The 57,671-nt window shown below is 73.5% G+C and carries 41 protein-coding genes and 1 pseudogene (2 of these 42 cut by a window edge); 21 read left to right on the top strand and 21 right to left on the bottom strand.

What is annotated here, in order from left to right; translation table 11 throughout:
- Positions 1 to 7,545 carry the start of an ADP-ribosyltransferase gene (locus tag ACIRPH_RS01855; protein ID WP_402908127.1) on the bottom strand. It extends 8,802 nt beyond the left edge of the window, so 7,545 of the gene's 16,347 nt are visible here — the first part of the coding sequence; it begins with the start codon at positions 7,543 to 7,545; its stop codon lies off the left edge, out of view.
- Here ACIRPH_RS01855 and ACIRPH_RS01850 point away from each other — a divergent pair.
- Positions 7,526 to 8,269 (top strand): hypothetical protein, encoded by a 744-nt coding sequence (locus ACIRPH_RS01850; protein WP_402908125.1) that lies wholly within the window; start codon positions 7,526 to 7,528, stop codon positions 8,267 to 8,269. The two genes, ACIRPH_RS01855 and ACIRPH_RS01850, sit on opposite strands and share 20 nt — an antisense overlap.
- Positions 8,270 to 9,011: 742 nt before the next feature.
- Here ACIRPH_RS01850 and ACIRPH_RS01845 read toward each other — a convergent pair.
- A complete protein-coding gene (locus ACIRPH_RS01845) occupies positions 9,012 to 10,313 on the bottom strand; it encodes a DUF2786 domain-containing protein (protein ID WP_402908123.1) in 1,302 nt (433 codons plus the stop codon).
- Between the two features lie 439 nt (positions 10,314 to 10,752).
- On the opposite strand from ACIRPH_RS01845, the gene ACIRPH_RS01840 reads away from it, so the two are divergent.
- The gene (locus ACIRPH_RS01840) at positions 10,753 to 12,270 is read left to right on the top strand and encodes a cytochrome P450 (RefSeq protein WP_402908121.1); all 1,518 of its coding nucleotides are present in this window, start codon (positions 10,753 to 10,755) and stop codon (positions 12,268 to 12,270) included.
- A 16-nt stretch (positions 12,271 to 12,286) separates the two neighbouring features.
- Here the strand turns inward: ACIRPH_RS01840 and ACIRPH_RS01835 are convergent, their stop codons facing one another.
- The 5 genes from ACIRPH_RS01835 to ACIRPH_RS01815 form a co-directional block, all read right to left on the bottom strand.
- A complete protein-coding gene (locus ACIRPH_RS01835; RefSeq protein WP_402908119.1) occupies positions 12,287 to 13,510 on the bottom strand; it encodes an alpha/beta hydrolase family protein in 1,224 nt (407 codons plus the stop codon).
- 147 nt (positions 13,511 to 13,657) lie between these two features.
- Positions 13,658 to 14,281, bottom strand: coding sequence for a lactate utilization protein C (locus tag ACIRPH_RS01830; protein WP_402909458.1), 624 nt, complete (start codon positions 14,279 to 14,281; stop codon positions 13,658 to 13,660).
- An 86-nt stretch (positions 14,282 to 14,367) separates the two neighbouring features.
- Positions 14,368 to 15,795: a lactate utilization protein B gene (locus tag ACIRPH_RS01825; RefSeq protein WP_402908117.1), complete on the bottom strand. Its 1,428-nt coding sequence runs from the start codon at positions 15,793 to 15,795 to the stop codon at positions 14,368 to 14,370.
- The gene (locus ACIRPH_RS01820) at positions 15,792 to 16,577 is read right to left on the bottom strand and encodes a (Fe-S)-binding protein (RefSeq protein WP_402908115.1); all 786 of its coding nucleotides are present in this window, start codon (positions 16,575 to 16,577) and stop codon (positions 15,792 to 15,794) included. Before ACIRPH_RS01820 ends, ACIRPH_RS01825 begins: the two co-directional genes overlap by 4 nt.
- A 410-nt stretch (positions 16,578 to 16,987) precedes the next feature.
- Entirely contained in the window at positions 16,988 to 17,680 is a 693-nt protein-coding gene (locus ACIRPH_RS01815) for a 7-cyano-7-deazaguanine synthase (RefSeq protein ID WP_402908113.1), read from the bottom strand.
- Between the two features lie 963 nt (positions 17,681 to 18,643).
- On the opposite strand from ACIRPH_RS01815, the gene ACIRPH_RS01810 reads away from it, so the two are divergent.
- On the top strand, positions 18,644 to 19,378 hold the full coding sequence (locus tag ACIRPH_RS01810) for a FadR/GntR family transcriptional regulator (protein WP_402909457.1): 735 nt from the start codon (positions 18,644 to 18,646) through the stop codon (positions 19,376 to 19,378).
- A 44-nt stretch (positions 19,379 to 19,422) separates the two neighbouring features.
- Here ACIRPH_RS01810 and ACIRPH_RS01805 read toward each other — a convergent pair whose 3' ends face one another.
- Positions 19,423 to 19,758 carry a hypothetical protein gene (locus ACIRPH_RS01805; protein ID WP_402908111.1) on the bottom strand — a complete coding sequence of 112 codons (336 nt, stop codon included), beginning with the start codon at positions 19,756 to 19,758 and terminating at the stop codon, positions 19,423 to 19,425.
- A gap of 187 nt (positions 19,759 to 19,945) precedes the next feature.
- Between ACIRPH_RS01805 and ACIRPH_RS01800 the strand changes: the two genes are divergently transcribed.
- The 3 genes from ACIRPH_RS01800 to ACIRPH_RS01790 all read left to right on the top strand — a co-directional run bounded on the left by ACIRPH_RS01800 (position 19,946) and on the right by ACIRPH_RS01790 (position 24,810).
- The gene (locus ACIRPH_RS01800; protein ID WP_402909454.1) at positions 19,946 to 20,785 is read left to right on the top strand and encodes an ion transporter; all 840 of its coding nucleotides are present in this window, start codon (positions 19,946 to 19,948) and stop codon (positions 20,783 to 20,785) included.
- 211 nt (positions 20,786 to 20,996) lie between these two features.
- The gene (gene pgi, locus ACIRPH_RS01795; protein WP_402908109.1) at positions 20,997 to 22,697 is read left to right on the top strand and encodes a glucose-6-phosphate isomerase; all 1,701 of its coding nucleotides are present in this window, start codon (positions 20,997 to 20,999) and stop codon (positions 22,695 to 22,697) included.
- Between the two features lie 490 nt (positions 22,698 to 23,187).
- Positions 23,188 to 24,810 carry an ABC-F family ATP-binding cassette domain-containing protein gene (locus ACIRPH_RS01790; protein WP_402909452.1) on the top strand — a complete coding sequence of 541 codons (1,623 nt, stop codon included), beginning with the start codon at positions 23,188 to 23,190 and terminating at the stop codon, positions 24,808 to 24,810.
- A gap of 254 nt (positions 24,811 to 25,064) precedes the next feature.
- On the opposite strand, the gene ACIRPH_RS01785 is transcribed toward ACIRPH_RS01790, so the two are convergent.
- On the bottom strand, positions 25,065 to 25,781 hold the full coding sequence (locus ACIRPH_RS01785) for a nucleotidyltransferase domain-containing protein (RefSeq protein ID WP_402908107.1): 717 nt from the start codon (positions 25,779 to 25,781) through the stop codon (positions 25,065 to 25,067).
- Between the two features lie 312 nt (positions 25,782 to 26,093).
- Here ACIRPH_RS01785 and ACIRPH_RS01780 point away from each other — a divergent pair, with 312 nt between their 5' ends.
- The 3 genes from ACIRPH_RS01780 (at position 26,094) to ACIRPH_RS01770 (ending at position 29,623) form a co-directional block, all read left to right on the top strand.
- On the top strand, positions 26,094 to 27,119 hold the full coding sequence (locus ACIRPH_RS01780) for an ABC transporter permease (RefSeq protein ID WP_402908105.1): 1,026 nt from the start codon (positions 26,094 to 26,096) through the stop codon (positions 27,117 to 27,119).
- Positions 27,120 to 27,201: 82 nt separating this feature from the next.
- Positions 27,202 to 29,013 (top strand): ABC transporter substrate-binding protein, encoded by a 1,812-nt coding sequence (locus ACIRPH_RS01775; RefSeq protein ID WP_402908103.1) that lies wholly within the window; start codon positions 27,202 to 27,204, stop codon positions 29,011 to 29,013.
- Positions 29,014 to 29,368: 355 nt separating this feature from the next.
- Positions 29,369 to 29,623, top strand: a complete 255-nt coding sequence (locus ACIRPH_RS01770) for a hypothetical protein (RefSeq protein WP_402908101.1) — start codon at positions 29,369 to 29,371, stop codon at positions 29,621 to 29,623.
- Positions 29,624 to 29,632: 9 nt separating this feature from the next.
- On the opposite strand, the gene ACIRPH_RS01765 is transcribed toward ACIRPH_RS01770, so the two are convergent.
- Positions 29,633 to 30,097, bottom strand: coding sequence for a hypothetical protein (locus ACIRPH_RS01765; protein WP_402908099.1), 465 nt, complete (start codon positions 30,095 to 30,097; stop codon positions 29,633 to 29,635).
- Between the two features lie 187 nt (positions 30,098 to 30,284).
- Positions 30,285 to 30,521, bottom strand: a complete 237-nt coding sequence (locus ACIRPH_RS01760; protein ID WP_402908097.1) for a GntR family transcriptional regulator — start codon at positions 30,519 to 30,521, stop codon at positions 30,285 to 30,287.
- Between the two features lie 1,917 nt (positions 30,522 to 32,438).
- Here ACIRPH_RS01760 and ACIRPH_RS01755 point away from each other — a divergent pair.
- Positions 32,439 to 32,828 (top strand): hypothetical protein, encoded by a 390-nt coding sequence (locus ACIRPH_RS01755; RefSeq protein WP_402908095.1) that lies wholly within the window; start codon positions 32,439 to 32,441, stop codon positions 32,826 to 32,828.
- 33 nt (positions 32,829 to 32,861) lie between these two features.
- On the opposite strand, the gene ACIRPH_RS01750 is transcribed toward ACIRPH_RS01755, so the two are convergent.
- Positions 32,862 to 33,206, bottom strand: a complete 345-nt coding sequence (locus ACIRPH_RS01750) for a hypothetical protein (protein ID WP_402908093.1) — start codon at positions 33,204 to 33,206, stop codon at positions 32,862 to 32,864.
- A gap of 376 nt (positions 33,207 to 33,582) precedes the next feature.
- On the opposite strand from ACIRPH_RS01750, the gene ACIRPH_RS01745 reads away from it, so the two are divergent.
- Together ACIRPH_RS01745 and ACIRPH_RS01740 are read left to right on the top strand one after the other, a co-directional pair.
- Positions 33,583 to 34,596, top strand: coding sequence for an ABC transporter permease (locus ACIRPH_RS01745; protein ID WP_402908091.1), 1,014 nt, complete (start codon positions 33,583 to 33,585; stop codon positions 34,594 to 34,596).
- Positions 34,597 to 34,710: 114 nt separating this feature from the next.
- Positions 34,711 to 36,516 (top strand): ABC transporter ATP-binding protein, encoded by a 1,806-nt coding sequence (locus ACIRPH_RS01740; protein WP_402908089.1) that lies wholly within the window; start codon positions 34,711 to 34,713, stop codon positions 36,514 to 36,516.
- Between the two features lie 122 nt (positions 36,517 to 36,638).
- Here the strand turns inward: ACIRPH_RS01740 and ACIRPH_RS01735 are convergent, their stop codons facing one another.
- Both ACIRPH_RS01735 and ACIRPH_RS01730 read right to left on the bottom strand, forming a co-directional pair.
- The gene (locus tag ACIRPH_RS01735) at positions 36,639 to 37,418 is read right to left on the bottom strand and encodes a sporulation protein (protein ID WP_402908087.1); all 780 of its coding nucleotides are present in this window, start codon (positions 37,416 to 37,418) and stop codon (positions 36,639 to 36,641) included.
- 128 nt (positions 37,419 to 37,546) lie between these two features.
- Positions 37,547 to 38,152: a TetR family transcriptional regulator gene (locus ACIRPH_RS01730; RefSeq protein ID WP_402908085.1), complete on the bottom strand. Its 606-nt coding sequence runs from the start codon at positions 38,150 to 38,152 to the stop codon at positions 37,547 to 37,549.
- Between the two features lie 144 nt (positions 38,153 to 38,296).
- Between ACIRPH_RS01730 and ACIRPH_RS01725 the strand changes: the two genes are divergently transcribed.
- Positions 38,297 to 38,683: a hypothetical protein gene (locus ACIRPH_RS01725; RefSeq protein WP_402908083.1), complete on the top strand. Its 387-nt coding sequence runs from the start codon at positions 38,297 to 38,299 to the stop codon at positions 38,681 to 38,683.
- 112 nt (positions 38,684 to 38,795) lie between these two features.
- A complete protein-coding gene (locus ACIRPH_RS01720; RefSeq protein ID WP_402908081.1) occupies positions 38,796 to 39,158 on the top strand; it encodes a GntR family transcriptional regulator in 363 nt (120 codons plus the stop codon).
- A gap of 22 nt (positions 39,159 to 39,180) precedes the next feature.
- Here the strand turns inward: ACIRPH_RS01720 and ACIRPH_RS01715 are convergent, their stop codons facing one another.
- The 3 genes from ACIRPH_RS01715 to ACIRPH_RS01705 form a co-directional block, all read right to left on the bottom strand.
- Positions 39,181 to 39,537, bottom strand: a complete 357-nt coding sequence (locus ACIRPH_RS01715) for a hypothetical protein (RefSeq protein WP_402908079.1) — start codon at positions 39,535 to 39,537, stop codon at positions 39,181 to 39,183.
- Between the two features lie 135 nt (positions 39,538 to 39,672).
- Positions 39,673 to 41,082, bottom strand: a complete 1,410-nt coding sequence (locus ACIRPH_RS01710; protein ID WP_402908077.1) for an RNA polymerase sigma factor — start codon at positions 41,080 to 41,082, stop codon at positions 39,673 to 39,675.
- A 534-nt stretch (positions 41,083 to 41,616) separates the two neighbouring features.
- Positions 41,617 to 42,873 (bottom strand): AMP-binding protein, encoded by a 1,257-nt coding sequence (locus ACIRPH_RS01705; protein WP_402908075.1) that lies wholly within the window; start codon positions 42,871 to 42,873, stop codon positions 41,617 to 41,619.
- Positions 42,874 to 43,112: 239 nt separating this feature from the next.
- Here ACIRPH_RS01705 and menB point away from each other — a divergent pair, with 239 nt between their 5' ends.
- From menB to menD, 3 genes are all read left to right on the top strand, one after another.
- The gene (gene menB, locus ACIRPH_RS01700) at positions 43,113 to 43,952 is read left to right on the top strand and encodes a 1,4-dihydroxy-2-naphthoyl-CoA synthase (RefSeq protein WP_402908073.1); all 840 of its coding nucleotides are present in this window, start codon (positions 43,113 to 43,115) and stop codon (positions 43,950 to 43,952) included.
- The gene (locus tag ACIRPH_RS01695) at positions 43,949 to 44,935 is read left to right on the top strand and encodes an o-succinylbenzoate synthase (protein ID WP_402908071.1); all 987 of its coding nucleotides are present in this window, start codon (positions 43,949 to 43,951) and stop codon (positions 44,933 to 44,935) included. Before menB ends, ACIRPH_RS01695 begins: the two co-directional genes overlap by 4 nt.
- 176 nt (positions 44,936 to 45,111) lie before the next feature.
- Positions 45,112 to 46,824: a 2-succinyl-5-enolpyruvyl-6-hydroxy-3-cyclohexene-1-carboxylic-acid synthase gene (gene menD, locus ACIRPH_RS01690; protein WP_402908069.1), complete on the top strand. Its 1,713-nt coding sequence runs from the start codon at positions 45,112 to 45,114 to the stop codon at positions 46,822 to 46,824.
- A 483-nt stretch (positions 46,825 to 47,307) separates the two neighbouring features.
- Here menD and ACIRPH_RS01685 read toward each other — a convergent pair whose 3' ends face one another.
- Positions 47,308 to 47,952: a VOC family protein gene (locus ACIRPH_RS01685; RefSeq protein ID WP_402908067.1), complete on the bottom strand. Its 645-nt coding sequence runs from the start codon at positions 47,950 to 47,952 to the stop codon at positions 47,308 to 47,310.
- A gap of 187 nt (positions 47,953 to 48,139) precedes the next feature.
- Between ACIRPH_RS01685 and ACIRPH_RS01680 the strand changes: the two genes are divergently transcribed.
- The 4 genes from ACIRPH_RS01680 (at position 48,140) to ACIRPH_RS01665 (ending at position 54,399) form a co-directional block, all read left to right on the top strand.
- On the top strand, positions 48,140 to 49,240 hold the full coding sequence (locus ACIRPH_RS01680) for a CdaR family transcriptional regulator (RefSeq protein WP_402908065.1): 1,101 nt from the start codon (positions 48,140 to 48,142) through the stop codon (positions 49,238 to 49,240).
- Between the two features lie 64 nt (positions 49,241 to 49,304).
- The gene (locus ACIRPH_RS01675) at positions 49,305 to 50,504 is read left to right on the top strand and encodes a glycerate kinase (RefSeq protein WP_402908063.1); all 1,200 of its coding nucleotides are present in this window, start codon (positions 49,305 to 49,307) and stop codon (positions 50,502 to 50,504) included.
- A gap of 12 nt (positions 50,505 to 50,516) precedes the next feature.
- A complete protein-coding gene (locus ACIRPH_RS01670; protein ID WP_402908061.1) occupies positions 50,517 to 51,878 on the top strand; it encodes a GntP family permease in 1,362 nt (453 codons plus the stop codon).
- A gap of 502 nt (positions 51,879 to 52,380) precedes the next feature.
- Positions 52,381 to 54,399, top strand: a complete 2,019-nt coding sequence (locus ACIRPH_RS01665) for a PhoX family protein (protein ID WP_402908059.1) — start codon at positions 52,381 to 52,383, stop codon at positions 54,397 to 54,399.
- Positions 54,400 to 54,621: 222 nt separating this feature from the next.
- Here the strand turns inward: ACIRPH_RS01665 and aztD are convergent.
- From aztD to ACIRPH_RS01650, 3 genes and pseudogenes are all read right to left on the bottom strand, one after another.
- Positions 54,622 to 55,797: pseudogene (aztD, locus tag ACIRPH_RS01660) on the bottom strand (zinc metallochaperone AztD); the annotation flags it as partial.
- A gap of 165 nt (positions 55,798 to 55,962) precedes the next feature.
- Positions 55,963 to 56,904 (bottom strand): zinc ABC transporter substrate-binding protein AztC, encoded by a 942-nt coding sequence (aztC, locus tag ACIRPH_RS01655; protein ID WP_402908057.1) that lies wholly within the window; start codon positions 56,902 to 56,904, stop codon positions 55,963 to 55,965.
- A 4-nt stretch (positions 56,905 to 56,908) separates the two neighbouring features.
- Positions 56,909 to 57,671: the 3' portion of an ABC transporter gene (locus ACIRPH_RS01650; RefSeq protein WP_402908055.1), read on the bottom strand. 446 nt of this gene lie beyond the right edge of the window; 763 of the gene's 1,209 nt are visible here — the last part of the coding sequence; its start codon lies off the right edge, out of view; the stop codon is at positions 56,909 to 56,911.

The following is a 57,671-nucleotide window of genomic DNA, read 5'->3' as shown; positions in this document are numbered from 1 at the left end:
CGTGTCCACGGTCTGCCGTTGGCGCGTGCCCCCCGCGAAGCTGACGGTGAAGCGGGGGCCGATGTCGACGCCGCCCACCGTGCCGAGTAGCAGGGGGGAGACCTGGAACCCCGCCCCGACGAACTTGGTGCCACCGTGGTTGCCGCTGCCCTCGGCCGGGTTGGCCTCACCGGCCTCGTCCACCAGCTTCAGTTCGGTGGAGTCCGAGCCCCGCTCCGGCTGCGTGGGCGCGTGGTGGAAGCCCTCACGGGAGGAGCGCAGCCGCAGATCGGCCCGCCAGGTGGAGCCGTCCGCTCCGGTGACCGTCGTGGAGAACCCCTCCGGTCCGAAGAACACGCCCGTCTGCTTGCGCGCCTGGGCGTCGACCCGCTCCCTGACCGCGTCGCGCACGGTGGCGTCGACGTGCCCGGCGTCGTTGGCGAGGGTGTCGTCCACGAACGAACGCAGGTGCTCGGCGTGGACCATGCTGGAGTTGACCAGGTTGGACGTCAGCAGGTAGCCGAGGTCGTAGGGGGCGCCCGTCCGGTCCGGCCGCACGGAACCCGGGTAGTTCCGGGGCGGGGGCTCCTCCCGTGGCCGGGTGTCTCCGGTGTCGGTCTGCGGGCGCTCCGTGTCCGTGCCGACGGTGGTGTCGGTGTTCTCCTGCTGGGGCTGGGGCGGAGGAGGCTGTTCCGTGTCCGCGGGGGTCGTGGTGTTTCCGGTGTCCGTGGTGGTGTCGGTGTTCTGCTGCTGGGGCGGGAGCTGCTGTTCCGTGGCCGTGGTGTCCACGGGGGTCACGGGGTCCACGGGGGTCACCGTGCCCATGGTGTCCGTGGTGGTACCGGTGTTCTGCTGCTGGGGCTGGGGCGGTTGTTCGATGGTCGTGGTGTCCGCGTGGTCCACCGTGTCCGCGGGGTCCGTGGTGGTGCCGGTGCCGGTGCCGTGCTCGTGCCGTAGGGGCAGCGGGGGTACGTGCTCCGTGTCCGTGACGTCGGTGTCGACGGGCAGCACCGACGGCTCGGGCCGGGTGCCGTCGCTCTCGGTCGGAGCGGGTGCGGGGGGCTGGGGAGGCGTGCCCTCCTCGTGTTCCCCGTCCTCGGTTCGTGTCCGTGCCTCCTCCGTGGTCGCGGGCGTCTCGGACCCGGTCGGCACGGGTGTGCGCACCACGTCTTCCCGCGACTCCCCGGTCTCGGCGGGCAGTGGATCCGGCGGCGTCGCCTGCCCCCGCGAAACGCCGGTCTCGGCAGGGGCGGCCCCGGTGGTCTCGGTGTCCGTGTTCGGCTCGGCCGCCGACCGGGCCGGAACCGGCTGCAGGGGCGGTCCGGCCCCGGGGTCGGAGGGTTCCTCCCCGGTCACCGGTTCGCTCCGGGCGGGCGGGGTCTGCGTGTTGAGGGCTCTGTGGAACGCGTCCAGGGGCGAGTCCGCCGCGGAGTGCGCCCCCGGCCCTCGCTCCGTCCGGTCGCCCGGGGGTGTGCCCGTCGCGGGGCCGGGCGCCTCCGCCGGATCCGGCTCCGCGTCGTCGGTCAGTCCCAGCCCGCGGGCGAGGGGGTCGGGTTCGGCGCCGCTCGTCCCGGCGCCGTCCCCGCCCGGGTCCCGTACCTCTCCGGAGATGTCGGTCACGGCGAGGACGACGGGGTCGCCGGAGCCGACCGGGGCGGAGAGCCCCATCGCGTTCAGGCGCATGTCCAGTCTCATGCGCGCCGCGGAGTCCGGTGAGGTCAGGTCGGCGATGGACCGCGCCCGGGCGAGGGCGGCCGCCGTCGCGGCGGCGTCGCCTCGGGAGGCGGCCACGTCGCCGAGGGCGATACCGACGGCGATGCTCGCTGCCACGTTGACGGTGCGGGTGAGGCCCTCGTGCCGGTCGGCCGCGTCCTCCGCGGCCGTGATCGCGGCGCGGCGCCGGGCGTCCGCCGTCTCGGCGGCCGCGCGCGCCTCCCCGACCCGGTCCCCGGCACCGTGTCCGGTGGTCCGTGCGGTACGGGCGGCGGTGTCGGCGGCCTCGTAGGCGATGCGGGAGGCGCGTTCGGCGTCGCCGCGCGCGGTGTCGGCGTCCGAGACCCGGGTGAGGGCCGTGTCGCGCTCCCGTGCGGCGTCGGTGATCCGGCCCGGGTCCTCGGGGTCCACCTCGGACGGCTCGGGGACCGCGTCCCGGGCCGCGGCCGCGTCGGCGGCACCGCGCGCGGCGACGCTCTCCGCGGCGGCGGCGAGGTCCGCGGCCAGGGCGACCGCGGCCGCGACCGCCTCCGGGGCGGTGCCGGCGATCTCCGAGGCCCGGTCCGACAGCCGCTCGGCCGCGTCCAGCAACTGCTCGAGGCGGCCGATCGCCGCGGTCCGGCCGGGGCCGTCGGCATCCCGCAGAGCGGAGACCAGGTCCGCGGAGAAGCGCTCCGCCGCCCCGTGTATTCCGGCCAGGGCCGCTGCCGTGTCATCCGCCTCCAGGGCCCGGTCGATGCGGTCCAGCGCCTCACCCGTCCAGGCCGGGGCCGCGGTGGCCCCGTCGTCGTGCGCGGGGGGCAGGATCTCGGCGTGGAAGAGGTAACCGCGCCCCCAGGGCTCGACCGCGGTGATCCGGTAGCGGGTCCCCCGGGGGAGGATCACTTCGCGCTCGCCGGGGTGTTCGCTCCGGTCGCCGACCCACAGCCCCCGGGAGCCTTCCGGCACGGTCAGCCGCATCAGGTCGATGGGGGAGCCGCCCGCCGCGGACGGAACGGTACCGAGGGAGACCGAGAGGTACCCCTGTTCCACGTGGGTGGTCCCGGCGAGGGTGTGGGGGTCGGTGCTGCCCTCGCCCAGCAGGTGCTGGTGGTGGTACATGCCGTGCACGGCCTCGAAACCCTCGGGGAAGGGCCGGCCGGTGGCGCGGTCCAGGCGCCGGAGCAACGCCATGACTTCCGAGGAGTCGGGGAAGTGCGCCGGTTCACCGTGCAGGGCGAGGGATTCGGCGATCCGGCCCGCGCTTCCGGAGCTTACCTGGAGGTTCTCCAGTGCCGCGTCCGGATACGGGTTGTCGAGGACGCCTCGCACGATCCGCTCCTGCTCGGGGCTCAGTCCGCCCCGCTCCGCGGCTTCCTTCAGCCGCGCCGGGTCGGGCCACCGGCCGCCGCCGATCTCGTAGACCTGCCACCCGGGGTGGGACCGGCTCTCGTCCCGGATCCGGTCCAGTTCGGCCTGCACCGTCGCCTCGTTCAACGGACGCAGACGCGCGAAGCGGTTCAGCCAGGAGGACCGGGTGTAGGCGGAGACCGCGTCCTGGGTCGCGGTGGGGAGGGCGTCGAAGGCGTTGGGGTTGTAGCCGGGGTCGTGCAGGAGGGCGCCGTAGCGGTCGGTTTCGGCGCCGGTCGGCAGTCGGCGGATCGTCCCGGACCCGGACGCGGCGGGGTCGTCGTTGTGTGTTGTTGTCCGGTGCGGTGTCGGTGGTTCGCCGGGTGGTGTTTGCGGGGTCGGTGCGTCTTGGTCGCTGTCGACCAGGGCGGTGTTGACGGTTTTCACCGTGTCGGGTGCGTCGTAGGGGGAGGGGTCCCGGTCGGCGGGGTCCTGCATCGCGTAGCGGACGTAGTCCGTCGTGAGGCGCCCGCCCGCCTGCCAGAGCCGGGCGCGGACCGGGTCGTGGCGGTCCCGCAGGTGGCGGCCGATGCCGCGGGCCAGGACCCCGGCGTCGCGGACGCGTTCGGCGGGCAGGGCATCGCCGCTCAGCGGGACGCGTCTGTTGGAGGGGTCGGAGACGGTGTAGACCAGCGCCTGCGCCAGCTCACGCGCCTCGCGCACCGAGCGGTTCTGGGGGTCCGGCCCCTGGCCCGGTCCCAGCAGCCTCCAGAACTCGGCTCCCAGTGCCCGTGCCCGGGGGATGTCCTTGTCGGCCAGGGCCCGGGTGAGTTCGGGCAGGCGGTCCAGGACCGCGGCGGCGCGGGCGTCGGCCTCGGGGTCGGTGGTGGGGGTGGTGCGTGGGTGTGCGGGGGTGGGGGAGTCGTTGTCCGCCGTGTGCTCGCCTTGGGCGGCGGCTGGTGTCGGGGGTGCGTCGGTGTGGGTGTTGTGGGTGGGGGTCGGTGTGTCCTGGGTGGTGTGGGGTGGGGTGGTTTCGGCGGTGGGCGGGGCGGTGGTGTCCGGTGCCGGTGTCCCGTTGTTCTTGGTGGGCGGGGTCGCGCTGTTGTCCGGTGCCGGCGTCTCGCTGTTGTCCGTGGGCGGGGTCGCGGTGGTTCGGTGGTCGGTCGTGGTCGGGGGGTCCACGGTGGTGGGCGGGGGCGGGCCGTCGTGTTCGGCCCCGGCCTGTCCGTGGGGGAGCGGTTGCGGGCGGGGACGCGGTGACTGCTGGTCCTGGGGGACACCGTCCGTGTTCGGGGGCGGGGCTGTTCGGGGCGTCTGGTCTTCTCCGTCGGGGGCGCCCTCGCGACTCTCCTCACCGTCCTGTTCCTGGCCGCTCTTCTCCTCGGTGGACTGTCCCTCGTGCGCGGACTCGACGTCGTCCGTGCGTTCGCCGTCCTCGTCCCCCGACCGGCCCCTGTCGTCCTCGCCCCGGCCCTCGTCGTTCCCCGATCGGTCGCCGCGCTGCTCGCCCGACCGGTCGCCGTCGTCGGACCCGCCTGTGCCGTCTCCGGCCTGGTCCTCGTCGCTGTCCTGGGGGCGGTCGTCGTCGCGGGGGGTGGCCTCGTCCCGCTGGTCGGACTCTTCGCCGTCGCGGTCGGAGGGGGTGCGGTCGGTGTCGTGCGTGTGCCGGGGCGGTCCGTTCTCGGTGGTGGTGCCGGTGTCCTGGCGGCCGTCGCTCTCGGTGGCCGGGGACGGGGGCAGCGGGACCTCGGCCGGGGAGGTCGGGTGTTCGGGGTCGGGCGCGGTGTCCGGGTTCGCCCGTTGGTCGTCCGTCGAGGGAGCTGGGGCGTCCAGCCCGGTCGGGTCGCCGGTGGTCGTGGTCTGCGGAGCGGGCGGGGCGCTCTCGGTGGTGGCCTGGGGGGTGTCGTTGGAGGTCGAGCGCTGCGGTGAGGGGTCGGAGGTGCGGGTGTCGTTGGTGCGCTGGGAGGGACGTCCGCCGTTGTCCCGTTCGGTGGGTGTGGGGCGCTGGTTGTTGTCGGTGGTCGTGTTCTGCGGTGTGTTCGTGGGGGGAGGGGCTGCCTGGCCGATCGGGGGCGCCACGGCGACGGGCGCGGGTGTGTGCTGTTCCGGTTCGGGGGTGGAGCGGTCGGCCGTGTTCGTGCCGTTGCCGGTGTGGGGTGTGTTCCCGGGGGGCGGTGCGGTCTGTTCGGCTCCGGGGGGAGGGAACGCCATCGGGTTGTCGGGGACGATGGCGTTGAGGAAGTTGACGGTCAGGGGGCCGTCGTTCATGCCGGGGTGGAAGAGGTCGTTGCCCAGGCCGGGGTAGGCGGTGTCCGTGAAGCCGGGGTGTTTGGTCTCGGTGGTCCCGAAGGCGTCCTTGCCGGTGTCGGGGGTCTTGACGGGGTCGGGGTAGGGGGTGCGCACGTCCTCGTCCTGGTGGACGCGCACGGTGTCGTTGTTGGGCTGGTCGCGGTCGTCGGGGTCGCCGAAGTCGGAGCCGTCGTCGCCGAACACGGAGTCGGTGTCGCTGTCGGAGTCGGTGTCGCTGACCAGGTCGGGGACGTCGTCGATGTCGGACAGGTCGTCGCGGTCGCCGGTGTCCTGTGAGGCGGTGGCCGCAGGGTCCTCGCGGTCGGGTCGCCCGTCCTGCCCCCGGCCCTCCCCGTCCCCGCGTCCGGCTCCGCGGTCCGGCCCGCCCGGATCGCCGCCCTGCCCGCCGGGACCGCGGTCCCACCGGTCACCCCCATGGCCCTGCTCCTCGTCCCCGCCCGTCCACGGGGCGGGGGCCTGGGGGCCGGTGGGGACGTCGTTGCGGGTGTGGGTGTCCTCGCTCTGGGTGCGCTGCGGTTCGGGCGTGGACAGGTCGGGTGTGTCCCTGTCCTTGAACAGTTCGGTGCCGTGCAGGATGCCGTCGGTGGCGCCCTGCTGGATGCCTGCTTGGGTGGCGCCGGCGGTGGCGGAGTATCCGGAGGCTTCCCAGCCGCGTCCGTCGGCCATGCTGCCCAGGCCCTCGCCGAGGTAGCCCTCCAGGGCGCCGGTGCCGATGCTCCCGCCGACCTGCTGGGTGTAGGCGCCGGTGGTGGAGAAATAGTCGCCCAGGGGTTTGTTCAGGTTGACGGGGACGTCGGCGAGGTGGTCGCGCATGTGCGGGGGCAGGCGGTCGCCGATGGTGTCGCGTAGGTGTCGGCCCAGGTCGGGGTCGTTCCAGTGGCGGGCCAGGGTGGTGGCGTAGTCGCGGCCCAGATCGCGCGCTGCGCTCTCGCCCAGGTGCTCGCCGAAGTTGCGGGCGAACACCTCGGCGAAGTCGTTGCGTGCGGCGGCGGCCTTGGCGGCGTTGTCGAAGGCCCCGGCGCCTACGGGGCTGGCGGGGTTGTAGGGGGCGAGGAACTCGTCGTTGTGGCGGCCGAACACCTCGGCCAGGTCCTTGTTCAACGACGGGGACGCGGGCGGGGTGTCCTTGGGCGCGGGGACGGACCCCGGGGTGTCCCGGGGCGCGGGTGTGGGTGCGGGGTCGTCCTTGACCGGTGCTGTTGGCGGGTCGTCCTTGACCGGCCCGTCGGCGGGAGGGTCGTCCTTGGGGCGGGTGGGGGGACCGTCGGGCCCGCCGCCACCTCCGGGGGGTGGCGGGGTGTCGGTGTCACGGTTGAGCGGCGGGGGGTCGTCCCGCACCGGCCCCGCAGGCGGGCCATCGGGGGGACCCGAGGGCGGCCCTGCGGGGGGTGGCCCGTCGGGAGTCTCGCGCACGGGCGGGCCGGTGGGGGGCCCTGCCGGGGGCGGTCCGTCGGGTGTGGTGCGGACCAGCGGGGGCGGGTCGGGCAGAAGGTTGAGGTCGGTGAGGCCTTTGCTGAACAGGTCGGACAGGTGTTTGCTGAACAGTCCGTCCATGCCGGCGGAAAAGACCGCGGAGAGCGCGCCCTCGATGACGGCGCCCTTGTGGGCGCTCTCGGTCAGGGCGTTGTCGCGGTGGTGGCGGGTCCCCCTACCGATCTGGATGCGCTGGATGATGCTGTCCATGCTCGCGAAGATCTGGCTGATGATCTGGTGGCCGGGCACGGTGATGAGCAGCCAGGTCAGGATGCGGCGCATGGCCAGGCTGCGGATGGCCTTGAAGACCGGGATCCACTTCAGCGAGGCGCCGAAGGTGAACTTGGCCATGGCGATGGCCCAGGCGATCTCGGCCAGGAGCTGGACGAACTGGCCGATGACCATCATGTGCATGTACTCGACGTTGGCGCGGGCCTTGAAGAGTTCGGCGGACATGACGTTGGAGTTGTCGCGGGCCGAGCCGACGTAGTTGTTCTCGCCGCGGGTGAACTGGTCCAGGGAGCGTTCGTAGCGGTCGGCGGTGTTGCCGTCGAAGTGGCGGCGGGCGTGTTTGCGGCTGAGGTCGAACAGGTCTTCCAGAACGGCCAGGCGTTGGTCCAGGGCGGTGTAGATCTCCGAGGCGCGGCCGAGGTTGGCGATGCCGGCTTTGGGGACCTGGATGCCGGTGAGGACCTCGATCGCTTTGCGTGAGGAGTCGGACATGGTGTGGTCCAACGGCATACGCGGCTCTTCCTTCTGGCATCGAGGGCGCGGGCGGGTCCGGCAGGCCGCGCAGGTCGTCGAGGCGCCGGGTGAAGGCCTTCGCGCAACCGCTGTCGACGAACACCCGGGGGCCTCCGGAGGTGCCGGTGGAGACGGGCCCCTCGATCACGGCCCCTACGTGCGCGTCGCGCAGCGAGTCCTGGCCGACCCCGTCCCGGTCGCCGTTGTCGATCTGGACGCGCTGGAGCAGCGCGCCGAAGCTCGCGAGGTCCTGGCCGACGAATTGTCGGCCGGGCGCGGTGATGAGCAGCCAGGTCAGGACGCGGCGCATGGCCGGGCTGCGGATGGCCTCGAAGACCGGGATCCGCTCCAGGGAGGCGCCGAAGGCGACCTCGGCCGCCGCGACGGCCCGGGTGGTCCCGGTGATGGACCGGGTCGCCTGGACCAGGACCGTCGCCACCATGTGGTCGACGTCTGCCGCCTCGCGCAGCTCGGCCGAGAGCGTGCGGCTCGTTCCCGCCACGTTGCCGGTGCAGTCCCTCTCCCCGCCGGTGAAGGCCGGGAGGGGGCGGTCGTGGTGGTCGGAGGCCGCTCCGCCGAAGTTCCCCCGGACGCGGTCGTGCGTCGTGTCCCCGGCATCGGAGAGCTCGTGCAGCTGCTCGCCGAGGGTGTCGTAGACCTCCGAAGCGGCGCGCATGGCCGGTGCGCCGGCCCGGGGCAGGTCGATCCCCGGTGCCGCTAGGACGAAATTGTGTGCTGAGTCACCCATTTTCCGGGGGTCAAACAGCATGCCCGACCCCTTTCCCCGCCACCTGCGTCTGAAGCGACGGCAAAGGTACCACCGGCGTGCGGAGAAGTGGAAGCTGCCCCCGGGCCCGAGGCGTCCCCGGGGGGTGGTCGCGGGCTTTTGTTGCGTCCGTGTAACGGGTTTTTCGGTTGGTCGCCGAATGTGCAGGGGGGTTCCCGGTATTCATGGTCGCGAATCTACGGGGTGTATTCCTTTCGCCCGGAGTGATTCCTGTTGTGTCGGTTGAAAGTGAATGATTCGCCAGGGCGGCCCGGTTCTGCGCGGGTGCCCGATTTCTCTGTCTTTCTTTTTCCCGTGACTGATTTCCTGTTTCTTTTTCGGTGTGCGTTGCCGGGGGGGCTCCTGTCGGGTCCCGGCCTGATCGCAGGCGCCCGGGCCGCGGGCCGGGGCCCGCCCGGATGTACGCGACCTCCCGGGTCGGCGGCGGGCGCGGCCCTCGGGGAACCAGGCGGGATCCGACCGCGAAGGGGGTCCTTCTTCTCCTGCGGAAAGTGCGTCGGCGGGGGCGCGAACGCGTGTCAGGGGTGGGGGAGCGCGAACGCCGTGAGCCCGGTGGCTCCGGCTCGGACGGCGTGGACGCGCGTGAGTTCGCGGAGGGCTTCGGGTGCCACGCGGTCGGCGATGACGCCCCTCCCCGGCGGGCGCGGCGCGGCCGCCGACTCCGCGGGACCGGGGCTCAGGGCAGGTGGCGGCGCGAGCCCAGGGAGGCGGCGTCGGCCGCGGCGCGCCCCTCGACCCAGCCGTCCTCGCTGTAGGGGCCCCGCACCCGCGAGTAGGTCAGCTCGCCGAACGCCTCCGCGACGGCCGCCTCCACCTCGCGCTCGCGCGCCGCGAAGACCGGTACGAGGTCCGTGCCGGTCTCGGCCTGGGCCGCCCTCTCGGCGGCGCGCGCCGTCTCGACCAGCCGCTCCCCCACCCGCACCGAGAACGCCGACATGAACGAGGCGCGGAACGCCTTGCCCGCCGCGCGCCCCGACCGGTCCCGCACCGAGCCGCTGGCCCGCATCGCCGTCTCGGCCTGGACCAGCAGCGAGGTGAACATCAGGTCCACGGCCTCCACGTCCCCCGGGAACCCCATGACGGTGCACAGCCCCAGCTCCTGGTGCCACACGGCGCGGCAGTGGTTGGCCTCGGCCACCTCGTGCAGCAGCACCGCCTTGTGCTCGTCGTAGGGGGCGTCCACCGGCAGGCGGCGCCCGGAGGCGGCCTCCGACTCCCCGGGGCCCTCGGCCAGCAGCGCCCGGTCGATGCTGTGCCGCGCCATCATCTCCTGGGCGCGGGCGCTCAGCGCCTCCGCCTCCTGCGGGAACTCCGTCGACTCGGCCTTGGCCAGCAGCGCCCGCACCCGCGCGAGCTTGCCCGCGTCCACCCGCTCGGGCCGTCGCGCGGCGCCAGGGCGGCCCGGACGGTACGCCCCCGGGGGCGGGCACAGCCGCCGCAGGGGCGGGAGCACCCGCAGGGCCGCCAGCACCCGCAGCACGGCGTCGACGGCCTCGAACCGCAGCAGCCCGTGCTCCGCGCCGACGTGGGCCGGGTACCCCTCGCCGCGGCCCCACGAGGCCTTCACGCCGAACCCGCGCACCTGCTCGGCCCAGCGCGGGTCCACCGTCGCGGGGGAGTGGCGCTCCAGGTCGGCCGTCACGGCGTCGGCGCACACCGCCGCGGCCACGGGTCCGAGCACGCGGTCGACCTGACGGACCGTCTCGGCGGGCTGCCAGCCGCGGGTCCACGCGGAGGCCGCGGCGTCCAGGAGGGCCGCCAGGAGGGCGCGCCCCGCCGCGTCCGCCCACTCGCGGTCCTCGGTGTCGGCGAGCCGGGCCGCGGCGAGGTCGACGCCCCCGCCCTCCCCGCCGGACACGAGCGCGTCCACCGCCCCGGACACCACCTCCGCGGGTGAGGCCCCGGCCTCCGGCCCGGCCCAGGCGGCGGTCGGCGCCCCTGCGGCGCGGCGCTGCCGGCCACGACCCTTCTTGCCCACGGTGCTTCTCCCCGGTCGTGTCGTCGTTCGGCGGTGGAGCCGACGGACAATCCTACCGATCCCCGGCGGCCGGATTCGCGGTGAGAGAACCGAAACCTCCGGGAAAAGGGCCGGTCGCGCGCCCGGGAGCGCTTTTCGCCCCCTGTGCGTCCCACCGCCCGCCATTCCCCCGCAGAGGCGGACCGGGCGGCGGCGTCGGACGTCCTCCGCCGGCGAAGGGGCAGCTCGGCGGCCCCGTGCCGGATCCGGCCGCCCGAAGGGGGATTCGGCGCCTGTGCGGCGACAACGCCGCCAGTGGGCGCGGTGTCGTGAAATCCCGCCTTGCCCCGCCGTGGTGCCTGGTGCCCCGGAAGGAAAGGCGGTGCTTTCCTCCCCGAAGCACACCGGAAACACGGGGGGAATACCGTCGGCTCCCATCCGCACCCACCGAGGAGCCGCCATGCGCCAGGGAACCGGGGCCGACGACCGGGACGGCCTCCCGCCGGGCGGGGCGAACGCCGCGGGCTGCCCCCGCGGCGCGGAGCCGGCCCTGCGGCTCCACGCGGGAGCCGGGGACGACGTGCCGTGGGCCCTGCTGCGCGCCCGCCACGGAGGGATGGTCCGCGTCGAGGTCGGCCCCGGGGAGCGCGGCTGGCTCCTGCTCGGGTACAAGGAGAACCTCCAGGCCCTGCGCGACCGCGACCTCTTCTCCGCGGACCCTCGCCCGTGGAGTCCCCGGGGCACGCCCCCGGCGCGCAGCGGCGCCCTCGCCCGCGACGGCGAGGAGCACCAGCGGCTGAGGGTCCCCCTCGTGGAGGCCCTGGCACAGGTGGGCACGCCCCAGCTGGTGCCGGTGGTCGAGCGCGCGGCCGTGCACCTGCTCGGCCGGGTCGCCGCGGAGGGGAGCGCCGACCTCGTCGGCCAGTACGCGGCCCCGCTCCCGGCGCTCGTCCTCAACGAGCTCTTCGGGCTCCCAGACGCCTACGGACGCCTGCTGGCCGACCTCACGACGCGCCTGTGGAGCGGCCGACCGGACCGCGCCGAACCCGCGGCCCGGGCCGTCCGCGCCTATTTCGCGGGCCTGGTCGCCCGCAAGCGCGCCGACCCCGGCGAGGACCTCGCCAGCCGGCTGCTGGCCCACCCCCACCGGCTCACCGACGAGGAGGCGGTCGCGTCCCTGTCCCTGTTGTGGGAGACCGGGCACGAGCCGACCACCCACCTCATCGGCAACGCCCTGCTCAGGCTGCTGGAGGACCCGCGGATGTGGACCGCCTACCTGGGCGGCACCCTCACCCCCGAGGACTTCGTCGACTACGTCATGTGGACCGACCCGCCGATCCGGATGCTCGCCGGGCGCTACGCCACGGCGGACGCGGGCTTCGCGGGCGCCCGCGTCCGGCGGGGCGAGCCGGTGCTGTTCGGGTTCGCCTCCGCCCACACCGACCCGTCCGTGTTCCACGGCGGGGACGGCGCGACGGCGATGGCGGGCAACCGCTCCCACCTGCTGTGGGGCGCGGGGGCGCACCGCTGTCCCGCCACCGGGTTCACGCGCGAGCTGGTGCGCACCGCCATCGACACGGCCGTGGACCGGATGCGCGGCATGGTCCTGGCGGTCGAGCCGCACGAACTGCGCCGCCGCGGCGCGCCGGCCGTCCACGGCCTGGTGGAGCTCCCGGTGTGGTTCACGGCCACCGGTGAACGCGCGGAGCCCGCCGAGGAGGCGCCGGAGGCGCCCGTGCGCAGGTGGATCCGCAGGAAGCGCAGGCCCGCCTCCCGGGGCGCCCGCTACCAGGCGCCGCTGGCCAGGGAGGGGGACCCGGACGAACGGTCGGCGGGGGTCCCGGCGGCGGCCCCCAGGCTCCGGCCGCGCCGTCCTCCCCAGGGGGCCGGGGCCCGGTACCAGGCCCCCTTCGCCGAGGAGGAGGCCAGCCCGGACGCCCTGGAGGTGCTGCTGGCCGCCTGGCGTCCCGGGGGCTGACCTCCGCCGACGGCGCCTACCCGGGGTCCACCACGACCAGCTCCGGGTGGACGCGCTCCGGATCGTCCAGGAGGGGCTGGTCGCCCCCGCGCAGGTGGTGGTCGAAGAACGCCAGGCCGTAGGCGCGCACGAGGTCCAGGCCGTGTCCGAGCGGGATGTCGCCGTACAGGTTGCGCCACTCCTCGGGCGGATACATGTCACGGAGCCCCAGCTGCTCGGTGATCAGTCCCTGGTCGATGCCGTTGGAGTGGCCGGAGCCGGTGATCCTGATCCACTGGCGCCACCCCGTCAGTCGCGGCCACATCTCCTCGTGGCCGTCCCAGGCGATGCCCTGGTCGTTCCCCAGCAGGGCCAGGGGCTTGTCCAGGTCCTCCTCCAGCGCCGTGGCGTAGTAGGGGCCGTCCAGGTTGATGCCGGCGTCCACCCGGTCCTCCAGGCGCAGGGTCTCCGCGGTGGCCGAGCCGCCCCAGGAGTGCCCCGCCATCCCGATCCGGGAGGCGTCGATCACGTGCGACCACCGCCAGGCCGGGTCGGGGCCGGTGAGCCGGTCCAGGAGGAAGGAGACGTCCCCGGCGCGGTTGACCGCGCCCCGGGCCCACTCCCCGCTGTCACACCCGGCGCACCCGGTCACCAGCCCGTGGGGGTACTCGACGGGCGCGGACTCGTGGGCGTGGTCGACGGCGGCCACGACGAACCCGTGGCTGGCCAGTTCCTCGGCGAGGGAGGAGAACCAGATCCTGTTGTGCCCGGAGCCGGGGGACAGGACGACCAGGGGCAGGCCGTCCCCGGCGCGGGCGGGGGCCGCGTCGAGCCGGGAGTGGGTGCGCACCCGGTGCAGGGTGTCCGGGGGCAGGCCGGTCACCCCGCGAGCCTCGAGCGTCGCCGCCGACTCGGCCTCGGTCATGTAGGGCGCGCGCCGTCCCGCGTCGGAGCGGGCCGGGTACCACAGGGTCGCCATCAGCTCGCGGGGCCCGCCGACCCATATGTCCTCGCGGCCCCCGTCCACCAGGTGCAGGGTCGTGCGGCCGACCGGGCGTTCCCCGGTGGGGGCCGGGAGGGCGGCCCGCGGAGCCTCCGCGGGGGCGGACGGCGCCGCCGTGCCCGCGAGCGCGCCCGCCGGCGAGGCCAGGAGCAGGGCCGCGGCGAGCACGGTCCCGGTGCGGAGGCGGGAGGGGACTCTCCGTCGCCGCCTGCGGGCGGCGCGGGGGAGGGGGCCGGTGTCGCGTCGTACGTGGGGCATGGGCGTCCCGTCGTTCGCTGGGGTCGTGTCTCCTCCGACCCTAGGAAGCCCCGTCCCGCCGGGCCATACGGCTGGCCGTCCCCTTCCCCGGGGGCCCGCACGACCGGTGGGGGTGGGGCCGGCCCCACCCCCACCGGCCGTGCGGGGTCAGGGCGCGGCCTCGACCAGCAGCACCTCCAGGGTGCGCGGGCCGTGCACCCCCTCCACCCTGTTGAGCTCGATGTCGCTGGTGGCCGAGGGGCCGCTGATCCACGTGAGCGGCCTGGCCGGGTCCAGCAGCCGCACGGCCTGCGGGACGCCGTCCACCACCTGCTCGGCGCGCACCACGCACAGGTGGTAGTCGGGCACCAGGGTGATCGCGCGCCGTCCCTGGTCGGGGCCCGCGTCCAGGACGATGGTGCCGGTCTCCGCGATCGCCACGGAGCACCCCGTGACCACGCCGTCCACCCCGTTCAGGTCCCCCACGGACAGGGGTTCCTCCCGGGAGTCGGGCAGCCGCTCGGCCGCGGCGCCGTCGAACCACGCGTCCGGCACCCCCGGCGGGGCCACCACCCGCTCCGCTCCGCGCCGGTCCAGGGCCGCCGCCACCTCCGCCGCCAGCCGGTCGGCGGGGACCCGGCGCACCTGCGCCTTGTAGTCGCGCAACCGGTCCTCGAACACGTCCAGGGTCGGGCCCGCGGCGTGGCTGTCCGCGAAGCCGCGCCCCGGCGCCCGCACCGCGGGCTCGTCGGAGGGCACGTCGGCGAGCGCCGCCCTGACCCGGCCCAGGATCAGCTCCCTGCTGCTCGGAGCGGGGCCCCGCGGCCCGCCTCCGGCGGCCCCGCCTCGTCCGGGGGTCCGTCCCGTCCGCGACGCGCTCACCGCTGCCCCTTCCCACGCTTGTTCCACCACGAGCGGAAGGACTCCGCGGGCACGTCCGGGACGTCCCGGGTGTCCGTCCACGCCCCGGCCGTGCCCGGCAGGTGCCCCGGTACCAGGTCGCGGCCCAGCCCCGCCGCGCGCTGGGCGGCCCCCAGGGCGCGCGAGGACGAGAAGACCGCCTCGGCGCCCGCCATCAGCGCCTTCTCGCCCAGGTGGCCCTTTCCCGCGGAGACCTCCTCGCGCAGGTGTACCAGCACCTCCGGGATGTCGATCGCCACCGGGCAGACCTCGTAGCAGGCGCCGCACAGCGACGACGCGTACGGCAGCGCCTCGTCCACCGCCGAGGACATCCCGCGCAGCTGCGGTGTGAGGATCGCGCCGATCGGCCCCGGGTACACCGACCCGTAGGCGTGGCCCCCCGTGCGCTCGTACACCGGGCAGGTGTTCAGGCACGCGGAGCAGCGGATGCAGCGCAGGGCCTGGCGGCCCACCGTGTCGGCCAGCACGTCCGTGCGGCCGTTGTCCAACAGCACCAGGTGGAACTCCTGGGGGCCGTCGCCCGGGGTCACCCCGGTCCAGGTCGAGGTGTAGGGGTTCATCCGCTCGCCGGTGGAGGAGCGCGGCAGGAGCTGCATGAACACCTCCAGGTCCGACCAGGTCGGTACGATCTTCTCGATGCCCACCACGGAGATGAGGGTCTGGGGGAGGGTCAGGCACATGCGCCCGTTGCCCTCCGACTCCAGCACCACCAGCGTCCCGGAGTCGGCCACCGCGAAGTTGGCGCCCGAGATCGCGGTCCTGGTGCGCAGGAAGCGCTCGCGCAGGTGCAGCCGGGCCGCCTCCGCCAGGGCGCGGGGGTCGTCGGTCAGCCCCGGCGGGGCCGGGGTCCCCCACTCCGCCATCTGGTCCAGGAAGATCTCCCGGATCTGGGCGCGCCCCAGGTGGATGGCGGGCACCAGGATGTGCGACGGGAGGTCGTCGCCCAACTGCACGATCAGCTCCGCGAGGTCCGTCTCGTAGGCGGTGATCCCCGCCTCGGCCAGAGCGTTGTTGAGCTCGATCTCCTGGGTGGCCATCGACTTGACCTTGACCACGTCCGTCTCGCCGGTGGCCTTCACCAGCCGGGTGACGATCGCGTTGGCCTCCTCGGCGTCGGCGGCCCAGTGCACCCGGCCGCCCGCGCGGGTCACCGACTCCTCCAACTGCTCCAGGTAGCGGTCCAGGTGGCGGAGTGTGTGCTCCTTGACCGCCGCGCCCTCCGCGCGCAGCAGCTGCCAGTCGTCGTGCAGCTCGCCGACCACGGACGCGCGCTTGTCGCGGATCGTGTGCGTCGCCCTGCGCAGGTTGTGGCGGGTCCGGGAGTCGTCGACGGCCGCTCTCGCGGCCTCGGGGAAGGGCGGTATGCCCAGGAACGTGGCGCTCATCGGGTGGCGGCCTCCTTCGCGGCGGGTGCGTGGTCGGGGACGGGCCCGGCCGAGCCGTCCTTCTCGGTGCCGGCCAGGATCTCGGCGATGTGCGCCACCCGCATGCCCGACCGCTGCCGGGACAGGATGCCGCCGATGTGCATCAGGCAGGAGTTGTCCACCGCGCACAGGACCTCGGCGCCGGTCTCGACGGCGTGCCGCGCCTTGTCCGCGCCCATGGCGGAGGAGACGTCGCCGTTCTTGACCGCGAACGTGCCGCCGAAGCCGCAGCACTCGGCGGCGCCCTCCAGCTCCACCAGCTCCAGGCCGCGCACGGCGCGCAGGAGCCGGTAGGGGCGGTCTCCCAGGCCGAGCATGCGCAGCCCGTGGCAGGTCGGGTGGTAGGCGACCTTGTGCGGGTAGTAGGCGCCCACGTCGGTCACCCCGAGCACGTCCACCAGGAACTCGGTGAGGTCGTACACGCGCGGGGCGAGGCCGGCCACCTTGCGGGACAGGCGGCTGCCGCCCGCGCCCAGGCGCGGGTAGTTGTCGCGGATCATCGCCGCGCAGGAGCCGGAGGGGACGACGACGGCGTCGGCGCCCTCGAAGGTCTTGACGAAGCGCACGGCCAGCCGCGTCGCCGGTCTGCGGTACCCGGTGTTGTAGTGCATCTGGCCGCAGCACGTCTGGTCCTCCGGGAAGATGACCTCGTGGCCCAGCCGCTCCAGGAGCCGCACCACCGCCCGCCCGGTGTCGGGGAAGAGCGTGTCGTTGACACAGGTGATGAAGAGTGCGATCCGCATGGGCCTCCCTCGAGCCGCCCCCGGGGGTCGGCGTCCCGCTCGCCACGAGCCTTCCAGTGGTCCGACCACTTTTGCACACTGGAGGGAGAGCGGCAAGAACAGGGGGGTTTTTCGGTGTTGAGGGGGGGGTTCCGGGCGGGATTGGTACGATCACTTTTCGGTTGTGTGGTCTGGGACACGTGCCGGGGTCGGACGGAACCGTCCTGTGCCGCCGGTGCTCCCCGGGCTCCTGCCGTCCCCGCCGGGACGGCAGGAGCCCGGCTCCGGGGACGTCCGGGCCGTCGGCGGTCCGGCCCCGGCGGGTCCGCTCCCGGTGGAGAGGGCGGGGGACCTCCCCGCCGGGGGCGCGGGCCCCGGCCGGCCGGGGCGCGGATCTGCCGGGCCGCGGGCGCGCCCGCGGCGCGTACCGGCTACACCAGCTCCGGGACCACGGCGTACACGGTCGGGTCGGTGTGGCCCCCGGAGGTCAGGGCGTCATGGCGCAGGATGCACGTCCCGCAGGTGCCGCAGTGCGAGGGGCCGGCGGAGTAGCACGACCACGTCAGCTCGTACGGCACCCCCAGGCTGCGGCCGATCTTCCCGATGCCCGCCTTGCTCGTGCGGGAGAAGGGGGTGTGGACGGTGACGGTGCCGCTGGTGGACAGCAGCGCGGCCGTGTTGACCGCGGCGATGAACTCCGGCCGGGTGTCGGGGTAGACGTCGTGGTCGTCGGCGTGGACCGCGGTGACGACGCGGTCATGGCCCAGGGTCTGCGCGATGCCCAGCGCCGCGAAGACGAACGTGCCGTTCCTGGACGGCACCACGGTGACACCGGTGGAGTCGGCGCCGCCGTCCCCGTACACCCCGTTGGAGTAGGGGCCGCTCGGCACGTCGATGGTGGGGTCGGTGAAGGAGGAGCGGAGCTTGGCCCCCCAGGACGAGAGGTCGACGAAGTGGTAGTCCACGCCGTAGTGCTCGGCCAGGCTCCTCGCCGACTGGATCTCGGCCGCGTTGCGCTGGGAGTAGTTGATGTTGAGGACCGCGCCGGCGCGCCCCTCCTGGGCGGAGAGGGCCAAGGCGGTGGCAGAGTCCATGCCGCCGGACAGCAGTACCAGGTCGCTCATTGCAGATCTCCCTTTCGGTTGCCTTCGTCGGTGCGGGTTCAACGGTGAGAGGGGGAGTCCCGTGGGTCCGCCCCGCGCTCCTCGTGCGGGACCCCGGCGGTGTGCCGCCCGGGTCCGCCCGCCGCCCGGGCGGCGGAGGGCACGGGGCCGGAGCCCGGCACGGGGGTCGGCGCGGTGACGGCGGGCTCGGAACAGGTGAACGGGGGCCGTGTCAGGACGGCAGGACCGTCTCCCGGTGCGGGGTTCGCAGGAGGGAGCCGGCCCAGGTTCTCGACGCCGGCCTGCGCGGGCCCGCCGTGGGACCGTCGCCGTGCGCGTCCGGGCGGCGGGCCGGGCCGGGGGTGCGCCGGGACGGACCGTCGGAGGGGCGATCGGCGAGTACCCGGCACAGGTGATGCGTCACGGTCGGCTCCAGGCATCCTCGGCGACACTGGTCCCAGTTGACCAGATCCGGATCCGTCGTGTGAGGGGTTTCGCGGAACCCGGTTCGCGCGTCGCGCGGACGTCCGCCGGAGGTGCCGCGTCCCGGCACGGGCCCGCGGCCGTCGTTCCAGGAGGGCCCGGCCCCGTGCCCGCGGCGACGTCTCGCGGGCCGCCCCGGCGCGGAGTACGGCATCCGGCCCCGGGGGCCTCCTGCCGCGGCGGGGATCACCGACCCGTTCCGGCGAGCGGCAAATGGTCGGACCACTCTGTCGCCAAGAGAAGCGGGTCGGGGAAATGCGCTGGTTTTCCGGCGGAGCACGCTGATGTATCAGAAGATTGGTATGATGACTCGCCCGTCAAGGGGGACGGTGCGGCAGCCTCTCGGAGTCCGGACCGGGCCCGGCCGCCGCCCCGAACACAGCGAGGAGCGCCCGCGAGGGCGGTGCGCCACGGCCCGACGACTTGGAGAGATCCGTGCCCCACGATCCCGGCGGAGAGCGCACGCCCGTCACCCAGAGGGCCGTCGAGCGGATCAAGGCGATGATCGCGGGCGGCGAGGTCGGCCCCGGCGAGCGCCTGCCCACCGAACGCGACCTGGCGGTCCAGCTCGGGGTCTCCCGCGGCTCCATGCGCGAGGCGATCCGCGCCCTCACCACGCTCGGCGTCCTGGAGGCCCGCCACGGGGCGGGCGTCTACGTCACGGCGCTGCGCCCCGCGGACCTGCTGGAGACCTTCTCGGTGCTCGCCGAGGTGTCCCAGGGACAGACCCTCCTGGAGGTCCTCCAGGTGCGCCGGATGCTCGAGCCCGCCGCCACGGCCCTGGCGGCGGCGCGGGCCGACGCGCGCGACCTGGAGCGCATCGGCGCGCTGCTGGAGCGCATGGACGGCTCCGACGCCATGGACTGCGCGGGGGCTCCGGGGGGCGCGGCCCCGCAGGGCGGCACGCGCCCCCGCCGGGAGGCCCCGGACGGTGGCGTGCTCGACACGGCCGGCGCGGACCTCGGCTTCCACCAGGCCATCGTGGCCAGCACCGGCAACGCCACGCTCGCGGCGATCGGGGAGGGGCTGTCCTCCCGCACCTTCAACGCCCGCGTGTGGGCCGGGCACCGGGAGGCCGGCCTGACCGCCGCGCTCCACGAGGACCACGAGCGCATCCACGAGGCCCTGATCGCGCGCGACCCCGACGCGGCCAGGGCCGCCGCGACCGTGCACGTCCTGCGGGTGGAGCGCTGGCTCCGGGCCGACCTCGCGCAGGGCGGCGGGGCCGGGGTCTGAGCGCGGGCGCCGGGACGGTGGGGGACCGCCGCCGGCGCCGGGGCTCAGCCGTCCCCGTCGCGGACCCCGTCCGCGAACTCCTCCGCCCCGAGCACGCGTGTGAGGTCCTCCCCGTCCGGGCCCCGGTTCTGCTCCTCCTCCGGCCCCGTGACCCGCTCGGGGTCCTCCTGGCGCAGTTCCGCGCCGATGCCGAGGGCGTCGTGGTCCTCCAGCTCCTCGATCCGGAGGCCGTACGGGTGGTCCGCCAGGTACTCGGCCACCGCCGTGTCCTGGTCCGCCGCGCCCACGTCCATGTCCGCGTCCACGTCGTCGATGTCGCTCTCGTGTCCCGGCGCGGGGTCGAAGGGCCCCACGCCGGACCCGTCGGATCGTCCTGTCACCGGCGTCCCCCTCGCTCTCGTGGCCCCTACCCCTGATCATGCCTGGTCAGGGGAGGGGATGCCAGAGGGGCGTGCGAGCCATGGGCCCGGTGGGAACGAAGTGGCCACTGGGGGCGGAACGCCGTGTGGTCACGGACGGTAGGATTTGGCGCTGTTGTCCGAGATGACGAACGGAGTCCCCTCTCCCGTGACCGTGCGCGACCGGGTCCGAACGATCGTCGACGCCCCCTGGTTCCAGGCGAGTGTCGTCACCCTCATCCTGATCAACGCCGTCATCCTCGGCGTGGAGACCTCTCCCCGGGCGATGGCCGCCCACGGCGACCTCCTCCGCGGCATCGACATCGTGATCCTCGCCCTGTTCGTCCTCGAACTGGCGCTGCGGGTCTACGCCCACCGGGCGTCGTTCTTCCGCGACCCCTGGAGCTGGTTCGACATGGTGATCGTCGGGATCGCCCTGCTGCCCACCTCCGGGCCGTTCTCCGTGCTCCGGGTGCTGCGCGTCCTCAGGGTGCTGCGGCTGCTCTCGGTGATCCCGTCCCTGCGGCACGTCGTGTCCGGCCTGTTCCGGGCCCTGCCCGGCATGATGTCCATCCTCTTCCTGGTGATGCTGCTGCTCTACGTGTCGGCGGTCATGGCCACGCGGCTCTTCGCGGACGACTCCCCGGAGTACTTCCAGGACCTGCCCACCTCGCTGTTCACCCTCTTCCAGATCGCCACCGCCGACGGCTGGGGCACCATCGCCAAGGACGTGATGGAGCACACGCCGATGGCCTGGGTGTTCTTCGTGGTCTTCGTCCTGGTGTCCACCCTCGTCGCCCTGAACCTGTTCATCGCCGTCGCCGTGGAGGCCTTGGAGAAGGACGACGGCGAGGAGAGCGGGGACGGCCCCGGGGACGGGCGCGGCGGCCGCGCGGTACCCGACCCGGACGACGGCGGCCCCGACGCGGGGCACGCGATGATCATGGCGGAGCTCCGGACTCTGCGCGCCGAGGTGGCCGAGCTGCGCCGGGAGCGCCAGGAGGTGTGACCGCCCGCGGGGACCGGCCCCCGCGGCGCGCCGCCCCCCGGCCGGGGCTGTGGAAAGCCCCGGAAGCGGTGGTGTTCGTGGCAGGCTAGGGCTGTGCGCCGGACGCCCTCGGACGGTTCGGCGGCACAGCCGCACGGCGGCAGCGGCACGCGGACCGGCGTCCGCGCGCCGCCGCCCGCACCTGACCGCACGGACGACGAGGAGCGACCGGATGTCTGCCAGTACACCCCTCCCTCGCACCGGGGACACCGGAGAGGGGGCCGCCCCGGGCCTCCCCCTGGACCGCAGGAAGGAGTGGACCGCGCTGGGGGAGCACCGCGCGCGGCTCGGCCCCGTCCACCTGCGCGAGCTGTTCGCCGACGACCCCTCCCGGGCCGGGAGGTACACGCTCGACGTCGGCGACCTGCACGTCGACTACTCCAAGAACCTGGTCACCGACGAGACCCTCGGCCTCCTCGGCGCGCTGGCCGCCGCCACCCGCGTCGCCGACCTGCGCGACGCCATGCTGCGCGGCGACCACATCAACGTCACCGAGGGCCGCGCCGTCCTGCACACGGCCCTGCGCGCACCCCGCGGGGCGGTCGTCGAGGACGACGGCCACGACGTGGTGCCCGACGTGCACCGGGTCCTGGAGCGCATGGGCGCCTTCGCCGACCGCGTCCGCTCGCGCGAGTGGCGCGGCCACACCGGCCTGCCCGTGCGCCGGATCGTCAACATCGGCATCGGCGGCTCGGACCTGGGGCCCGCCATGGCCTACGAGGCGCTGCGCCCCTACACCGACCGGGGCCTGGAGTTCCGGTTCGTGTCCAACGTGGACGGCACCGACCTGCACGAGGCGCTGATCGACGCGGACCCGGCCACCACGCTGTTCGTGGTCGCGTCCAAGACCTTCACCACCGTCGAGACCATCGCCAACGCCACCGCGGCGCGCGGCTGGCTGCTGGACGGGCTGGGGGAGGAGCCCGGCGGGGACGCCATCGCCACGCACTTCGTCGCGGTGTCCACCAACGCCCCCGAGGTCGAGGCCTTCGGCATCGACCCCCGCAACATGTTCGAGTTCTGGGACTGGGTGGGGGGCCGCTACTCCTACGACTCGGCCATCGGCCTGTCCCTGATGGTGGCCCTGGGCCGCGAGCGGTTCCAGGAGATGCTCGCCGGGTTCCACCTGATGGACACCCACTTCGCGACCGCCCCGGTGGAGCGCAACCTGCCGTTCCTGCTCGGACTGCTGGGCGTCTGGTACGGCGGCTTCCACGACGCGCAGAGCCACGCGGTCCTGCCCTACAGCCACCACATGTCGAAGTTCACCGCCTACCTCCAGCAGCTCGACATGGAGTCCAACGGCAAGTCCGTGCAGCGGGACGGGCGGCCCGTCGCCTGGCAGACCGGCCCCGTCGTGTGGGGCACCCCCGGCACCAACGGCCAGCACGCCTACTTCCAGCTCCTGCACCAGGGGACCCGGTTCGTGCCGGCGGACCTCATCGGGTTCGCCAACCCGGCCCCCGACCTGCCCGGGTTCCTGGTGTCCCAGCACGACCTGCTCATGGCCAACCTGTTCGCGCAGGGGCAGGCGCTGGCCTTCGGCAGGACGGCCGAGGAGGTCGCGCAGGAGGGCGTCGCCGCGGAGCTGGTCCCGCACCGCACCTTCGAGGGCAACCGCCCCACCACGACGATCCTGGCCGACCGGCTCAGCCCGTCCGTCCTGGGGCAGCTCGTCGCCCTCTACGAGCACAAGGTGTTCGTGCAGGGGGCGGTGTGGAACATCAACTCCTTCGACCAGTGGGGCGTGCAGCTCGGCAAGGTCCTGGCCAAGCGGGTCGAACCCGCGTTGAGCGAGGGCGCCGACGTGCCCGGCCTCGACGCCTCCACCGCGTCCCTCGTGGAGCGCTACCGGTCCCTGCGCGGCAGATAGGGCCCGGGGAGCGGACCCCGTCCGCGCCGGCGGGAGGGCTCCGGCCCTCCCGCCGCCGGGGACGGGACCGCGCCGCGCCGGAAATCCCTTTGCGCGTTCGGCTCCGGCCCGGTTAGCCTGGCGGGGACATGCTGAACTGACATCGAGACCGATCCGCCGCGTGCGCGGGGCTCGCCCGTCCAGGGCTGGAGCCCGCTGTCCCGCCCGGCGGACCCACGTTCCCTGTTTCCCGTTCGCGGCGTCCCCAGGACCCGCGGACCCGTGGTGCGGTCTCGATGTCGGCGACGGACCCCTGTCCGTCGTCCCGGGCCGCTCCACGGATCCGCCTTCGAGGCGCACCGGGAGGGGCGGCGCCGGTCAGGCGTCGAGGCCCGCCCCAGACGAAGGGCGGTCCCACCCCGTGACCCGTGAATCCACATCCGCACCGGCCGCGTCGGCGAAGGCCCCGAGGCCGCCCCTCCCGGCGGCCCCCGGCACGGGCGGCCCACCGCTGCTGCGCGCCCGCGACCTGACCCGCGTCTACGGCGACCGCGTGGTGCTCGACGGTATCGATCTCGACGTCGCCCCGGGCCAGAGGCTGGGGCTCGTGGGCGAGAACGGCGCGGGCAAGTCCACCCTGCTGCGCCTGCTGTCGGGGGAGGAGGAGCCCGACGCCGGCAGGGTGGAACGACCCGACGACACCGGTTTCCTGTACCAGGAACTGCCCTACGGGCCGGAGACGACGCCGGCCCAGGTCCTGGAGGAGGCCCTGGCGCCCGCCAGACGTGTGGAGCGGCGGCTCACGGAGACCGCGGCCGCCCTCGACGGCGCCCCCGAGGACGCGGGGCTGCTGGCGGCGTACGCCGAGGCGCTGGCCGACGCCGAACGCGGGGAGGTGTGGGACGCCGACCGCCGCGCGGAACTGGTGGTGGCCGGGCTCGGCCTGGCCGGGGTCTCCCCGGACCGTCCGGTGGGACGGCTGTCGGGCGGTCAGCGAGGCCGGCTGGGCCTGGCCGCGCTGCTGGTCCGCCGTCCGCGCGCCCTGCTGCTGGACGAGCCGACCAACCACCTGGACGACCGGGCGCTGGAGTTCCTGGAGGGGTACCTGAGGGGGCTGCCGGGGGTGGTGGTGCTGGCCGGCCACGACCGGGTGTTTCTGGACGCGGTCTGCACGGGTCTGCTGGACCTGGACCCGGCCGTGGAGGGGCCCGTGTACTACGGCGGCGCGTACTCGTTCTACCTGGAGGAGAAGAGGGTGGAGCGCGAGCGCTGGGAGCAGCGCTACCAGCGGGAGCAGAACGACCTGAAGGGGCTGCGCGAGGCGGTGCGCACCACGTCGCGCCAGGTCGCGCCGGACCGGGCGCCCCGGGACAACGCCAAGATGGCGTACGACTACTCCGGCGGGCGCGTGGACAAGCAGGTGTCGCGCCGCGTGCGCAACGCGCGGGGCCGCCTGGACGACCTGGAGCGCGACCAGGTGCGCAGGCCGCCGAGGCCGCTGGTGTTCGGCGCCGCCCTGACCCGGAACCCCGGGGAGGCCGGCGCGAACGCGATCACGCTGCGGAACGTGGTCGTGCCGGGGCGGCTGCGCCTGGACCGCCTGGACGTGCCTTCGGACGGCCGGCTCCTGGTGACGGGCCCGAACGGGGCCGGCAAGTCCACACTGCTGTACGCCCTGGGGCGCCGGTTGCGGCCGGAGTCCGGTGAGGTGCTGTGGCGGAGGGGCGCGTCGGTGGCGCTGCTGGAGCAGGACGTGGTGTTCCGCGACCCGCGGCGGACCCCGCGCGGGCTCTACGACGGGTTGAACGCGTCGCTGCCCGACGCTCCGCGCCTGACGGACCTGGGCCTGGTGGCCCCGCGCGACCTGGACCGGCCGGTGGGGGAGCTGAGCGTGGGGCAGCGCCGCCGGCTCGCGCTCGCGATGCTGGTCGGCCACTCCCCGGACGTGCTGCTGCTGGACGAGCCGACCAACCACCTGTCGCTGTCCCTGGCGGAGGAGCTGGAGGAGGCGCTGGGCACGGCGCCCGGAGCCGTGGTGGTGGCCTCGCACGACCGCTGGCTGCGCCGCAACTGGTCCTGGGACGAGCTGCGGCTGGTCGACGGCGGCGCCGCGGAGGCGCGGGCCGGGTCCTGAGCCCGGGCCGCGACCGCCGCCGGTGCGCAGGGGAGAGGTCACCTGCCGGGCCCCTCCCCGTCACCGCCGTGGTGAACCAGGAGGGCGTGCGCTTCCGGACGGCTTCGACGCCCGAACGCGCCGGAGGCACGAGGACTCTGCGGAAGAACCGACCGGATCAAAGAGGAAAAAGGGACAAATCTACGACATAAAGGTGAGGGACTTCGAGCCCACCAGAGGTGACACGGACACGAGGAGTGCCGGCCTCCCCGAGTTCACCGCCCCGGCCAACGGGGGCACACCACGGTGTGGCCCGCCCACAGCGGCCCTCCTGCGCGGTCGAGCACCTCGCGGACGACCCCGTGCGCCCGATCCGGCTCGTCCATGGCCCGCACGACCCGGTCGGCCAGGCCGGGGTCCAGGTCGCGGAGCTCGCGCAGCAGCCACTTGCCGGACCCCTGCCAGTGGCGCGCCGCGGCCAGGGCCAGCCGTGCGGCCTCGGTCAGCGCCCGCCAGGCGACGAAGGCCCTCTCCCCGGGGTCGGTCGCCCCGGAGAGGTCGTCGAGCAGGTCGGTGAGGACGAAGCGGCGCTCGTCGAGCTCTGCCGGGGACAGGGGCGCGGGGCCGGCCGCCAGCCGGGCCCGCATCCGCTCGCGGAATCCCGCGCCGAGACCGCCCGTGTCGGTCACCACCACCCCCTCCGCGAGCAGGCGGGGGATCCCCGGCCAGCGCCGGGCCAGGTTGTCCTCGCAGTAGGCGGCCAGGGTCTGCGGGTCGTGGACCAGGACCTCGACCGGCCAGCCGAGCCAGTGCAGGGAGCTGCGGTAGGGGGCGGGCCTGGGCGGGGTCACCACGACCACGTCCAGGTCGGAGGTCGGGGTGAGGCGCCCGGCGGCCGAGCTGCCGCCGAGGAGCACCGCCAGGGCCTCGGGGAACAGGTGGCGTGAGAGGTCGATGACCGTGGTGACGGGGTCCGGCCGTTCTCTGCTCATTCCGTGGTCCTACCGCACCGGAGGCCGGTCCACGCGCGGGCCGTGCGGGTGCGGAGGGGTTCGGTGTCCCCCCCGCGCCCCGAGCGAGCCCCGGGTGGGCGGGGACACCCTGGCGCGCCTGCGTTCCCCGGGCGGGGGGCGGGCCGTGCCTCCGGGTGGGACGGTGTCCCACTTCATCGCGGTTTGTTGTCTTCTGTCTTGTGCTGGACATGCCGGTCGACGACCGGCGCGGACGCTGGAAACGCCCATGTCAGTCGTGCAATCTTTGCGTAGTCGATCAACTACTCAAAGTGATGACGGGGGCAGGGCCACATGACCGCGCCGATGGACGTGCCCGAATCCTCCCGACACGCCGACCCCGAGGCGGTGGTCGCGGGCGCGGCGAACGCGGCGAACAGGTCCCTGCGCCAGATCGCCTGGCAGAGGTTCCGCAGGGACAAGGTCGGCATGGCCGGCGGGATCATCGTCGTCCTCCTCATCCTCGTGGCCCTGTTCGCACCCCTCCTCACCGCCTGGCTCGGCCACCCGCCCAACCAGTTCGACCAGGACCTGGTCGACCCGCTCACCGGCGGGGTCCTGCGCGACCCCGACGACCCCGCCCAGGGGCTCGACCCGTGGGGCGGCATCAGCGCCCAGCACCTCCTGGGCGTCGAACCCGTCAACGGACGCGACCTGTTCAGCCGCATCGTCTACGGAGCGCGCACCTCCCTGCTGGTCGCCACCGTCGCCACCGTGGTGTGCGTCCTGATCGGCACCGTCCTCGGCATCGTGGCCGGGTACTTCGGGGGCTGGACCGACACCGTCATCAGCCGGGCCATGGACATCTTCCTGGCCTTCCCGCTGCTGCTGTTCGCCATCGCCCTCGTCGGGGTCATCCCCGACGGCGCCTTCGGCCTCTCCGGCAACAACCTGCGCATCGGCGTGCTGGTGTTCATCATCGGGTTCTTCAACTGGCCCTACATCGGCCGCATCGTGCGCGGACAGACCCTCACCCTCAAGGAGCGCGAGTTCGTGGAGGCCTCACGCAGCCTCGGCGCGGGCAGCGCGCACATCGTCTTCCGCGAGATCCTGCCCAACCTGGTCACGCCGATCCTCGTCTACTCCACCCTGCTCATCCCCACGAACATCCTCTTCGAGGCGGCCCTGAGCTTCCTGGGGGTGGGCATCAACCCGCCCACCGCCACCTGGGGCGGGATGCTGGAGGGCGCCCTGCGCTTCTACACGACCTCACCGCACTTCGTGATCGTCCCGGGCCTGGCCATCTTCGTCACCGTCCTGGCCTTCAACCTCTTCGGGGACGGGTTGCGCGACGCGTTCGACCCCCGCTCCTCCGACTGACGCACCGGGTCCGGCCCGGGCCGGACCGTTCACCGGACCGTGCGGGGCACGGTCCCACCATCGAATCCGACCAGGAGGCAAGGTGAGTACCCATCACTTCACACACGCGGGGCCACCCGGGCGGCGTCGCCGGCGCGGCCGGGCCACCGCGTGCACGGCCGCGATGGCGGTCGTGGCACTGCTGCTGAGCGCCTGCGGGGACGGCCGCGGCGGAGGCGGGGGAGGCGCGGTCGACGCGGAGTTCAACCAGGGGGAGACGGAGATCGTCAACCCCTCCGACCAGACCGGCGGCACCCTGCGGTACGCCATCTCCTCGGACTTCGACTCGCCCGACCCCGGCAACACCTACTACGCGTTCAGCTGGAACTTCACCCGCTACTACGCGCGCACCCTGCTCACCTACACCGAGGCGCCGGGAGAGGGCGGCACCGAGCTCCAGCCCGACCTGGCGGAGGGGATGCCGCAGGGCAACGAGGACTCCACCGAGTGGACCGTCGAGCTCAAGCCCGGCCTCAAGTACGAGGACGGGTCCGAGATCACCGCCGAGGACGTCAAGTACGCCATCGCGCGCAGCAACTTCGGCGACCAGGCCCTGCCCAACGGGCCCAAGTACTTCCAGGAGCTGCTGGCCGACAGCGATGACTACGAGGGCCCCTACGCGGACGAGGCCGACCCCCTGGCCGGGTTCGACGGCATCGAGACCCCGGACGACCACACCCTCGTCTTCCACCTGAACACGAGCTTCTCCGAGTTCCCGTACGTCCTGGTGCAGCCCCAGACGGCTCCGGTCCCGGCCGAGGCCGACCGGGGCGAGCAGTACCAGAGCCACGTCATGTCGTCCGGGCCCTACAAGTTCGACGGCGACTACCGCCCCGGCGTCTCCCTGAACCTGGTGCGCAACGACCAGTGGGACGCGGCCACGGACCCGACCCGCAAGGCCCTGCCCGACCGGATCGAGGTCCAGCTCGGGGTCGACCAGAACGAGATCGACCAGCGCCTGGTCAACGGCGAGGTCGACGTCGACCTCGCCGGCGCGGGGGTGGGCCCTGCCATGAAGGGCACGCTGATCACCGACGACAACCAGCGGCACAGCGTCGACAACCCGCAGACCAACACGCTGCGCTACGTCAACATCAACACCGTCATCGAGCCCCTGGACGACCCCGCCTGCCGGGAGGCGGTCATGTTCGCCGCGGACCGCGACGCCCTCCAGCGGGCGTGGGGCGGCGACACCGGCGGCGACATCGCGACGCAGCTGATGCCCGCCGCGCTCCCGGGCGCCGATCCGAGCATCGACCTGTACCCCTCCCAGGACGACAAGGGGGACCTGGACAAGGCCCGCGAGAAGCTGGAGGAGTGCGGTGAGCCCGACGGGTTCTCCACGGCGATCGGCGCCCGCGCGGACCGTCCCACCGACGTGAGCACGGCCGAGGCCCTCCAGCAGGCCCTGGCCCGTGTGGGCATCGACGTGGAGATCAAGCAGTACCCGTCGGACAGCTACACCAACACCCAGGCCGGGTCCCCGGACTTCGTGCACGAGAACGACCTCGGCCTGACCGTGTACGGGTGGGCGCCGGACTGGCCCAGCGGCTACGGGTTCATGAGCAAGGTGCTGGACGGCGACGCCATCCAGGACGCGGGCAACACCAACATCGCGGAGCTGGACGACAGCCAGATCAACGACTGGTTCGACGAGGTGGTCACCGTCGACGACCAGGAGGAGCGCGCGTCGATCTACACGCGGATCGACGAGCGGGCCATGCAGCAGGCCGTGATCGTCCCGGCCGTGTTCGAGCGGACCGTCCTGTACCGGCCGCCGCACCTGACCAACGTCTACTACCACGCGGGCTACTCCATGTACGACTACATGGCCCTGGGCACCACCCGGGAGTAGGCGCAGAGGGCAGGACGCGTCGTGGGCCGGGGGAGGGGTCTTCCGGCCCGCGACGCCTGTCTTCGCACCCCGTGCCGCCCCCCGCATCCACCGCGCATGCGGTCCGGGGTCCGGTCAGGCACCGGCCGACGCGGCCACTCCCGAGACGGCGCGCAGGTCCTCCGCGAATCCCGGGTAGGAGGTGGCCGAGGCCCTGCGAGCTTCCACTGTCATTCGGATTGCTCGTTCGCGCAGCTCAGGCGGGTACTTCCTCGGTGCTGGCATGTCTCTCATCCTTGCCAGGATTGAGAGCCTCCATCACACCCGGAACAAGGCAAACACCTACGGCCGGATGACACCGGGGTTGAACGAGGTCATGGCGTTGGTGAAGACCCGCAGGTTCGCGCACCACGGCAACCCGGTTGCGGCGTTCTGCTTCGACAGCGTGGAGGTGCGCCGCGCCCCGTACAACCCGGACCTGATCCGCCCGGACAAGCCGGAGCGGGACAAGTCCGGGAAGCGCATCGACGGTGTCCCTGTGGCGTCCATAGCGGCGTCGGCGTGGGCGCTCGATGACGACGACGAGGACGGCGGTTTCGCCTACGAGGGCCGCGGCCTCACCGTGGCCTGACCGAGCACCCTATCCGCAGTTGTCGTATGCGGATCGGCCGCCGGAGGCTGGGCCCACAAAGGGAACGTACACATACCCGGTATAGGCGACGCAACGCCCGCGTGCCGGATATGAAACCGCTGCGTAATGCGCGTAGTTGTCGTCGTCGCCAACGCGTTCGGCTGGGCTCAGCATGTAGAGATAGGCGCTTGTTCGTGACTCGACACCGTGCGCCAGGCTGATCTTGAGCGTCACCACACAATTCTCTTGATAGGTGCTGCTCCAGAGTAGATAAATGGTTCCGTACTGAATTCCGGTCGGGCGATAGTGGGCGCCATCGGAGTGAAGTGTGGTGTAGCTGCCACTGGTCCAACCGCAACCGGATCCGGCGCGCACCGCTTGATCAAGGGTGTGGGCGGATGCTGGCGCTGCCGTCAAGAACAACACGGAAGCGATGACGCTGAGGGCAGCAACAGCTTTCTTGAGGGATTTCATGGGGGTCCTTGTTGGGAGATATGTCCTTAAATCCTCGCCTGTCTCCAGAAATCAATCAAGAACTTGGCCAGATCCGGACGCCCTCACAGATCCGTGTTCCTTGTGATCAACGGCCTGAACTTCCCTGACGAGGAGAAAGCAACCGCTTGTGCTTCGGTGGACTCCTCTGCGGCCACTCCGATAAGCGTTAAAAGCGGTTGACGGCCCGGCCCGCCCCGGGCGCCGCCCGCACCAGCCCGGCCTTCTCCTCGACGGCCAACGCCCACCGCACCGTCGTGCGGGACACACCGAACTCGCGGCCCAGCGCCGCCTCTGACGGGACTGGCCCGCCGGCCGGGAGCCGCCCGTCCGCGATCCGTCCGGTCAGCTCGGCGGCCACCTGCTTGTAGGCGCCCCACACCGTCCGCTGCCCTGATTCTTTCATGGGCCCAACCTAGCGGGCCGACGCCGACTGGCCGGATCCGGCGAAGGACTATTGCCGGTTCGACGGTGTCACCGTTGCGGTGATGGCCGCGAACGCGATAGTCCTCGACGCCGACACTGACAACGGGGTGGTGTCCGCTTACGAGAAGTGCGGGTTCACAGTGGCCTGAGGTTTAAACGAAATCCATACAAGTGGCAGCGACATACCGGTTGTTGTGTACGTTCTGCCAAACAATGCTGTGCCACTCGGTACTCGTGCGCCCGCAAGCCGTGTATCGCGCTCCGAGATGAGTTCCACCCGTTACGCAGACGATCTGGCCCTTCTGGACGATGCCAATGACGGGGCCGTTGAGAGTCCTGGGGTCCGAGCGGATGTTCACGGCTTCCAGAGCTCGGGCATTTGCCCCGGCACAGTTCGCGGCCTGGGATCCGTGCTCTGAGAAGGTTCCCTGTGGTGCGGTCTGGGCATTAGCTGGTATTGAGTGGGCGAGTGTCGCTGCCATGACGGCGGTCAGTATAATGGTGCTCGATCTAAGTATTGAGGGTATGCTTCGCACGGAGATCATTTTTTGTGTTCGGGGGCGCCCACCCGTGGGTGGCCAGTTTTGTTGGCGCTTGGGTGATTTGGTTAGCCACAATTGTCAAATTCAAATCGCCCACCCCAGCCTGGGTCTGCGTTCGTGCCGTAGACGGTTCCTTGATAGGCGACGCACCTTCCGCCCGCCGGGTGGCTGACTGCTGCATAATGAGCGAAGTTGCCGGAGTCGGAATATCTTTCAGATCCACCCAGGTCGAGAGTGGCGGAAGTAAATGTGTTGACTCCGTGTGCTGATCCGCTCTTCAGTGTTACCACGCAATTCTCTTGATAATTATTACTCCAGAGAAGGTGGACGGTGCCGTTCTGAGTTCCACCCCTCGTCGTGGCCGCTGAGGAGTGGAGGGTGCTATAGCTGCCGCTGGCCCAGCCGCATCCTAGGGAGGCGCGGACCGCTTCGTTCAGTGTGTGGGCCGACGCTGGAGTTGCTGTCAAGAACAACGTGGCAGCGGATACGCCGAGGATGGCGGCCGCCTTCAAAGAGCGCATAGCGGTGGGTCCTTCGTGAGAGGTCCGTTCCTAGAGTCTCGGGCAACCCACGAGTACGCACAAGGGATTGGCCGGTTCCGGACACCCTACGGATCGGTGCATATTGCACGTAGAGCAAAAACTTTCCCACAGGTGGATGCTTCCACGACGTCTGCCGCCATGGCTTTCCCTATGTCCGACCTACCGGTCCGACCCACAGAAATGGGGCGGGCCCGTGTTCGCGTGGTTCCGGCTGCGGGTCGTTCTCCTCCGCAGCTAGCTGGGGGAGTTTATGCAGATGAGAGAAGTGCGAAGTGATATCCACGGCTTGAGTCTGGGCCTTTGGGCATTCTTTTTCCAGGCGGGTAGACGTGTTTTCCTGTGCCTGGGCGATGAAGCCACGACCACAGGAGGGCCGGTAACTGCTGGCACCGCTAGATCCGAGGTCGGAGAGGAAATGGCTCTCAGGAGGTAGCACCGGTGGGGAAGGGAATCGGGGCGTATACGCCGGTCCGGTGCCCGGGGGCGGTCCCAGTCCGGTGGGAGACGAGCGTCAGAGGCGGGGCCGGGTTCCCGGTGTCCGGGCGGCGATGCGCGGCATGTGCCACCTCGCTGTCGGGAGAGTTCGCCCCCGGGACAGGCCGTCGGGGCTCGTGTCCTCATCCTCCGGGCGGCCCCGGGGCGGCGCAACCGATTCTTGACCGTCTGCGCCCGGGTTCGAGTCCGCACGACGCCACGCGACCGTGGCGTCCCGCGGAGAGCGCCCCGGGGCCGTGGACCCGCCCCGCTTCCCGGCCTGGCCGCCGCGCGGGCGTTGTGGCATGATGCGTCGCATGTTCGATGACAGAAAGGCCCGTGCCGCGTAGACGGCCGGGGAGCCTGCGCGCCGAGAACCATCCCCGTGCGCGCCCAGGACAGAAGAAGTCGTCGGCGATCGACGGCCTGTCGTCCAAGACGATGGCCGAGATCCGGCGGGTCGAACACCGCCACCCGCAGTTGTGGCCGGGCATCATCGACGAGGCACTCCCCAGGTGGGAGAAGTACGCCCGGGACCCCGGGCGGCCCCCCTGGGACGACCGCCTCTACCCCCGCTCGTGGTACTGCTGCTGGGAGTGCTGCGGCAGCCCGCTGATGGCCAAGGAGTTTCTCGACCTTCTGACCCACGCCATGCGGAACCGGCCGGCGCGTGAGCTGCGCGCCCGGCTGCGCCGCCTGGACGAACTCCACGGGGTCCCGTACCCGTGACACGGGGCCGGCCGCCTCGTGCGGCCGTCCCGTTCAGGCGTCGCCGTAGAAGTGCTCCAGCTGCCGGTCCAGGCGCGCCAGGTCCGGGTGTTCGCCGAACACCGCCCCGGCCCAGCGCGCCAGGGCGACCTCCCGGGGCACGGCCGCCGAGGCCGACACCGCCTCCTGGGAGCCCCCGCGGGTCCGGTGGAGCCTCTCCGCCGCCGGTCCGAGCCGCTCCCACAGGAACGGCGCCACCAGCGCGGCGTGCTCCGGGTCCCCCCGGCCCGAGAGCGCGTCCTGCACCATGCGCATCGCCTCCGGGTAGTCCACGCCGTGGGCGTCGGCCACGCTCCGGGCGACCCTCGCGCGGTCCGACGCGCTGAACAGGTTCGGCATGGACGTCCTCCTCGAAACGGTGTCCCCCCGGGCGCGCGGTGCTTCCGCCCCGTGCGCCCTGCGCCCCGCGTGCACCGGGCCCGTGGCCCCGGCGGTGGCGCGTCCCTCGCAACAGAACTAGCACGGGGACGGGTCGGACGTGGTCAACTCCGGGTGAACGAGGGGCCCGTTCTTGTTCAGCTCCGGTACCGCGGCGGCCGTGCCCGGTCCCGGGGAGGGCTCCCCGGGACCGGGCACACACCGGCACGGATGAGCGTGATCAATGGAACACGCTCGGTTACTGTTGCCGGTGCGGGCGCGTCCTGGGCGGTCACCGTGATCCCGGCGGCCCGCCGCGACCTGCCCCCGTCCGAGCCCTGAACGGAGAGCACGCGCGTTGCTGACCTACATCCTGCGCCGTCTGGGCGCCGGCCTCCTGCTGTTGGCCGTGGTCACCCTGGTCACCTTCGCCATCTTCTACGTGGTGCCCCGGTGGGCGGGACGGACCACCGAGCAGCTGGCGACCATGTACGTGGGCCGCGCTCCCACCCCCGAGGCGATCCAGGCCACCATCGAGCGGCTGGGGCTGGACAAGCCCGTGTTCGTGCAGTTCGGGGAGTTCGTCCGGGGGATCTTCCTCGGCGCCGAGTACCGGTTCGGCCGCGACACCATCGAGTGTTCGGCCCCGTGCTTCGGCTACTCCTTCCAGAGCTACCAGGAGGTGTTCCCCGAGATCGTGGCCCGCCTGCCGGTGACGGCGTCGCTGGCGCTGGGCGCGGGCGTCATCTGGCTGGTCGGCGGGATCCTGGTCGGGGTGGTGTCGGCGGTGTGGAAGGGCAGCCTGTTCGACCGCCTGGCGATGGCCGTCGCCCTGGCGGGGGTGTCGCTGCCCATCTTCTTCACCGGTCTGCTGGCGCTGGCCTTCCTCGTGCACGCGTGGGGCCTGTTCGCCACGCCGGGCTACGTGCCCTTCACCGAGGACCCGCTCGGGTGGGCGGAGGGGCTGTTCCTGCCGTGGCTGACGCTGGCGTTCCTGCACGCCGCCATGTACGCGCGGCAGACCCGTGCGGGGATGCTGGAGACCCTGGGCGAGGACTACATCCGCACGGCCCGCGCCAAGGGGCTGGGCGAGAGGAAGGTGGTGCTCAAGCACGCGCTGCGCCCCACGCTCACCCCCATCGTGACGATCTTCGGCCTGGACCTGGGCCTGGTGCTGGGCGGCGCGGTCCTGACGGAGCAGGTGTTCTCGCTGAACGGGATCGGCCGGTACGCCGTCAACGCGATCACGCAGAGCGACCTGCCGGTGATCCTGGGGGTGACCCTGTTCGGGGCGTTCTTCATCGTCGTCTGCAACCTGATCGTCGACCTGGTGTACCCGCTGATCGACCCGCGCGTGCGCATCCACGGCTAGTGCCGGACGCACGGGACGTGCCGCCCGGCGCCGGGCGCGCACGGGGCCCCGACCGGGCGCCCGCCGAGGAGCAGTCCACAGACCCGCCGGACCGAGAGAGTAGAGGCGTCCCCTATGAGTGAGTCCGCACCGTCCTCCGCCGAGCCCGTCGTCCGGGTGGACGACCTGCGGGTGGTGTTCCCGACCATGGACGGCGAGGTCCGGGCGGTGGACGGGTTGTCGTTCGAGCTGCCCGCGGGCGGCGGGCTCGGCATCGTGGGCGAGTCCGGCTCGGGCAAGAGCGTGACGTCGCTGGCGCTGATGGGTCTGCACCGGGGGAGCCGGGCGCGGATCAGCGGGGCCGTCGAGGTGGCGGGCAAGGACGTGGTGTCGGCGTCGGACAAGCAGTTGCGGCGGATGCGCGGCAACGACATCGCGATGGTGTTCCAGGACCCGATGCAGTCGCTGCACCCGCAGTACACGATCGGCAACCAGCTGGTGGAGGCGCTGCGCGTGCACCGGCCGCAGGTGTCGCGTGCGCAGGCGCGCGACCGTGCCGTGGAGTCGCTGGACCGGGTGGGCATCCCGCAGGCGCGCAAGCGGATCAACTCCTACCCGCACGAGTTCTCGGGCGGCATGCGCCAGCGCGTCCTGATCGCGATGGGGCTGATGTGCGATCCCAAGGTGCTGCTGGCGGACGAGCCGACCACGGCGCTGGACGTGACGGTGCAGGCGCAGATCCTGGACCTGCTGGACGAGCTGCGCCGGGACCTGGACATGGGGCTGATCCTGGTCTCCCACGACCTGGCCGTGGTGGCCGGGTCGGTGGACGAGGTTGTGGTCATGCGCCACGGCGTGGCCGTGGAGCGCGGCGACGTGCGCCGGGTCCTGTCCGCCCCCGAACACCCCTACACGCAGGAGCTGCTGGCCGCGGTGCCGCGCGTGGAGGTCTCCCGCGCCCAGCGGAGGGCGCGCGACCGCTCCGACCGGGCCGCGAAGGCGCGCGCGGAGCAGCGCAGGCCGCCGTCGGGGGCGACGGCGGCGGAGGGCGTGGAGGAGCCCTTCGACGCGTTCGCCCCGGCCCGGGGGCCGGAGCGTGGCGAGGTCCTGCTGCGGGTGGAGGAGGTGTCGCAGAGCTTCAGGGTGAGGGGAGGGCTCTGGGGCCGTTCCACGGATTTCTGGGCGGTCAAGGGGGTGTCCTTCGATCTGCACCAGGGGGAGACGCTGGGGATCGTGGGGGAGTCGGGGTCGGGCAAGAGCACGCTGTCGCGGATGGTGATGCGTCTGCTGGAGCCCACCCGGGGCCGGGTGGAGTTCGAGGGGCGCGACATCACGCACATGTCGGAACGGGCGCTGCGTCCGCTGCGCCGTGATGTGCAGATGGTGTTCCAGAACCCGTACTCCTCGCTCAACCCGCGTCTGACGGTGGGGGACGCGATCGGCACGGCGCTGCGGGTGCAGGGGGAGAAGGACGGCAAGAAGATCCGGCGGCAGGTGCAGGAGCTGTTGGAGCGGGTGGGGCTGGAGCCCAACCACTACAACCGGTTCCCGCACGCGTTCTCGGGCGGTCAGCGCCAGCGGATCGCGATCGCGCGGGCGCTGATCCTCAAGCCGAAGCTGATCATCTGCGACGAGCCGGTGTCGGCGCTGGACGTGTCGACGCAGGACCAGGTGCTGCGGCTGCTGTCGGAGCTGCAGGACGACTTCGGGTTGACGTACATCTTCGTGGCGCACGACCTGGCGGTGGTGCGCCAGGTCAGCGACCGCGTCGCCGTCATGCGAAAGGGGGAGGTCGTGGAGCTGGGGAGCAGTGACGGCATCTACGGGGATCCCCGGAGCGACTACACGCGCCAGCTGCTCACGGCGGCGCCGGTGCTGGACCCGGAGGAGGCCCGCCGCCTGCGCGCGGAGCGCGTCCGGCGGCGGGCGGCGGGCGCCTGAGCCCGCCGGGGCGGGGCCGGCCCCGGGGCCCGTCGACCGCTCCGGGCCCTCCTGGGCCGCAGTCGCCCCGTGCGGAACCGCTCCCGGCGGGGCCGGGCGGACACGCTCCCGGCCCCCGCCGCTCAGAGCAGTCTGCGCCTGCCCGCCAGGGAGTCGATCCACTGGTGCAGGTGGTCCCTCCAGTCGCGTCCGGGGGCGTGGTCGGCGCTGAAGCGGTGGTAGCTGTCGCGGCCCTCGGAGAAGAGCAGGCCGGGCTTCTTGTCCAGCTCCAGCACCGCGTCGAACCCATGCCCGTCGGTGACCAGGGACAGCTCCAGCTCGTTCAGCCCCCGGTAGCGGCTCGGCGCCCGGAACTCGATCTCCTGGTAGAAGGGGAGCCGCTGCCGGGTCCGGGGGAGGTGGCCCCGCTCCAGGTCCGCCTGCTTGAAGGCGAACCCGAGGCCGACCAGCGAGTCCAGGACCGCCGCCTGGGAGGGGAGCGGGGCGATGGCCACGGGGTCGAGGTCGCCGGGGTCCACGGCGCCCGCCACGTGCAGGCGGGTGTTCACCCCGACGTGCATCCGGTGCAGGTGTCGGCCCTGGTGGACGGTGATGGGCGCCTCCCAGGGGACGGGGAGCTCGAAGGGCACCTGGAAGCGCTGCCCCGGGGCCAGGACGGTGCCCTCGCCCAGGCAGACCCGGTGGAACTCCACGTCGCTGTTGACCTCGTGGTCGCCGACCTCGGTCTCGACCCTGGCCTGGAGGCCGACGGTGAGCCGTTCGACCCTCTGCTCGACGCTTCCCGCCTCGACGTGGACGACGCCCCGCAGGACGCCGCCCGGTTGGGTTCCGGCGGAGTCCAGGACCGTTTCGACGGAGGCTCCGCCGAATCCGATTCCGGCGAGCAGGCGTTTGAGGACCATGGCGTGATCTCCGTACCGCGCCGGTGGTGCCGTGGCCGGGCGGCGTGCAGTCAGGGGAACGGGTTTCGGCACCCGGGGAAGAGACGCGGGGGAGGCGTCCGGGGTTCCCGGTCACCGTGCGTGTCGGCTCAGGTGAGGCCCCGCAGGAGGGCGCGCAGCCCGAAGCGGAAGCGGGCCTCGGCCTCGGCCTCGTCGGGGGCGTCCTCGTCGTCGGCGTGGCGGACCTGGTGGACGACCGCGCCGACGCAGTAGGAGTGGAGGGCGTCGGCGGCGCGGACCACGTCCTCGCCGGTCAGGCCGGCGTCGGTGAAGGCGCGGTGCATGAGGGCGCGGGTGGCGTCGCCGTCGGGGGTGCGCGGGGCGCGGTGCACCAGCAGGGAGAGCGCGCCGGAGTAGGCGAGCATGCGTGCGCGGTGCGTCTCGGCCCAGTCGGTCAGGCGCACGTCCCAGGGCCGGGTGTCGACGGCCTCCTCCGTCTCCGCGGGGCCGTCCTCCTCGGCCTCCCCGTCCGTGGGGGCGGTCCCGCCGGGGGCGGGCGAGGCCACGTAGGCGGCGATGGCGTTGAACAGCTGTTCCTTGCCCAGAGGGAAGTGGTGGTAGATGGCCATGGCCTCCACCTCCAGGGCGTCGCCGAGCCGGCGCATCGACAGGCCGCCCAACCCGCGCCCGGAGATGATGTGGAGCGCCTCGACGATGATGCGCTCGCGGCTGAGTCCGGCGTAGTTCCTGCTCACGGTGTTCCTCTCGGGGGTGTGGGACGCCAAGGTGGCAGATCCCGGGGACGGGGGCCACCACCGACGCGCGGCCCGGGTCGTCGGATGATCTTCGTCACCTCTAGAGTGGCCTCGACCGACGGTACGCGGGTACGGAGCGCACACATGGGACTTGCCAAGCAGAGCACGACACAGGCGCGCGAGAGCCTGGAGACCGACCGGGAGCGGGCCGCGCGCCTGCCCGAGCTCCTGCGGGAAGTGGCCGAGGCGCAGGAGGCCCTGGACGCGGTGAGGGGCTCGGGCGCCTCCGTGATCGAGGTCCACGAGCGGGGCGTGGCGCTGGACGAGGCGCTCACCGAGGCCATGCGGGCCGCCTACGCCAAGGAGCGGACACTGGTGGGGCTCAAGGGGTACCAGGACCGGATCCACCGCCGTAAGCGGTTGGCCCGGCCGCAGGTGCGCGAGGCGACGCAGACGGCGGAGACGCTGCTCACCGCTCGGGAGGCCCACCGGCTGCACGGGATCCAGCGGGTGCCGCGCCTGCCGGGATGAGGCCGGTTCCCCCGGTTCGCCGTCGGCGGCCGGGGCGCGCACGGTAGTTTGGTGTTCGGTCCCTCCGGGGACCGGACACCGCAGTAGGCGACCGTGGGGAGCGCAGTAGGAGATGGCGGATTTCATCCGCATCGATCCGACGTCGAAGGTACCGCCCTACGAGCAGATCAGGTCGATCGTGGCGATCGCGGCGGCCAACGGCGAACTCGCGGTCGGCCACCGGCTGCCGACGGTGCGCGCCCTGGCGGGCGAGCTCTCGGTGGCGGTGAACACGGTCGCGCGGGCGTACCGGGAGCTGGAGCAGGCGGGGGTGGTCGAGACCCGCGGGCGTTCGGGCACCTTCATCGCCGCGGGCGGCGACGACCAGCGCGCCGAGGCGCTGGCGGCCGCGCGCGACTACGCCGAGGTGATCTCCCGCGTGGGCCTGGACCACGACGAGGCGGTGGAGATCCTGCGCGCGGCGCTGAGGCGCTGAGGGCCGGGTGTGGAGCGGGCGCTCAGCGGCGCAGGCCGACCACGGACACCACGTAGAACGCAATCAGCCCCAGCCACACCAACGGCAGCATTCCCGGAGGCCCGAGGGTCGCGGCGACGGCGCTGATGGGGATGCTGACGCCCAGGCACACCAGTGAGAGCACGAAGCGCACGGTGTTGGAGGGCATCCCGACCTGGGCGGAAGGCGCGGGGGTCTGGCGTGCCACGTGGTGGCGGACCCGTTCCTCGATGGTGTCGTCGATGCGTTCGACGAGGGAGGCGGCCAGGGCCTCGTCGTACTCGGGTCCGAGTTCCCGACTCGCCTTGAGGGCCGCGGCGATCTCGTCGCCGCGGTGGGGGTTTTTCGTCATGTGCGCCATCGTGTCACCGCGGGGGGTCTCTGTCAGGGGCGCGGGCCCCATACCAGGGGCCAATGGGGGAGATCCCTGAGGCCGGACACGCGTCGGGGCCGCCCCCCGTGCGGGAGGCGGCCCCGTTCGCGTGTCGAACCGCGTCTAGCTCGCGAAGTCCAGCAGTTGCTGGGCGCGGCTGGGGTGGCGCAGCTTGGACAGCGACTGCTTCTCCAGCTGCCGGATGCGCTCGCGGGTCAGCCCGAGGTGCTTGCCGATCTCGTCCAGGGTGCGCGGGCGGCCGTCCATCAGGCCGAACCGCAGGGACATGATGGTCGCCTCGCGCGGCTCCAGGTCGGAGAGCGCGTTGCGCAACTGGTCGGCCATGAGCTGGCGGTCGACCACCTCGGAGGCCTCCGAGGCGTCGATGTCCTCGATGAGGTCGCCGATACGGGTCTCGCCGTCCTCGCCGATGGTCGAGTCGAGGCTGATCGGCTGGCGGGTGACCCGCAGCAGCTCCTCGATCTGGGCCGGGGTCTTGTCCAGCTCCAGGGCCAGCTCCTCGGGGGTGGGCTCACGGCCCAGCGCCTGGTGCATGTCGCGCTCCAGCCGGCTCACCTTGCTGAGGAGCTCCAGGACGTGCACGGGAAGGCGGATGGTGCGGGCGGAGTCGGCGAAGCCGCGCTGGATGGCCTGGCGGATCCACCACATGGCGTAGGTGGAGAACTTGAAGCCCTTGCTGTAGTCGAACTTCTCCACAGCGCGGATCAGGCCGAGGTTGCCCTCCTGGACCACGTCCAGCAGCGACATCCCCCGGTCGCTGTACTTCTTGGCCACCGACACCACCAGGCGCAGGTTGGCCTCCAGCATGTGGGACTTGGCCTTGCGGCCGTCCTCGGCCACCCACTCCAGCTCGTCGACCTCGGCCTCGGACATCGTGACGGAGCCGTCGACGTCGCCGTGCAGGCCCAGCCGGTACTCGGCGTAGAGCCCGGCCTCGACGCGCTTGGCCAGGTCGACCTCCTGCTCCGCGGTGAGGAGCTGGCGGCGGCCGATGGCCTTGAGGTAGGTGTGGACCGAGTCGCCCATGGCGGGCGACTGGTCGTCGAGGTCGGCCTCACCGGTCTCCGGATCGGTGGTGGCCTGGGTGGTCTCGGTCTTCTTGGTGCGCCGCGTGGTGCGGGCCTTCCTCCGGGTGGCGGGGCCCTTGCGCGCCCCTGCCTTGCCGGATGCGGCCTTGGGTGCCTCGTCGGTGTCGGGCACCGTGGCGATCAGAGTGTTTTCCAGCACGTCGTCCTCGGCGTCAGGATCGGACACCAGCGCGGAGTCGTCGCCCCCGTTGGCGAGCCGGACCCCGTTCTCGGTGAGTTCACGCAGGATGGATCGGCCGTCTCCGGAGGAGACCCCGGCCGCGGTGAAAGCGGTACGCAGTTCGGAGAGGGACAGGTGTCCCTGGGCGCGTCCGCGGGTGATCAGGTCGGCCAGGGCCGTGTCGGCGGACGCGTCCCCGTTCTGAGCGGGGCCGTCGGGGGCCTCGGCGGCGTGGGCCGAAGCGGCTAGGGCAGTGCTCGTCATCTGGGCACCTCCCTCCCTTCCAAGACGTATGGCACGTGGCGGAGGGTTCCCGCCGACTGGACGCGCCAATATGTCCAACGTGTCGGGGAGTCAAATGTTCCCTGTCTCGATTGGATATCGTCGAGAGTGGTGCAGATCACTGGTCGGAGAGTGGCGAAGCGTGTACGCGAGCGGGTAAAGGAGCCCGCTCGGGTGCGGCCGCGCTCCGGCCCGGTTGCCCGGCCGGGCCTGGAGGAGGGCGCAGGGACACGAACGGGTGGACCGATGGCTGGGGCCAACTGCGGACCTCCTTGGGAGAGGGGCCGAAGGGACCGGATACTCAGGTAGACGCGGGGGATCTCCGGGAAGTTCCCCGCCGTCCGGGCCCGGCTGTCGTCGGCCGTGGCGGCGCCGTCGGCGGACGGAGCCGACGACCCCCAGGTCAGCGCCCCTCTCCGCGGGGTGGAGCGCGGTACCCGGCGGGCCCAGGGTCCCACGCGTGCGGAGTGCGGCGGTAACGGCCGGGCGGGGCGGCACCCGGCCGGCGCCCCGGTCTTAGGTGGCGGCGCCCCGCAGCGCCACCAGGTCCGGCTTGCCCGAGGCCAGCATCGGCAGGGACCCGCGCAGGTCCAGCTCCCGCGGCGCAGCGTAGGAGGGCAGGCGCTCGCGCACCCACGCGCGCAGCTGCTCCAGCGTCGGGGGCGCGTCCGGGTCGGCGGGCACCACGACCGCGCTCACCCGCTCGCCCCACTCCGGGTCGGGGCGGCCCACGACCACCGACTCGGCCACCGCCGGGTGCTCCATCAGCAGGGCGTTGACCTGGCCGGGCACCACCTTGTGGCCGCCGGTGTTGACGACCTCGTCCATACGGCCCAGCACGGCCAGGCGTCCCTCCGCGTCCAGGCGGCCCAGGTCGTTGGTGCGCAGCCAGAGCCGCCCGTCGCCGTCGGCGGTGAGCGCCCCCGGGTCGGCGGGGCCGCCCGGGGCCAGCCGGTACCCGCTCAGGAGCACCGGCCCCGACAGCAGGATCCGCCCGGGCCCGCCGGGGGCCTCGGAGTCGATCCGCACCCGGACGCCGTCGAGGGGGACGCCGTCGTAGACGCACCCGCCGCAGGTCTCGCTCATGCCGTAGGTGGTCGCCACCCGCGCGCCCGCCGCGCGGGCCGCACCGACCAGCGCGGGTTCGGCGGCGGCCCCGCCGAGCAGGACCGACCCGAACAGGGACGGGTCCACCCCGGCGGCCATGAGCCGCCGCAGCTGCGTGGGGACCAGGGACACGTGCGGTCGCAGCCGCTCGGCCGCCTCCCGCACCGTGTCCACGTCGAAGGGGGCGTGCACCGCCCGGGCCCCCGTCACCAGGGCGCGCGTCATCACCTGGATGCCGGAGATGTGCCCGGCGGGCAGCACGCACAGCCACGGGTCGCCCGGGACGGCGCCGATCCGCGCGACCGAGGCGAGGGCGGAGGAGCGCAGCGCCTCCGCGGACAGCTCCACCCCCTTGGGGTCTCCGGTGGAGCCCGACGTGGTGACGACCAGGGCGGTGTCGGCGCCCGCCGGGGCGGAGCCCCCGAGAGAGGTCACGCCGTCCGGGCCGCGCACGGAGGAGGGCCGCATCGCGGCGAGCAGGTCGCGCACCCGCGCGTCGGGGGTGCCCGCGGGGACGGGCAGCAGGGCGGGGCCCCCGCCGTCCAGGGCGCGGGCGAGCAGGTCCCCGAACCGCTCCGGCTCCAGCCCGAGGACGGCCTGGAGGGGGCGGCCCCCCTCGGACGGGGGGACCTTGACCTGGGTGTCGACCTGATTCTCGCGTGCCACGCCCGCCAGGGTACGCCCGTCCGCCGCCAGCGCGTCCGCGGGCTCCGCGAACCCCGGCCCGAGGGCCCCGCGTCCCGGGCGGCGGCCCGGACCCGGGGCGCACCGGGGAGCCGGGCGGCCGGGTGCGTGCCTGTTCGTCCCGGCTCGCCTGGCAGAATGCGTAGGGTTGACGCTTGGACGCGGCCGACGAAGGCGCGTCCGCGTCGTCCCCAGTGTCCCCGTGAGGAGAAGTAGTAGCCGTGAGCAGCGTGATCGACTGGCAGCGGTCGGGCGAGTATTCCGACATCATCTACGAGACCGCGGAGGGCATCGCCAAGATCACGATCAACCGCCCGGAGCGGCACAACGCCTTCCGGCCCCAGACCCTGTTCGAGCTCCAGCAGGCGTTCAACGTCGCCCGCGACGACTCCGGGGTCGGCGTGATCATCTTCACCGGCGCCGGCGACCAGGCGTTCTGCTCCGGCGGCGACCAGAAGATCCGCGGCGACGACGGGTACATCGGCGACGACGCCGTGGCCCGGCAGGGCATCGGCCGGCTCAACGTCCTCGACCTGCAGGTGCAGATCCGCCGCCTGCCCAAGCCCGTCATCTGCATGGTCGCGGGCTGGTCCATCGGGGGCGGCAACGTCCTCCAGGTCTGCTGCGACCTGACCATCGCCGCCGACAACGCCAAGTTCGGCCAGACCGGACCCAAGGTCGGCTCGTTCGACGGCGGCTACGGGTCCTGGCTGCTCGCCGAGACCGTCGGCCTGAAGAAGGCCCGCGAGATCTGGTACCTGTGCCGCCAGTACAGCGCGCAGGAGGCCCTGGACATGGGCATGGTCAACACCGTGGTCCCGCTGGAGGACCTGGAGAAGGAGACCGTCGCCTGGGCGCGCGAGCTCCTGGAGAAGTCCCCCCTGGCGCTGCGCATGCTCAAGGGCGCCATCAACGCGGTCAGCGACGGCGCCGCCGGGATGCAGCAGTTCGCCGGTGACGCCACCATGCTCTACTACATGAGCGAGGAGGCCCAGGAGGGCCGGGACGCGTTCAAGGAGAAGCGGCGTCCGGAGTTCGACAAGTTCCCGCGCCGCCCGTGACGTCCTCCGTCGGGTCCGGCCCGGAGGGCGCCCCCGCCGGGGGGCGCGCCTTCGCGGTCGGCCTGCGCGACCGCTTCCGCGGCGTCACCGTCCGGGAGGGGATGCTCGTGCGCGGGCCCGCCGGCTGGGGCGAGTTCTCGCCCTTCGCCGAGTACGGTCCGCGCGAGTCCTCCCGCTGGTGGGTGGCCTGCCACGAGGCAGCCTTCCTCGGCTGGCCTGAACCGGTCCGCGACCGGGTGCCGGTCAACGTGACGGTTCCCGCGCTGGGCCCGGAGCGGGCCCACGCGATCGTCGCCGCGGGCGGTTGCGCGACCGCCAAGGTGAAGGTCGCGGAGAGGGGGCAGGACCCGGCGCAGGACCTGGCCCGCGTCGAGGCCGTCCGCGACGCCCTCGGCCCCTCCGGGAAGGTGCGCGTGGACGCCAACGGCGGCTGGGACGTGGACACCGCGGTGCGCATGGTCCGGGCCCTGGACCGGTTCGGCCTGGAGTACGTCGAACAGCCGTGTGCGACCCTGGAGGAGCTGGCCGAGGTGCGCCGCCGGGTCGACGTCCCGGTGGCCGCCGACGAGTCGATCCGCCGGGCCGAGGACCCCCTCAGGGTCAGGGCCGCCGGTGCGGCCGACATCGTGGTCCTCAAGGTCCAGCCCCTGGGCGGGGTGCGGGCCGCGCTGCGGGTGGCCGAGGCGTGCGGGCTGCCCGTGGTGGTCTCCAGCGCCGTGGAGACCTCCGTCGGTCTCGCGGCCGGGGTGGCCCTGGCCGCCGCGCTGCCGGACCTGCCCCACGCGTGCGGGCTCGCCACCGGGCAGATGCTCACCGCCGACGTCACCGCGGACCCGCTGCTGCCCCTGGACGGGTTCCTGCCGGTCCGGCCGGTGGAGGTGGACGAGGAGAGCCTGCGCGCGGTGGAGGTGGACCCCGCCGGGTGGCGTGCCCGGGCCGGTGCGGCCCGCGCCGCGGCGGACGGGGTCTCCGGAACCGGCTAGCCCCGGACCGGCGCCGGGGCCGCGGGCGCCGACGCGTCGGGCGCCGGCGCGCCCGGCGCGGATGTGCCGGGAACAACAGCGGGATTCGTTCGACCTCCGCCCGGGGTGGGGGTTGACTGGAGGGGACGAGTCCACGCGGCGATACTTGGTACACCTTGAGACGATCGAGAGAGTTGATGAATCCGTCTACCGCCCTGGCGCGGGTCCTCGTCGACGAGCTGGCCCGAGGCGGCCTGGTCGAGGCCGTGGTCGCACCGGGGTCGCGCTCGACGCCGCTCGCCCTGGCCCTCGTCGCCCACCCCGAGATCCGCGTCCACGTGCGCGTCGACGAGCGCTCCGCCTCGTTCCTGGCACTCGGCCTGGCCCGCGCGGCCCGGCGCCCGGTGGCGGTGGTGTGCACCTCCGGTACGGCGGCGGCCAACCTCCACCCGGCCGTGATGGAGGCCGACGAGAGCGCGGTGCCCCTGCTGGTGCTGACCGCCGACCGGCCTCCGGAGCTGCGGGGCACCGGGGCCAACCAGACGGTGGACCAGATCGGCCTGTACGGCGGCGCCGTGCGCATGTTCGCCGAGGTGGGCACCCCCGACCCGGTTCCCGGGATGGTCGCCTACTGGCGCTCCCTGGCCTGCCGCGCCTGGGGGGCGGCGGTGGGGGGCAGACCCGGGCCGGTCCACCTCAACGTGGCCTTCCGCGACCCCCTGACCCCCGACGACTCCGCCGACGCGTGGCCCGAGCCCCTGGAGGGGCGCCCGGACCGCCGGCCGTGGATCAACCGCCCCGGACCGCCCTCCCCTCCCGAGCCCTTCGTCCTGCCCGCCGCTGAGCGCGGCGTGATCGTGTGCGGCGACGGCGACTACGATCCGGTGCCGTTCCTGGCGCTGGCCGAGCTGACCGGGTGGCCGCTCCTGGCCGAGCCCACCTCCAACGCGCGCAGGGGGGACGCCGTCTCCACCTACCGCCAGCTCCTGGCCTCGCCCCGGTTCGTCTCCGGGCGGGCCCCGGAACTGGTGGTGAGCGTGGGGCGTCCGAACCTGTCCCGGCAGATCCTGGCGTTCCTGCGCAGGGCCGAGCGGCACGTCGCGGTGACCGCCGGAGCGGTGGGCGACCCCGCGGGGAGCCTGGCCAACGCGTTCTCCGACCCGGCCCGCACCGCCACCGACGTGGTCGCGGCGGTCGCGCCGCCGGCCGGTCTGGACCCGTCCTCCCCGCAGCGCACGGCGTGGGCCGAGCGGTGGCGGCTCGCCGAGGCCGCCGCGCGCGGCGCGCTGGACGCGGTCCTGGACGGGGACGAGGCGCTGAGCGAGCCCAGGCTCGCCCGCGACCTGGCCTCCCACCTGTCCGCGGGCTCGCTGCTGTTCGCCGGGTCGAGCATGCCCATCCGCGACCTGGACGCCACGATGCGGGCGCGCTGCGGCGTGCGCCTGGTCGGCAACCGGGGCGTGAGCGGGATCGACGGCACCGTGTCCACCGCCGTGGGCGCCGCGCTCGCCCACCAGGGCGCGGACGGCGGCCAGGCCTACGCGCTGCTGGGCGACCTGGCGCTGCTGCACGACCAGAACGGCCTGATCATCGGCCCGGGGGAGCCCCGGCCCGACCTGGCCGTCGTGGTGGTCAACAACGACGGGGGCGGGATCTTCTCCGGTCTGGAGCAGGCCGGGCACCCCGACTTCGAGCGGGTCTTCGGCACCCCGCACGGGGTGTCGATGGAGCGTGTGGCGGCCGTTGCCGACCTGCCCTACACGCGGTTGGAGTGGGCCACCGACCTGCCCAAGGCGCTCCTGGGGGAGGGCCTGCGGGTCATCGAGGTGTGCACGAAGAGACCGGACAGCGCCGCGCTGCGCCGCAGGCTGCAGTCGGCGGTGGACGAGGCGGTCGAAGCGGCCCTGTGAGGGCGCGCCGGAGCCGTCGCACGCGAACGGCACCGGTCTCGCGGGCGCGACCGTGACACGGGCCGGGCCCCGTCCCGCGGGTCCTGCGCGACCAGGGCCGCGGGAGGGAAGGGGCGCGCCGCCGGAGCCTTCGCGGGCACCGTCCGGCACGGCCCGCCGCGGCGTCGGCCGCGGACTCCGCACGGAGCCCGGGGCCGCTTCCTCCCCCACGTGCCGGGAGGTGCGCACGGGGACGGGGCGCAGGGCCGGGGGGCGTCGGCCCGGACTCCGCACCACGCCCGGACCCGCGGACACACCCCCCGGCCGCGCCCGGGGACGGTGCGCCGGACGGGGCGGCGCCGACCGGCTCCACGGCCGCTCGCGGGCGCCGGCGCGGTGCGGCTGTGACGCCGCGTGCGTGACGGTGCGGTCGTGCCCCGGTGGGGAGGGCGCTCGGCCTGAACCGCGCCGGGCCCGGCCGAGGGGCCCCTGGCCCGGCGCGGTTCAGTCCCGCCCCAGCTCGGTGCAGACGCAGGCCCTGTTCCCGTCGGGGTCGGCCAGCACGACGAAGGCCGGTGCACGGCTGTCGTCGACGACGCGCCCGCCCGCGGCGACCGCCGCGGCGATCCGCCGGTCGGCGGCTTCCGGGGGGACGCTGACGTCGACGTGGAAGCGCTGCCGGTCGGGTGCGGTCGAGCCGGTTGCCTGGAACCACAGCGGCGGGAGCTCCCCCGCCGGGTCGACCACGCTGCCGTCCGCTCCGCATCCGCCGAGAACGGCCGACCAGAACGGCAGCACCGCCTCCGACGCGGGCGTGTCCAGGGCCAGTTCCAGTACCTGTAACCGCTCCGGTCGCGCGGACAGGCCCCGGTCGGCCGCGAGCGCGCTGATGCGCTCGGCCAACCGGACGTCCTGCGCGGTCACGCCGCCGGCGTCCCGGCCGCGCAGGGCGAGCTGGACGTGCCCCGCCCGCAGGTCGGCCTCGGGCGGCCGGTCGGCCTCCTGGGCGAGTCGTCCCACGGCGGCGACGAACTCGGCCCCCGCTCCGAACGAGGCGGTCTCGAACCGGGCGCGCAGCGCTCCCAGGAGCCATCGCCACTCGGCCGGACCGGCCCTGCGGACCCCGGGGCGGGGGGTGTGCTGTGTCATGTCCCGACGATAGGCCACGGCCCCGGCACCGCGCCGGGGAACGGCCCCGGCACCGCGCCGCACACGGCGCCGGGGAGCGGCCCCGTACCGCAGCGGCACGCCCCTGCCGCCCCTGCCGCGCCGGCCGGCGGAACCGGGGTGCGCCTCACGGCCCGCCCCCCTGCCACCTGCGCCTATCCTGTGGGCCATGGCCGAACACGCGAGGCCACCGTTGAGCGGCGACCTCGCCCAGCGCGTGGTCGACCTGATCGCCCCGACGATCAGCCACAACATCAACGTGATGGACGAGCACGGCACCATCATCGCCTGCCTGGACCCCGACCGGCGCGGCACCCTCCACCGGGGCGCCCAGAGGGTGATCGCCGAGGGGCGCGGGATGCTCGTCACCGCCCCCGAGCCGGGCACCTCCGACCGGCCCGGGGCCAACGAGCCCCTGGTGGTGGACGGTGAGCTGCGCGGTGTGGTCGGGGTGACGGGGGATCCGCACGAGGTCGCGCCGCTGGCCCGGGTCGTCGCCCTGACCGTCCAGCTCCTCCTCGCCCAGGAGTACGAGCAGGACGCGGTCACCCGGCGCCACACCGAGGCCCGCGACCTCATCGCCGCCCTCAGCTCGGGCACCGCCCGCCCGGCGGCGGCCCGGGCCAGGCTGGCCGCCGCCGGTCTCGCCCCGCCCTGGTCGCTGGCCCTGTGGGCGGCCGCCGCTCCGCGTCCGGACGGCTCCGCCGCCCCTCCGGGCCTGGCCGAGACCGCCGTGGTCCGGATCAACGCCGACGCCGGGCACCGGGCCGCCGTCCTGCACGGGGCCCTCTGGCTGGTCGGTTCCGGGGCGGCCCCCGCGCCGCGGGCCCCGGGCCTGCCGCCCGAGAGCCGCCACACCGCCACCGCGCCCACCGACGACGTCGGCGTCCTGCTCGCCCACGCGGAGGAGGCGCGCGCCCTGTGCCGCTACGCCGGGCTGATCCCCGCCGCGGCGAGCGGCGTGCCGTGGTCGCGGACGATCGCCGTGGCCGTCGCCCACCTGCCCCCGCGCACCCTGGAGAACCTGGCGGGAAGGGTCGCGGAGCTCAACGGCGCGCTGCGCCGCACGGTCGTGGCGGTGGCCTCGACCACCTCGATGCAGGCCGCGGCGGACTCGGTGTACGTCCACCGCAACACCCTGCTCCAGCGGGTGGAGCGGATCCGGTCCGTGACCGGTCTGGACATCCGCAGGGCCGACCATCTGACCACGCTCCAGATGGCCCTGTACGCGTGTGACGCTCTGGGCGAATCGCACACAGGGTTCACATAAAGTCCCAGGAAGACTGGGCGAATCACCGTCGAAACGCACCGGTGATGTGCTTAGGCTCTCCTGCATGTCCACAGCGTTTCGCACACATGACGAGGCATCCCCCCTCCGCGTCGCCATCATCCCGGACTCCTTCAAGGGGAGTGCCGGGGCGGTGGACGTGGCGGCGGCGATGGCCCGGGGCGTCCAGGACGCCTTCGACGAGCAGGGCACGCCGGTGGAGGTCCGGACCCTGCCCTTCGCCGACGGCGGCGAGGGCACCCTCGACGCCCTGCTCGGCGCCTGGGGCACGACCGCGCTGACCGCGGACACCACCGACGCCCTCGGCAGGCCCGTCCGGGCCAGGTACGGGCTCTCCCCCGACCACCTGACCGGCGTCATCGAGGCCGCCGAGGCCAACGGGCTGCCCGCGGTCTCCGACGTCCCCCTCCGGCCGCTGACCGCGACCACCCGGGGCATCGGCCCCCTGGTGGCGTCGCTGCTGGACGCGGGCGTGGAGGAGATCCTCCTGTGCATCGGCGGCTCCGCCACCACCGACGGCGGCACCGGCCTCCTCGCCGCGCTGGGGGCGCGCTTCCTCGACGCGGACGGCTCCGAGCTCCCCGACGGGGGAGGGGCCCTCACCGGACTCGACCGCGTCGACCTCGACGGCCTCGACCCCCGCGCCCGCCGCGTGCGCTGGCGCATCGCCTGCGACGTCACCAACCCCCTGCTCGGCGACGAGGGCGCGGCCGCCGTCTTCGGCCCGCAGAAGGGCGCCTCCCCCGAGGACGTGCGAACCCTGGACGCCGGGCTGCGCCGCCTGGCCGACGTGCTCGCCGAGGCCTCCGGGACCGACGTCCGCGACCGCCCCGGGATGGGGGCCGCCGGCGGCCTGCCCGCGGGGCTGACCGCGCTCCTGGGCGCCGAGGTCGTCCCCGGGTCCCGCATGGTCGCCGACGTCCTGGGCGCCGAGGAGCTCCTCTCCCGGGCCGACCTCGTCCTCACCGGGGAGGGGTCCTTCGACGGCCAGTCCCTGGCCGGGAAGGTCGTCGACGCGGTGCGCCGCCTCACCCCCGCCGACCGCCCCGTCGTGGTGATCGCCGGCAGGGTCTCGGTCTCAGCCGAGGAACTCCGCCGCTCGGGCATCACCGCGGCCTTCTCCATCGCGCGGGGCCCCGGCTCCCTGGAACAGATGCAGGACGAGGCGCTCCCCGGCATCGCCTGGGCCGCCTACAACTGCTGCCGGCTCCTCGCGCACAGCTTCGCCCGACCCGTACATCCCTAAGGAAAACCGCACGTGACCGCGCTCCTGATCCTCATCGTCCTCGTGGCGGGCATCGTCCTCGCCACAGCGCGCTGGAAGGTCAACCCCTTCCTCGCGCTCATGGGCGCCGCCATCCTCGGCGCCTTCGCCTTCCGCCTTCCGCTCGGCGAGATCGTCACCACCGTGACGACGGCCTTCGGAGGCACCCTGGGCAACATCGGCCTGGTGATCCTCTTCGGCACCATGATCGGTGTGATCCTGGAGCGCTCCGGCGCCGCCATCTCCATGGCCGAGGCGCTGATCCGGCTGATCGGCACCCGGTTCCCGAACCTGACGATGACGCTGATCGGCTACATCGTCTCCATCCCCGTGTTCTGCGACTCGGGCTACGTCGTCCTCAACTCCCTGCGCAAGGCGGTCACCCTGCGCACGGGCGTCTCCTCGCTCGCCACGGCCATCGCGCTGATGACCGGCCTGTACTCGACGCACACGCTGGTGCCGCCGACCCCGGGCCCCCTCGCCGCCGCCGAGAACATCGGCATCTCCGACAACCTGGGCACGCTCATCGCCCTGGGCCTGCCGGTCGCCGCCGTGGCCGCCCTCGCGGGGCTGGCCTACGCCACCCTGTTCTCCCGCCGCGACTTCACGCCGCTGCCCGCCGAGAGCGACGACGACATCTCCACGCAGACCTACGAGGAGCTGCGCGAGAGCTACGGCCGCCTGCCCAACGCCTTCGCCGCGTTCCTGCCGATCCTGCTGCCGCTGGTGCTCATCTGCGCCTCCTCGGTGGTCAACCTCCCCGGCCGGCCGATCGGCGAGGGGACGGCCTTCGACATCGTCACGTTCCTGGGCACCCCGGTCATCGCGCTCATCATCGGCCTCATGGCCGCCGCGACGCTGCTGCGCGGCTCGGGCAAGCTGGCCCGGTTCAACGAGCAGATGCACGAGTCGATCCGCGTCGCCGCCCCGATCCTGCTCATCACCGGCGCGGGCGCCTCCTTCGGCGCCGTGCTGGCGGCCTCCCCGCTGACCGGCTTCCTGTCCGAGAACCTGGCCGGGCTCGGCATCGGCCTGGCCGTGCCGTTCCTGATCGCCGCGGCGCTCAAGACCGCCCAGGGCTCGTCGACCGTGTCGATCGTGAGCACCTCCGCGCTGATCGCGCCGATGCTCGGCTCGCTCGGGCTCGCCTCCCCCGAGGGCATGGTCCTGACCGTGCTCGCCGTGGGCGCGGGCGCGATGGTGGTCTCGCACGCCAACGACTCCTACTTCTGGGTGGTCTCCCAGCTCAGCCGCATCCCGGTGGCGACGGCCTACCGCACCCTCACGGTGGCGACCGCCGTCGAGGGCGTCGCCGCCTTCGCCGCGATCCAGGTGCTGGCCCTCTTCCTGCTGTGACCCGCCGCGGCGCGTCCCGGCCCGCACGGCCGCCGGCGCTCCGCGCCGCCTCCGCCCCCGCCGGGACCCCGGCGGGGGCGGACGCGTCCTCGGCCCCGGCCGCCTCCGCGCGCGTCCACGCGGAGGCGCGCACACCCCGCCCGCGGGGCGCGTGGGCTCCATGGGACGCCCGGGCCCGGTGGGCGGGAGGGGACCGGTCCCGACCGGAACCCACACGGGCGGATGACCGGGCGTGGCAGGTAGGACACAGGGTGTCCGACGTGTGAGGATCGCGGCGTAGGTCGACGGTGGGTGCCCTGACGACCGTGGAGCGTGACCGACCCAGGGATGTGGTGGAGTTGTAGGGGCGTTCACCTCGGTTTCACCTGTGCGAGTGGAACCTCGGCCAAGGTCGAGAGCGTCCGGCAGGAGGCCCGCCGGACGAGAACGACCCGCGCGCTCCTGCCCGACCCCGCACGTCGGCGGAGCTCACGGGAGCAGAGACGATCCCCAAGGAGAAGGTGTGCCCGAATCCGCGCCCCGCCGCCCGCTGCCGCTGCTCGGCCAGGTAGGGGGCGGTCGCTCCCGCGCGACATGCGCCCTGCGCTGTGGCGACGCCTGCTTCCACCCCGCCCCCAACACCAGCGCCAACCCCTACTTCGGCGACATCTTCCAGAAGGCCCTCTCCCGCCGCACCGCCCTGCGCGCCGGAGCGGTCGGCGCGGGCGTCTCCGCCCTCGGCCTCTCCGCCCTGGGCACCGCGGCCGCCGACCGCGGGCCCGGCCGCCCCCACCCCGCGCCCCGGCCGACCTTCACGAGCGTGCAGCCCAACACCGACGACAAGGTCACCGTCCCCCGGGGCTACGACCAGCACGTCATCATCCGCTGGGGCGACCCCGTCGTGCCCGGGGCCCCGGAGTTCGACGTCGACGCCCAGACGGCCGAGGCCCAGGAGCAGCAGTTCGGCTACAACTGCGACTACGTGGGCTTCCACCAGCTCGACGACGACAACGGCCTGCTGTGGGTCAACCACGAGTACACCAACGAGGAACTGATGTTCCCCGGGTACACGGACGGCGCGACCGCGGACGAGGAGCACGTCAGGATCGCCATGGCCGCCCACGGCGGGTCCATCGTGGAGCTGAAGCGGCACGCCGGCACCGGCGAGTGGCGCCTGGCCGACGGCGAGCGCGCCTTCAACCGGCGGCTCACCGCCTCCACCCCGATGCGCCTGACCGGCCCCGCCGCGGGGCACGAGCTGCTCAGAACCCAGGACGACCCGGACGGCACCCTGGTCAAGGGCATGCTCAACAACTGCGCGGGCGGGATGACCCCCTGGGGCACCTTCCTCAGCGCGGAGGAGAACTTCAACCAGTACTTCAGCAACGCCCCCGCCGACGCCCCCAACGCCCGGTACGGCATGGGGACCGGCCCCGCCGGCCGCCGGTGGGACCGGTTCGAGGAGCGCTTCGACCTGGCCAAGCACCCCAACGAGGCCAACCGGTTCGGCTACATCGTCGAGATCGACCCGCTGGACCCGGGCTCGGAGCCGCTCAAGCGCACCATGCTCGGCCGCTTCAAGCACGAGGGCGCCACCATCCGGATCACCGACGACGGCCGCGTGGCCGCGTACATGGGCGACGACGAGCGCTTCGACTACATGTACAAGTTCGTGAGCGCGAAGAAGTACGTCGAGGGCTCGCGCCGCCACAACCTCACCCTTCTGGACACCGGGACCCTCTACGTGGCCCGGCTGACCGGCAACAGCCCGGCCGAGGAGTTCGACGGCTCCGGGGCGCTCCCCGAGGACGGCGAGTTCGACGGCAGCGGCGAGTGGGTCGCCCTGTGCACCGACACCGAGAGCTTCGTGCCCGGGTTCGGGGTCGCCGAGGTCCTGGTGCGCACGCGGCTCGCCGCCGACGCCGTGGGCGCCACCAAGATGGACCGGCCCGAGGACTTCGAGCCGAGCCCCGTCACCGGCAAGGTCTACTGCGCGCTGACCAACAACTCCGCCCGCGAGCCCGGCCAGGCCGACGAGCCCAACCCGCGCGGCCCCAACAAGCACGGCCACATCCTGGAGATCGTGGAGGCGGGCTCGGACGCCGGGGCCACGGAGTTCGCCTGGAACGTGCCCATCGTCTGCGGCGACCCCGAGGACGACGGCACCTACTACGCGGGCTTCGACAAGTCCAAGGTCATGCCGATCTCGGCGCCGGACAACCTGACCTTCGACAAGGACGGCAACCTGTGGATCTCCACGGACGGCCAGCCCGGGGCGCTGGGCATCAACGACGCCCTGCACGTGGTCCCCGTCGAGGGCCGCTTCCGGGGTGAGCTGAGGACCTTCGCCACCGTTCCGGTCGGCGCCGAGGCCTGCGGACCGCTCATCTCGAAGGACAACAAGACGGTGTTCCTCGCGCCGCAGCACCCCGGCGACGGGGGCACCCTGGCGGAGCCCACCAGCACCTGGCCCGACGGCGACTTCCCGCGCCCGTCCGTGGTGTGCATCTGGCACACCGCCGGGCGCGACGTCGGCAAGTAGACCCCCTCCCGGAGGGAGGGCGCGGGAGGCCGGCCCCGGCTCCGTCGTGGGGGTTGCCGGGCCGGTCGCTCCCGCGGGCGGCCGCCCGTGCCGGCGGCCGCGTGCGCGCAGCGCACCGGGTGCGCCCACGGCCCCCGCCCCGCACACGTCGCGGGGCGGGGGCCGCCTGCGTGTGAGGGCCGGCGGGGGCCGCGGCGCCCCCCCGCCCCCGGGGGAGGGGCGCACGCCGCTGAGCTCGTTGGGGGTCTCCTCCAGCGTGGTCGAGGCGGTCACCTCACCGGTCCCGAGGTCCACGGCGTGGATCTGGCGCGTGGCCGTGTCGGTGACGTAGGCGGTCTCCCCCCGGACGAACAGGGCCGGGCGGGGCTGCTGCCACTCCAGGGGCTCCTCCCAGGGGTCCATCAGTTCGACGGAGTCGGTGATCTCGCCCTCCTCCTGGTCGATGACGTGCAGCGACCCGTCGGTGCCCAGGACCAGCGCCTCGCCCTGCGGGCCGCGGCCCAGGGAGCGGAAGGTGTAGCTGGAGGGCAGGTCCACCAGGGACAGTGAGGCGTCGGAGGTGTCGACCAGGGCGACGCGCTCGGGGCGCTCCAGCTCGGCGTCCGGGTCGGTCTTGTAGTCGCCCAGGACGATGGGGGAGTCCTCCGACCCGGCCTGGTTGCCGATGCGCCCGTAGTCGTGCTCGGCCTCGACCTTGGTGAATTCGCCGTCCTGGTACATCAGGGCGCCGTCCTCGCAGCCGATGACGACGGTCTCCCCTTCGGCGGTGGTCTCCCCGTGGACGCCGGGGCAGTCCTCGCTGCGGGCGATCTCCTCCCGGTCGGCGTCCAGGACGACGGCGCCCACGCGCTCCTCCTCGTCGCCGAGGGTCACGAGGAGTTCGCCGTTCTCCAGTTCCACGGCCACCCCGTGGTGGGCCTCCTCGGTGGTGTACACGTCCAGGTCCTCGGGCGTGCCGTCGCCGAGGGCGTCGGTGTCGAAGGCCGTCACCTCGCCGCTGCCGTCGGCGAACAGCACGGTGCGCCCGCCGTGGCGGACCACGTGGCCGGGGGTGTCGGCGGGGAACACGGTGTCGGTCAGCTCGCCCGCGGCGGCGTCCAGGACCTGGAACCCGTCGGAGGTCGACACGAACAGGTGGCGGTCGTCGCCGGCGGGGTTGAGCCGGTTGAAGCCCTCCAGCTCGATGTCCCCGGCGACCTCCAGGGTGGTGCCGTCCAGGACGAGGACGCCGCCGTCGTAGGTGACCGCGATCGGTTCGGCGACGGCGGCGGCGGTGTCGGCGGCCGGGGCCTCCTCCTCGGGGGCGCCGTCGGCCCCGGTGGAGCAGGCGGTCAGCAGCAGTCCCGCCGACAGGACGGCGGGCAGGGCCGCCCGGGTCGCGGTGCGCGGTGTTCTCATGGTGTCTCGGTCCTCGTGTCAGGGGTCGTGTTCTCGTGCCCGGCGCGCGCCGGGCGGCGGCGCCGGTGTCCGGGGGGTCCGGCCGGCCCCTCGCGGCGGCCGGGCGCGCCGCCCTCCCGGGGGGCGGAGGGGGCGCGCCCGTGCCGTGCGGGGCCGGGACGGGGTCTAGGGTGCGGCCAGGCCCGCGGTGATCGCGGTGGTGTTGGCGCGCATCATGTCCAGGTAGGTGGCCGCGTCCCCGTCCTCGGCCGTCAGCGACTCGGAGAAGAGGGGGATGACGTCGATCTCCACCCCGGCCTCCTCCGCCATCACGGTCGCCAGCCGGTCGGGCTGGGAGGAGTCGGCGAAGACCGCGCGGACCCCGGCCTCCTCCACGGTCTCCGCGAGCGAGCTCAGGTCCGAGGCGCTGGGCGAGGCCAGGGTCGTGCCGCTGGGGATCACCGCGCCCACGACCTCGAAGCCGTAGCGGTCGGCGAGGTAGCCGAAGACGTGGTGGTTGGTGACGAGCTTGCGGTCCCCGGGCGGGATGGCGTCGAACTCCCCGCCCATCCAGTCGTGGAGGGCGGCCAGTTCGCCCTCGTAGGCGGCGGCGTTGGCCCGCACGGCGTCGGCGTCGACGCCGTCCACCTCCGCGACCACGTTCTCGGTGATGAGGCCGACGGCTTCGGCCACCCGCTGCGGGTCGGTCCAGAAGTGCGGGTCGGGCTCGCCCTCGCTCTCGTCGGAGGTGTAGTCGAGGGGGTCGACGTGCTCGCCGACCGCGAGGGTGGGCACGCCCGCCTCCTCGGCGGACTCCACGTTGCGCAGCACCCCCTCCTCCAGGCCGAGGCCGTTGTGGACGAGCAGGGAGGCCTCCTCGATGGTCGCGGCCTCCTGGGCGGAGACGCCGAAGGAGTGGGGGTCGGCGTCCGGTTTCATCAGCACGGTCACCTCCGCCTCGTCGCCGACCACCGCGCGGGTGATGTCGCCGAGGATGTTGGTGGTGACGACCACGCCGCCGCCGGTCCCACCGCCCGGGGCGCAGGCGACGAGGCCGAGCGGTACGGCCAGGGCGAGCGCCAGGGCGGCGCCGGTGCGGCGCGGGGCCGCGGTTCGGGGGTCGGTCATCGGTTCACCGTCCGGTCTCGACCATGTACTGCGGCGCGACCCCGGTCTCGAAGGTGCGCGCCACGCGCAGGTCGTCGTTGTAGTCGATCTCGTGGACCAGGCCGCCCCGCACGTCGTTGACGTAGGCCCGGGAGGTGTCCACCCGGATGGAGGGCGGGTGCTCGGTGTCGACCCCGTCCAGGAGTTCGGTCCGGGCCCGTTCCTCTCCCGTCCCGGGGTCGAAGGAGCGCAGGACCCCGTCATCGGTGAGCGCCAGGACGGAGGCGCCCTCGCCGACCGCCGCCACCGCGACCACGCCGGGCAGCTCCCAGTGGTCCCACCGCTGTTCGGCGAGGTCGAGGGCGAGGACCGTGTCCGGTGCGGGCACCGCGGCCAGGGCTCCGGCGCCCGGCCGGTGGTGGAACTCCTCGGCCCGGGCGTCCGCGGGCAGGCCGTCGGGGTAGGGGAGCGTCTCGGCGGCGAACTCCCCGTCGTCCTCGGTGACCAGGAGGGCGCCCTCCTCGCAGCCGATGACCAGGCCGCGCCGGGTCGTGGCCTGGCCCCGGGGGTCGGCGCACTCCTCGTCCAGGGTCAGGACCGGTTCGCCGGACCGGTCGTCGACGTGGACCCCGTCCGCCCCCGCGGTGACGACCGACCCGCCGTGGGGGGCGACGACGGCCGGGGCGTCCCCGGTGGTGGCGATGTCGACCGGTTCGACCGCCCCGTCCTCCAGCGAGGGGCGGTCCAGCAGGGAGACCCCGCCGTCGCCGTCGGTCAGCGCGGTGAGG

Origin of the sequence: Nocardiopsis sp. NPDC101807 (assembly GCF_044766605.1) — a bacterium.
GTDB classification, from domain to species: domain Bacteria; phylum Actinomycetota; class Actinomycetes; order Streptosporangiales; family Streptosporangiaceae; genus Nocardiopsis; species Nocardiopsis tropica.
This window is presented reverse-complemented; position numbering and strand designations above follow the sequence as displayed.

What these genes read in the sequence shown, in the direction of transcription:
- ACIRPH_RS01850 (WP_402908125.1), top strand. Translation starts at nt 7,526, where the DNA reads ATGGTGTGGTCCAACGGCATACGCGGCTCTTCCTTCTGGCATCGAGGG.
- ACIRPH_RS01840 (WP_402908121.1), top strand. Translation starts at nt 10,753, where the DNA reads ATGCGCCAGGGAACCGGGGCCGACGACCGGGACGGCCTCCCGCCGGGC.
- ACIRPH_RS01835 (WP_402908119.1), bottom strand. Translation starts at nt 13,510, where the DNA reads ATGCCCCACGTACGACGCGACACCGGCCCCCTCCCCCGCGCCGCCCGC.
- ACIRPH_RS01825 (WP_402908117.1), bottom strand. Translation starts at nt 15,795, where the DNA reads ATGAGCGCCACGTTCCTGGGCATACCGCCCTTCCCCGAGGCCGCGAGA.
- ACIRPH_RS01820 (WP_402908115.1), bottom strand. Translation starts at nt 16,577, where the DNA reads ATGCGGATCGCACTCTTCATCACCTGTGTCAACGACACGCTCTTCCCC.
- ACIRPH_RS01815 (WP_402908113.1), bottom strand. Translation starts at nt 17,680, where the DNA reads ATGAGCGACCTGGTACTGCTGTCCGGCGGCATGGACTCTGCCACCGCC.
- ACIRPH_RS01810 (WP_402909457.1), top strand. Translation starts at nt 18,644, where the DNA reads ATGATCGCGGGCGGCGAGGTCGGCCCCGGCGAGCGCCTGCCCACCGAA.
- pgi (WP_402908109.1), top strand. Translation starts at nt 20,997, where the DNA reads ATGTCTGCCAGTACACCCCTCCCTCGCACCGGGGACACCGGAGAGGGG.
- ACIRPH_RS01785 (WP_402908107.1), bottom strand. Translation starts at nt 25,781, where the DNA reads ATGAGCAGAGAACGGCCGGACCCCGTCACCACGGTCATCGACCTCTCA.
- ACIRPH_RS01780 (WP_402908105.1), top strand. Translation starts at nt 26,094, where the DNA reads ATGACCGCGCCGATGGACGTGCCCGAATCCTCCCGACACGCCGACCCC.
- ACIRPH_RS01770 (WP_402908101.1), top strand. Translation starts at nt 29,369, where the DNA reads ATGGCGTTGGTGAAGACCCGCAGGTTCGCGCACCACGGCAACCCGGTT.
- ACIRPH_RS01765 (WP_402908099.1), bottom strand. Translation starts at nt 30,097, where the DNA reads ATGAAATCCCTCAAGAAAGCTGTTGCTGCCCTCAGCGTCATCGCTTCC.
- ACIRPH_RS01760 (WP_402908097.1), bottom strand. Translation starts at nt 30,521, where the DNA reads ATGAAAGAATCAGGGCAGCGGACGGTGTGGGGCGCCTACAAGCAGGTG.
- ACIRPH_RS01750 (WP_402908093.1), bottom strand. Translation starts at nt 33,206, where the DNA reads ATGCCGAACCTGTTCAGCGCGTCGGACCGCGCGAGGGTCGCCCGGAGC.
- ACIRPH_RS01740 (WP_402908089.1), top strand. Translation starts at nt 34,711, where the DNA reads ATGAGTGAGTCCGCACCGTCCTCCGCCGAGCCCGTCGTCCGGGTGGAC.
- ACIRPH_RS01735 (WP_402908087.1), bottom strand. Translation starts at nt 37,418, where the DNA reads ATGGTCCTCAAACGCCTGCTCGCCGGAATCGGATTCGGCGGAGCCTCC.
- ACIRPH_RS01725 (WP_402908083.1), top strand. Translation starts at nt 38,297, where the DNA reads ATGGGACTTGCCAAGCAGAGCACGACACAGGCGCGCGAGAGCCTGGAG.
- ACIRPH_RS01720 (WP_402908081.1), top strand. Translation starts at nt 38,796, where the DNA reads ATGGCGGATTTCATCCGCATCGATCCGACGTCGAAGGTACCGCCCTAC.
- ACIRPH_RS01715 (WP_402908079.1), bottom strand. Translation starts at nt 39,537, where the DNA reads ATGGCGCACATGACGAAAAACCCCCACCGCGGCGACGAGATCGCCGCG.
- ACIRPH_RS01710 (WP_402908077.1), bottom strand. Translation starts at nt 41,082, where the DNA reads ATGACGAGCACTGCCCTAGCCGCTTCGGCCCACGCCGCCGAGGCCCCC.
- menD (WP_402908069.1), top strand. Translation starts at nt 45,112, where the DNA reads ATGAATCCGTCTACCGCCCTGGCGCGGGTCCTCGTCGACGAGCTGGCC.
- ACIRPH_RS01685 (WP_402908067.1), bottom strand. Translation starts at nt 47,952, where the DNA reads ATGACACAGCACACCCCCCGCCCCGGGGTCCGCAGGGCCGGTCCGGCC.
- ACIRPH_RS01680 (WP_402908065.1), top strand. Translation starts at nt 48,140, where the DNA reads ATGGCCGAACACGCGAGGCCACCGTTGAGCGGCGACCTCGCCCAGCGC.
- ACIRPH_RS01675 (WP_402908063.1), top strand. Translation starts at nt 49,305, where the DNA reads ATGTCCACAGCGTTTCGCACACATGACGAGGCATCCCCCCTCCGCGTC.
- aztC (WP_402908057.1), bottom strand. Translation starts at nt 56,904, where the DNA reads ATGACCGACCCCCGAACCGCGGCCCCGCGCCGCACCGGCGCCGCCCTG.